Genomic DNA, 57,671 nt, shown 5'->3' on the forward strand with positions numbered 1-57,671 from the left:
TGGACTACCAGGGTATCTAATCCTGTTTGCTCCCCACGCTTTCGTGCCTCAGTGTCAATTCAGGGCCAGTGAGCTGCCTTCGCAATTGGTGTTCTATGGCATATCTATGCATTTCACCGCTACATGCCACATTCCGCCCACCTCAACCTGATTCAAGTTCAGCAGTATCAAATGCAATTCCGACGTTGAGCGCCGGGCTTTCACATCTGACTTACTAAACCACCTACGCACCCTTTAAACCCAGTGATTCCGGATAACGCTTGCACCCTCCGTATTACCGCGGCTGCTGGCACGGAGTTAGCCGGTGCTTATTCATAAGATACCGTCAGGCCCGGATAAATCCAGGCGTTTCTTCTCAAATAAAAGGAGTTTACAACCCATAGGGCAGTCATCCTCCACGCGGGATGGCTGGATCAGGCTTGCGCCCATTGTCCAATATTCCTTACTGCTGCCTCCCGTAGGAGTCGGGTCCGTGTCTCAGTACCCGTGTGGGGGGTCACGCTCTCACGCCCCCTAACTATCGTAGCCTTGGTAAGCCGTTACCTTACCAACTAGCTAATAGTACGCACACTCATCTTATAGCGCCGGAGCTTTAATTACACCTTGATGCCAAAGTGTAATACTATGGAGCATTAATCCCAGTTTCCCAGGGCTATTCTCCTCTATAAGGTAGATTGTGTACGCGTTACTCACCCGTGCGCCGCTGTCCACTACCCGAAGGTAGCTTCTCGCTCGACTTGCATGTATTAAGCCTCCCGCTAGCGTTCATCCTGAGCCAGGATCAAACTCTCCATAGTAAAGTTCTTAATGTGACCCCGAAGGATCACTTGTTTGTTTACCACGAAAGTGTCTGATCTTTCAACAAAAATTATATTGACAGGCTTCGCATATTTCTAGCTTCGTCATGTTTCTCTTCACATTAACTGTAATCATCTATTCAATAGATTTCTTACTTTACCTACCCACAATGTCAATGAACTTTCTAGTACTTGTCAACCAAGCTCTCGTTGCCGAGAATTCCTACCTTATTAGAAGGTACTTTGATCGCTTTTCCTGTATTCTTAGACAGCCTCCGAAAAGACCGTTTTAGACTTATTTTTGCGCTTCTCTTCCGAAGCGGCTGCAAAGGTAAAATTCTTTTTGTTACTCACAAACTTTTTAAGAAAAAAAGTGAGAAAAAAATTCAACCTCCGTTTTTCAGCTAAAGGATTACAAAGATACAACTCACTTCTCATTCCGCAAAATCTTTCTCGCAATCCAACAACTTTATTTTCAATAAAATTAGCTAAAACCTAAACCCTAACTAATTTCATATACACTTCTCTTCCGAAGCGGCTGCAAATGTAAGACGACTTTTTAGTTCCCGCAAACTTTTATCAAAGAAATTACAAAGATTTTATCGCAGCCTTCATGAACGTGGGAATAGGCGTAGTAGACATTAGGCGCAACTCCTCTAAAACACTGGTCTCGCCGTTTAAAAACCCTAATAAGCGCTGTGGCGAATTCTTTTGAAATAATTTCTGAAACAACAATGCTCCTGAATATTTTTGCTGTTCAAGCACACTTAGCATTACGCTATCATAAAAACGATGCCGTCGAATGGCCCAATCATCCCCTGCTCTTGGATCTCCTTTATGCAGCAGACCATTAATAATTCGCTCTATTCGCCTATGTATATATATAAAGGTGTAGCCCGTAGACGCACGAGTATCTCCTCCACTCATTCCTACATTAATAATATGGTCCTTAAATAACGGGAATTCATAATCCGTCATCGGGATATTCCCCGATTCGGTTCGGGTAACGGTATAACGAGGCAACTGTGGCCAGTGCTTATCAAGATAATTCTGGATGATACGATCATAACCAGCTTCAGGCAAATGCTGATTCGAAAATATAGCAACCTCTACCAGCGCCTCGGTTGTACTCGTTGGCAATACGTATAAAAACCGGAACTCTCCTTCTTGTGGTGTACGAAAATCCATCATTACAGCTTGACCTGGATCAAAGACAGGACGCGCTGTTTTAATAAACCAGCCACGAAAGTGTTGGTCGAGGTAACTTACTTTGCTTTTATCTATTTCTGGTCGAGCTGTACTATTGATACACCAACGAGCAGTAACTGTACCAGCATCTGTTTCTACCACTACTCCATTGTTCGTGTTCCGAATCGCATGAATATTTGTGATCTGTTGTTCTACTTGCGGCGCTTTTGCAAAAGCTTCATTCGTATACCTATAGTAGTCTGCTGCTAGAATCACCTTATACGTAAATGGAGCAATTTCCATTTTACGAGCAAAATCTTCATTATAAAACCAAAGTACAGGCCAGCGATGATGTACAATTTCTTCGAAAGGACCATTATCCACCTCCCAAAAACTCCAAGTTCGATCATCTGTCTTTTTTTGTTCTCTATCCAACAACAAAACCCGACTGTCTCTTAAAGGTGACTGTAGAAGGTGGTAGACAAAACTCCGTCCAGCGGCGCCAGCGCCAGCAACGATAAAGTCATAGTCATAAGAAGTAGGGGAATTGTCCATAGGATTTGATGCTAAATAAACAAGGCCTGCAATAGCAAAAAGAAAACAAGCTGCGCTACACCATATATTATAAGTAATGGATGGCGGTAAGTGATTTTCAAATAGCTTAATGGCCAACTAAACAAAAAAGCAATCACTCCCCAGGCTAAATAATTCTGTAACGGTATGTCTACCGCTTCCCAGGTCCAGTAATCCAATGCGATGGCAACAGGTTCTATAAAATAATCATACCCCATTATGAGTACTCCTGTAAATAGGGCCGTAAGCAGTGAAGATTTGGGCGCTATATAAGCAGCGACCTGGTGCATCGCAAGAATCAGCAAGGTCCAATTGAGTGCAATTACCAAGGGGACATTGAGCCATTGCACCCACATCGTCGGGCCGTAGGAATATTCTCCAAAAATTCCTCCTGTCGCAACTCCGAGAACTTCAATAAAGAACGTAGACAAATAAGTAATGCCCCACCACCACCAAAAACGAGTATCCTGATGACGTTGGTAAATAAACCAGAGTAGAGGCCCACATACTACCAACAATAGCCCGTCTGTAATGGATTTTGTCAATGGATAAACACTCGGCATCAAATGTGCCTGGACGCCCGTTAGAAAAGAAAACACCAGGAAACAAGCAAAGAGGAGTTCTAATTTGCTCATTGACCAGCGCTCGGTCAATCTATTTACATATTCCTTAAAAAAGTGTTGTTCCGTCAACATTTACCCACGCTAGTTATACCAACAATCATTTTACAAAATATTAAGACTATTTCGCAAAGCACTGCTAAATAGCAACACCATCTTACGTCCATCGTTTACGCGTATTCTTTTTCCAGCTACACGATCTGCAGGGGAGGCTGTGATTTTTTGCAACAAATTCAGGTAGTATACATAAGCTAGATAAACCCCCAAACGAGCTCCTTTTGGTAAACGTACAATACCTTTATAAGCATCATCAAAATCTTTACGAATATCGGCTTCAATCATTACCTTATCTTCATTGGTGAAGTTAGTAAAATCTACTCCGGGGAAATAAACCCGCCCACGGTCATCAAAGTCACTTTTTAAATCTCGTAAAAAATTCACTTTCTGAAAAGCAGCCCCCAAGCTACAGGCCGAGGCTTTCAATTCATCAAACTGTGCTTTATCTCCTTCGCAAAAAACACGTAAGCACATCAATCCCACTACTTCTGCTGAACCGTAAATATATTCTTCGTAACTCGTCTGATCGTGTGTCTCCTCATGCAAGTCCATTTCCATGCTTTTCAGAAAGGCATCGATCAGTTCCCGTTCGATCCCATAGGCGTTCACTACCTCCTGAAAAGATTGCAGCACGGGGTTCAAACTAATCCCTTCCTCTATCGCTCGGTAGGTGTCTTCCCAAAACCTAGCTAGCAATTCAGCCTTTGGGTAATCATGGAAAGTATCAACAATCTCATCCGCAAAACGTACAAATCCATAGATAGCATAAATTGGATCGCGATAACGCTTATCAAATACGCGGATACCCATAGAAAAGGAAGTACTGTAACGCTGAGTGATCAGCTTACTCGATTCCATACAAACTTGGCGATATAGCTTCATCATTTTTAAACAGGGTTTTTCTCTTTGAAAGTTGATACACTTATATATTTCCTGGCCCTTAAAGTACTTTATCGACCTCTTCTGCAACGACCTGACCGGAAATCAGAGAAGGCGGAACTCCTGGCCCGGGCGTCGTCAACTGGCCCGTAAAAAAGAGATTGCTTACTTTTCGGTTACGCATTTTAGGTTTCAGAAAAGCGGTCTGTAGCAACGTATTTGCTAAACCATAAGCATTCCCCTTAAACGCGTGATAATCCTTTTTGAAATCGCGATGTGCATAAGACCTACGGTAAATGATATGGTCACGGATCTTGTGGCCCGTAATATTTTCAAATCGATCCAAGACAACTTCGAAATACTTCTCCCGCAATTCATCCGTATCTTCAAGGTCTGGTGCCAATGGAATAAGGAAAAAGAGGTTTTCTTGCCCTTCTGGTGCTACTGAGGCATCTGTAACAGAGGGAGCACAAACATAAAACAGTGGTTTGCTGGGCCATTTGGGGTTTTCGTAGATTTCCTCGGCATGCAAGGCAAAATCTTCATCGAAGAAAAGATTATGGTGATGCAAGCCCGGTAATTTTTTATCTACTCCCACATAGAATAGCAGGCTAGAGGGGGCCATCGTACGCTTATCCCAATAGCTAGCCGAATAGTTACGTAACTCTGGCGCCAACACATGCTGCTCTAGGTGATGATAATCTGCTCCGCCAACGACAGCATCTACGTCATACGTTTGATCCGCCGTTACTACTTGCTTTGCTTTTCCATTAGAGACAAGAATCTGTGTTACCTCCTGGTTGTAATGAATGTCTACGCCAAGCTCTTCGGCCAAGCTCACCATCGCTTTTACAATCTCGTGCATGCCGCCTTTCGGGTACCAGGTTCCCAAAGCAAGATCAGCGTAGTTCATCAGACTATAAAGTGCGGGGGTCTTTTGAGGAGTTGCCCCCAAAAAGAGTACCGGAAACTCCAGTAACTGAATCAACTTCTCATTCTTAAATAGCTTGCGGATGGCCGAAGAAACGCTGGAGAACATCTGTAAACCAAACATGCTTTTGAGAATGCGTAAATCCGCAAACTCCATAATACTATTACTGGGCTTGAAGACAAACTCGCTCATGCCTACCTTATACTTATAGGCAGCTTCTTCCAAAAATTGCTTTAACTTGGTACTACTACCTGGTTCATAAGACTCAAACATGGTGTAAAGCGCCTCTATCTTGGCCGGCACTTCCATTTCGTCATCTTTGCCAAAATGGACTATATAGGAGGGATCTAGTCGTAGTAATTCGTAGTAATCCGCGGTACTTTTACCAAACCGCTGAAAAAAATCTTCAAAAACTTCCGGCATCCAATACCAGCTAGGGCCCATATCAAAGGTAAACCCTTGCGCCTGGTATTGACGAGCCCTCCCCCCCGGGCCTTCGTTTTTCTCCAGAATTATAACCTGGTGGCCTTTCTGAGCCAGACTTGCAGCTGCAGCTAAGCCAGCAAAACCTGCACCAATGACAACAATTTTCTTCGACAAAACAGTCCTGTTTTAGTAACATGGGAGAAACAGGACATTTCTTTTTTTGTTTAATAAATCAACAACAAAGATTAAACGAAATGAATTTTATTTCGCGCATTGCGCATACAGAAAGAGAACAATCTACTTTTTATTAAACTTATTCATGGTGTGATTTAGACCAATTGCACCAAAACTCAATGCCGTGTCAGCAGCGTATTTAATCAAATCAGAAAGAGTCTCACGCTCTTCTGTCGACCACTCTCCTAGAACAAAATCGATTTGCCTCCCTTTCGAAAACTCATCTCCAATACCAAACCGTAGCCGCGCATAGTCATTACCGCCCGTCATCTGGTCAATATCCTTGAGTCCATTATGCCCGCCATCACTTCCTTTGCCGCGCAAGCGCTGCTTGCCAAAAGGCAGGTTCAGGTCATCCATTATCACTAACAGGTTACTCTTCTCTATCTTTTCTTTTTGCAACCAGTAGCGCACCGCTTTCCCGCTACGGTTCATATATGTTGATGGTTTCAACAGAATATACGTGCGCCCGCGATGCTTAAACTGAGCTACATCACCCAGGTTGTCTGTGGTCCAACTTACCTCTTTAACCTGTGCCAGGTGGTCAACAACATCAAAACCAACATTATGGCGAGTACCTTCATATTTGGCACCTATATTTCCTAATCCTACAATAAGATACTTCATGGGGTCGTAAACAATATCATTTTTTCTAAATAGCTCGCTGAAGCCTTCATCAATTCTACGCATCAGGCCAACGAGGTGCGAAATTAGGGATTTTTCCATAGTTCTATTTTTTTGGGGCCATGCCAGCCCTGCGGGTGGCACCGGGTCGTCCGTTCTTATGTGCTCCTGGCAAAGCCAGTCCGCGCATACCACTTCCACCCCTTGTCCGGGTTCCCTGCGGCTGGCGCCGGGTGTACACTGCTGCTTCGTGCAGGGTATCAAAATCCTGCCCTACGCAGCAGTTACCATCCCCAGTGTCTAACTTCCGACAGAAGATCGGAATGCGGCGTGCATTGGGCGCTGCCCTCCTCATTTGAATTACAAAAAAGGAGCTATCTTCATCATCAAGTTATAATTAAAACCCGTATTCAACGAAATCGTTCCCCCTCTTTTTGCGATTTATTGTACTATTTCAGCAACAAAACGACCTCTTTCATGAAACGCTACTTGCCCCCTGCTTTACTTCTCTTTGTCTTCAGTATCACCTCTGCCCAAGACGAATCGTTAACAAACATGCCTGAAGAAGACTTCGTCTATCTCAAAGACAGTACCTTATTGTTCTCTTCTGACTTTACAGCTAAGAGGGGATTCATTAAGACGAATTTCTTCCAGCTCAATGGGGATAAAATCCCCTTTGAACAAGTTAAGTTTTATAATATCGATGGAGATTATCGAGCAAACTTCAACGCTAGTATTTTACCCCGAATCGAAACGGGCTACTATAACGTCTTTGAAGGAAAAAGCTACCAATCAAACAGTAGCTCTAAAAAATTTTATTTCTCGCGTGCTCCTTTTGGGGATTTACAATCGCTCAAATACAACACTTTATTAGAGGTGCTAAGCACCCCAAACCCAAAGATTGACCAAACAGAACTGGCCCAAATACAAGAAACGCTTGGTTTAGGTAAGCGAAAACAAAAAAAGGTTTTCATCATGCTGGGAGCAGGCCTTGGAACTTTTATTATTGGAGGAACACTAATGGACAGTGAAAACAGAAACGCCCGTCTAGTAGGTCTGTCATTAGCAGGCGCTGGACTGGTCACCTGCGTCGCTAGTATTATGGTAAAAAAGCCGGCCCGTTTTCACCTTGCCGCCGTTCGCCAATACAACAAATTTTATCTCGACTAACCCAACCAAGCTCTTCGTCAGGGGCGCTCCAGATGATATAGAATTCCATGTGTCGTAGGCGACCAGCGAGAAGTCTTTACTTCTGCTGCTTTCAGCGCATTGTTCAACCAGGTATTACAGGTCGTAATGGCATTGTACTGCCCTTTGGCTTCGTAGAAAAAATCGTTCTCACTGTATCCTTTAGTTCCGATCTGTTCCCATTCCTCATTGGCTGTTTTCCGAAAAGAATCTTCAATAAAAACGAGCAATTCCGCTAAGGCATCCTCGCACAACTCCACGGCTATCCATTCGGGCTTCTTCTCTTGATAGCGGGTCAGGTGCATCACGGGGGCACTGTTTACCAGCAATGCTTGCGCGCCATTGCTAAAGGTGAGGTCGGCCCAGGTGGGGGTTTCCAGATAAAAATTTCGTTCTCCCCAGCCATAAGCAATGTGAGTACTGGTACTATCTTGAAAAGAGGCGTGCCGAAGTGCCTTTGGCAAATCCTCGACAGGAACAACAACATCCAGGTGAATACCCGTTGAGGTCACATAAACCACTTTATCTTTTGAGCAATCCTTGTCAGGAGGATTGGTGCTCCACAAAGAGAACACCAAGGCCAATAGGCCATATACCAGTACTAGCCCAAGGAGGGTCAAGGATATCCACTTTGTTGTTCGCCAAAATATTTTCATACTAAGTCATTTAGTCGAAATTAAATTCCCTAGCAGCCCTTTCCAGCGCAGCGGGTTTTCCTACATCCAGCCACTTCGTCGCATCGTGAGGAAAATTACGGATAATTCCCTTTTTGGCAGCAGCCAACCAAACCTCTATAATGGAGAACACCGCTTTGTTTTCCGGAAAGAAAGCAAACAATGCAGGGTCTATCACTGCAATCCCGCTATATGCCCAATCTAAGACACGAGCTTGTTCTTTGCTTATTTTTCGCTCGCCAGTTTTTTTATTTTTCCAACCACACAACTCACCTTCCGCGCTAAACTCTAAATAACGAGAAGTTTCCCGTTGCCGAACAGCCAGCGTACTTAGGTTTTCTCCCGGCTGATGGGCAGCATAAAGCTGTCTCAAATCCAGATTACTCAAAATGTCTACATTATGAATCAAAAAAGGAGCGTCAGACAACAAGTGGGCTGTTTTTTTCAGTCCGCCGCCAGTATCCAACAGCAGGTCTCGTTCGTCAGAAATATGGATTTGGAGACCAAGGTTTTCTTGTTCTTTAAGATGTGCAATCACCTTATCAGCAAAGTGATGAACATTCACAACGACCTCTTCTACACCAAAAGATTGCAAGCGACGTAGTACAATTTCCAACAAGGTTTTACCTTGCACCTCAACCAATGCCTTCGGTCGGTCGTTGGTATAAGGGCGCAGGCGAGTACCCAAGCCAGCAGCAAAAACCATCGCTTTCATAAACAGGTTAGTTTGGTTCTCTGTAAATGTATTAAATTATGATTCAACGTAAGCTCGTACAATTATTATTGGCTCCTTTTTCCCTCCTTTATGGCTTGGGAGTGAGCTTGCGCAATGCGTTTTATCGGGCGGGGTTACTCAAGTCCATGACTTTTAGTGTACCCGTCATCTCGGTCGGTAACCTCTCTGTTGGTGGGGCAGGTAAAACACCCCACATAGAATACCTCATCCGCCTTTTGCGTGATCACATCCAGATCGCGACCCTCAGCCGGGGCTACAGCCGCAAAACCAGGGGTTTTCTGGAAGTAGAGCGCAACAACAACGCAGAACGCGTGGGTGATGAACCACTACAATTCAAACGCAAATATCCAGACATCGGGGTCTATGTCGCCGAAGATCGCGCTTTTGCGATCCCTCAGATTGTCATGAAAAAGAGCGACACCCAAATGGTATTGCTAGATGATGCTTTCCAGCATCGCTCTGTTAAGCCGGGGGTAAATATTTTGCTCACCGAGTATTCTAATCGTTTTACCCAAGACTTCTTACTCCCTGCCGGTCGCCTTCGCGAGTGGAGAGAATCCTATGAACGCGCTGATGTCATTATCATCAGCAAGTGCCCACAAACTATTTCACAGGAAGAAAAAGAAGCGATTCGCGCTGAAATTAATCCTCTTCCACATCAGCAATTGTTTTTTTCTTACTACGCCTACCAAGCTCCTTATTACCAATTTAATCCTCGTTACCGATTGCAGTTGGACGAAAAATTGGACGTTCTACTGATTTGTGCTATTGCCAAAACCGATTACCTGATTGATTATTTGCAATCACAGGTTGGTTCTGTACAGAGTCTAGAATTTGCTGATCATCACTATTTCAATAAAGAAGATATTTCCAACTTGCACCGTTCTTTCAAGAAAATAGACACTAACAGAAAGGTGATCATTACCACCGAAAAAGACGCAATGCGACTGGAATTGCATCGCGACTTTCTGATAAAGGAACGCTTACCTATATTTGTACTGCCCACCGAGGTTCAGTTTCACTTTGGAGAAGGGCCACAGTTCGACGAAATCATTCGGCAGTACTTACTCAATTTCAAGGTGTGATTCTACGCTTTTTTCTCCTCGTACTTTATCATTTCTTCAAGAAGTTGGTACAATTGTATCAAGTCATCTACTTTCCCTTTACTACTTTTCGCAACCGTAAGGTACTAGCCTTCAAAGGGCCTGGAATTATCATCTCCAACCATCCCAACACGATGGTCGACCCCCTCCATGTCATTTCTCGCACACCTCGGCAATCGTTCTTTCTGGCCAATGCCAGCATGTTCAAAAACCCGGTCGTAGGTTTTATATTACGGTATTTGTACTGCATTCCCATCATGCGCCCCGGTAAGGATCAGAAAATAAAGAAGGTAGATAATCGCAAGAGTTTTGCCGCTAGTTTTAACCATCTCGGCAATGGCGGGATCATATTTATTGCGCCGGAAGGCGGTAGCGAGCTCGAACGACATTTGCGTCCCTTTAAGACTGGCACCGCCCGTATTGCATTGGGCGCTGAAGCAGAGAAGGGTTTTTCTTTAAACCTGCACATTTACCCTGTAGGGCTTACCTACGAACAGCCCACTCACTGTGGAAGCAGGCTCTATATGGAAGCTGGCGAACCCATCAGGGTCGCGGATTGGCAAGAAGCGTTCGAAGAGAATGAAATCCAGGCTGTAAAAGACCTTACCGAACACCTGGAAAACGAAACCCGCAAGTTGCTCATTCATACGGACAATCAGGAACAAGATCAATTATTGTACCGCCTGGACCGGATACTCCAGCATGATCAGCCAGTAGCTGTAGAACAGCATTATGACCGCACCCAACGACTGCTTGCCCAACTGAAACGCTTGGCTACTGAGCAGCCTACGGCCTATCAAGAACTCGTAGAAACAGCCAACAATTATCGCCAACAACTAAAGGTGATCAAGCAGACAGATCGCGGCATTAGCTATCAAGGAAAATCTTTGTGGACAATCCCTATCCTTCTTGGCTGGCCAGTATGGCTATATGGTAGAATCAACAACTTTTTTCCCTACGAAATACCACGCCTACTTGAACGTAAAATCCAACTTTATATCGGCTACCGCAGCACCGTGAAAATTCTGGCAGGCGCACTCACTTTTCCTTTTTTTTATTGGTTACAATATCAGCTTGCGCAATGGCTACTAGGAGAAACGTTTGCGGGTTGGTACTTACTAAGCTTGCCCGTTTCTGGTCTACTAACTTGGGTTTACGCCCGTCATTTTTTGCCTCGCTGGGAAGGTTTCCGTTACCGAAAATGGGCGAAGCAGCACGCTAAGGAAGCGGTGGATTTGCAGGAAACCAGAAAACAATTAGCAGCAATTGCAGATTGTTAGTGCGCTGTTTTCGTAAAAAAAGAACGTGAATAAGGATATCCAAAAAATAGCAGCCGATTTTTTACTCGCGCTAAAAATGCAGCAGCAGCCAGATAACCATCTTGCAAAAATTTCAGCGCTTCCTCGGCATATATTGTTTCAAGAGCTCGACTCTGAGCAACAAAAGAAAACCTTCTGGATCAATTGTTACAATGCTTTCTTCCTGCACCTTCGCCGCAATAAGAGGGTTGACAAGCCAGCCATTTATCGAGAAAAGCTATGCCGTATCGCTGGGCAAACATTCAGCCTTGATGAAATCGAACATGGTATTCTACGGCGCTATCGGGCGAAACTTGCGTTTGGGTACCTCCCCAATCTATTTGTGCCAAAAATAATCCGTCAATTAGCCGTAAAAAGAATAGATGCCCGCATTCATTTTGCCCTCAATTGCGGAGCTATCAGCTGCCCACCCATTGCTTTTTATTCCGTTGAAAAACTAGACCAACAACTTGATTGGGCCAGCGAAAGTTTTTTGAAAAATGAAACCAACATCTTACCAGAGAAGCAGGAAATTCACTTCAGCAGATTAGGCTACTGGTACCTCGGTGATTTTGGTGGAAGGAAAGGCATTCGACAAATGGTCCAACATTACCTTGGAGTCGACACCAATAGCTACCGCATCGTTTTTAAAGATTATAACTGGGACGAAGATTTGAACAATTTCGCAGAGGCTTAGCCCCTGTTCGATACCGACTCAGTTTCCTCTACCTTTTCGCGATTAATAATTGGCAATAGAATTAACGCCAACAATCCTATCGAAATATTACACCCGATCTGGATGGTAAAGAAAGATATATTGGACCAGGAAAACCCATCATCTCCTGCTACACCATAAAAGCCAAGGGCTGTCGTTGCTAAAAAATGATAGGTTCCCATCCCGCCAGGGGAAGGAATAACAATACCCCAACCGCCAAAAACAAAAACTACGAGCGCCACACTCGCAGAAAGCGCAGCCGTGGGCTCGAAGGCAAAGAAACAAACGTAGGTCATCAAGAAATACATGACCCAGATATTGATACTGTGCAGTACAAATAGAAAAGGTCGATCAAGTTTGCCAATCGTCTGTAGGCCTTCAACGAAACCCAATAGAATCCCGCTTATTTTTTCGTAAATCTTTGTCTGCTGTATGCGCTTACGCAAAAGATAAAGCGCTAGTAAACCTGCCACTCCCAACCCTGCTAATACGAAAAGTAAGGTACTGTTCGCGCTTATTTTTTCACCTATAGCATTGTTCTCCTGGAGGAATGCCCATAGGGTATCAAACTCCAATGCCAGCGCCAGTGCGGTCACAATCAGGATACTGATCACATCAATCACACGGTCAACGACCACTGTCCCCATCACTTTCTCTACGGGAATCTTTTCGTAACGGGCCATCGTTCCAGCACGAACAACTTCACCGACGCGCGGTAAGCCTAAGTTGGCAAAATAACCGAGAATAACCGTCAAGAAACCATTGATAAGGCGTGGCTGAAAGCCCAACTGCTGCAAGAGCATATTCCAACGTGACGCCCTCGATATATTACTAATCGTAAAACAAACCAAGACCACTAGTAGCCAGAAAACATCCGCAGAAGCAAAATCGGTCAGTACTTTTTGCAAAAGGCTACAATCAGCCGCGGGAATACCCTTGAGGCCACATTCTGCCTGATAAGCAGCATTTTGTTTCTGGTATACCCAGTACAAAATAACGAGACCTACGCTCAGGAATACAAGAAACTTAAGGATGTTAGTTAGCGCCTTTTTCAATGCAGTATAAGTTTGCTGCAAAAATAGCCAATATTAACTTAACCAAGAACGGGCGACCAATACAAAAGCAAAAACGATCAGCGCAATACCTGCTACCCGCCGCACCCACCAAAGGTGCTTTGGCGTAAGGCGATGGCGAATCTTGTGTGCCAGGAAGATTTTCAGCGAATCAGAAAAAACAATCATCCCAAACAGGCCACCAAAAAACAGTAATGATTCCAGTCCATCGTAATCCCGGTCAAGCACAACGGTAGACATGGCTGTAATCCAGAAAATAACGGTAAAAGGATTGACGGTATTGATAAGAAAACCTTTGGACCAGAGTGCCCAGCTACCTCGGGTACCTTTCAACAGGTGGTCAGGATCATCAAGGGAAGGGGGCGGTGTAAGCAAAGTAGCTATTCCTGTAATAAGTAAAATCAATGCTCCAACCAAGCCAACACCGAGTTCAAAACTATCGGCTTCGCTTATTTTTTCAATAAACCGAAAGCCAAAGTAAACGCTAAGAATAAATGCCAGATCGCTGACCCAAATCCCCAGGCCTACCATCAACCCTGCTTTGGTTCCCTGTTCCAGGCTAGCCTGAATAAGAGCGACCAACAATGGCCCTACCAAAATGGCGAGTAATAGCCCCCAGTATACACCTTGTAGAAAAATCGCCATATTAAAGCTTGTTGAAGGAAGAAATCAAAGCTCAAAATAAATTAATCCTTTCTTATTTTCAACAAGGCTTTTAGCTATACACTGTCGCAACGAGCTTGCGACGCCCACCCTGATTACGAAATTCACAAAGATAAACGCCTTGCCATGTTCCCAAATTGAGTTGACCATTGCGAATAGGAATCGTTACACTACTACCAATAAAGCTAGCTTTAATGTGAGCTGGCATATCATCTGGGCCCTCCATCGTATGTTTTAAGAATGGTAGATTTTCAGGTACAATATGATTAACGATACTTTCGAAATCAGTGCGAACAGAAGGGTCTGCATTCTCGTTGACCGTAAGTGCTGCTGACGTATGTTTAATGAAAATCGACAATAAACCTACCTCTGGCAGATCCGATAACTCCCTGAGAATATTGGATGTGATCAAGTGATATCCACGAGGATAAGCGGGAAGCGAAAATTCTACTTGCTGAATCATAGACTTGCCCTACCTGCGCTTAGAGCCTTTCCCGTAAGAAGGACAGCGTACATCACCAAAGTAATACATGACACCTACCCCCGCAAAAAGATAAGTATCACGGTCATTACTGTCTCCGCGCTGACGGCCTTGCAAGCCTAGGACACTACCATTTTCAGCATTCAGTGACTTCCCCGAAGACATATATACAGCCAGATCGCCCCGGTCTTTCAGCAAATCTGTACGATCAGGATAAACGCTACTGACATCATCAAGATAGTCGGTATAAGTAGAGCGGGCACCTATATGAATATTGATACTCCACTCGTAATTGATATCAAATTTAAAACCCATTCCGTAGGTAAGTGCAGCCGTAGTTGTGTAATATTCTTCTCCTTTAAACTGCCCCTCTGTTCCCAATGAACGTAATTCTACCATTTCGCCAGGGTTCACGCCATCCAGCGTCACAGGTCCGTCGTATTCTGCCATCGGATTAAAACTAAACAAAGAAAGTCCACCAAAGAGGTATGGGGTAAAGAAGTCATCTCTACTTCCATGAAAATAAGGGAGGAAGTTAAATTCAAAAAGGGCTGTAGCCTCCCATATATCTGTTTCGAAACTAAGATTGCGATTTAATTCATAAGGGTTGCGGGAGTCACTATCATAAGCTTCAATCTTTCCATAATTACCGCTCAGTGAAAATGCTAAGCGTTCATTGAAGTTATAACGCGCCAGTATTCCTCCTGCCGGGTTTGGTCGATCTAGCCGATAATTGGTATTCAGGTCACCAAAGTAATAGGATACTCCTCCCCAGGGGCCTACTTCCCAACCCCGCATTAAAGACTGAGCACCAAGGGCATTGTCGGATAAAAATCCGGCACATAGCCATAGCGTACACAAACAATAGATACTAACCTTCCTCATGATAATGCTTTAGTAAGGCAGAAAATGCTGTAGACAATTCGCCTTGCGATCCCTACTGGGTTAAACTTGCAATTTTTGCGCCGCAAAGGTAAGGATATTGCCACACCTTAAGCGCTTTTGAAACGACTAAGCCCTTTATTATGGTATGCCATTGGTATTCTTTAAAAAATTAATTCCTCATAATAAGATCACCCGCCCTTCACTGAGGGCAGAAATAGGCAAAAAAGATTGTCCATTGTATTCCCCGAAACAAGTTATTGGCCGCCCACCACTGAGGGCCAGTAGTTTCCAGTTGCCCATGGTCGTCGCCATCTTCAGGAAGGCCTTTTTGCTATCCACCAACATAAACGTATCCTCTTCCGGGTGATAGACCGGTGTCACCTCATCAATCAATACGGGGAAACTTAAAAGCCAGGGAGAAGCACCTAGTGCCTGAGCATAACGCGCCTGTACTTCGTGAAGGTGAGGGTAAGCGGCAGTCGCCTCGTAGGGTTCCCGAGAACTATGATAAACCTTGAACACTGCCCGTAATTTCGGCTGCCCTGGATAATAAGCCAACGTTCCTTTTAGTACACTACCAGTGACCCAGTGATCTTCAAACCCCTGATTGCCGAAAGCAAAATCGAGTAGTAAAGCATATTCCCCCGTCTTCTCTCCCCGAAACCATGTTCGCCGATAGCGCAGCTTTTCTTCGGTGCCCGTAATCAGTCCAAGTACCAACCAATTATCCTGTAAGCCGGGTTCTTGAAGCACCCGTTCTTTGCGTAAGTTCCAACCTGCCACCTGAAGCAGTTCTCGCTTTTGGTCGATTTCGAGGGTCGGCTTCCGCTGCCAAGCGCGGACAAACAGGTAAAGTTTTCCGATTTCTGCGGTTACTTCCTCTACCCAGTCCTCTTGTTCAAACAAGGAATGACAAATACGTAACCGACGAGCGACACTACCCAGTTTAGCATCAACCATCCTGGCAGCTAATGTTTCCCATTCTTCAGGAGCATTAGCTAACTGCGCCAGGCCAAGTCGTGCAAGTTGCTGCAACCATTTGTCGAGTTCGCCAACCCCCTGATCCATCAGTTGAATCCTTTTTTCCTGTTTAGCTACATCAGGAGAGGAAGACTTTGTGGTAGAGCCCCCCGTAGCTGCGTGGCTTCCTAATAATTTGATGGCCCATTCAGGAAGCTCTTCCTTCACTGTCCATACTTCATTACGATTCAAGAAAAGGAGTACCAACGCGAGGGCGTGCTTACAAGGGCGGCGAGGGCTTTTACAGGAGCAGCGAAAAAGAGGAGGCTCCAGGCGTACGATAGCACTGGACTTATGACCATAAGCAGTTTCATATTCTCCCCACAAGTATTGTCCATTCCCTTGAAGGGTTTGCCAACGTTTTGCAAAAAAGAGGCGCCGGGCCTGTTCCAGTGAGCTGGCATCAGGCGCAAGCTGGAGCAAGCGTTCATACGACCAGGATACAGGGGGATCAGCCATGGTTCAGCTACTACGTTATCAGTTTTCGCCGTGGACAGGGATATTAAGGTTCTTAAGTGCTTTTTCTGAAGCTTGCTGTTCAGCGCTTTTCTTATTGAAATCATCTGCGACCGCAATTTTTTGCCCATCAATCATAACGGCAACTTTAAAGCGATCGCGTTTGTCCATTTTGTAGCGAGTAAGCAGCCGATAAGATACATTCTGGCCATTCTTCTGGCAATGTTCCAAGAGCTGGCTTTTGTAGTTATCATCGTAGGACTCTAGTTCGTGGATGTCCACAAACTTCCTCAGCATCCGGCGGATAATAAACCGCTTCGTACCATCATAGCCTTTCTCCAGATAAACAGCACCGACAAGGGCTTCTACCGCATTACCCAGCATCGAGCGGCTGATTCTTGTATTATTGAATTCATTAAGGAGCATATCCACTCCCATGTTGTCACCAATAATGTTTAAGGATTTTCGCTTGACAATTTTCGACCTCATTTTGGTCAAAAAGCCTTCGTCAGCATTGGGGTACTTTTGAAAAAGATACTCCGCAACAATGGTACCCAAAACAGCATCCCCCAGGTATTCCAGGCGTTCATTGTTTTGCATGGCATAATCTTTTTCCGACTGGGTAGATTTGTGGAAAAAGGCCTGCTTGAAAATACGCAGATTCGCGGGCGTAAACCCTATGATCTGGCGTAATCGACGAGCTATATGTTTCTCCGGAGAGATATACCCGTTGTAGAATCGTTTAATTAATCGGAACACAGCATACCGGTTTTTGAAAGCAGTGCAACGAGGCAAGGCCGTATTGCGCTAACTCCAACTGTACAAAATAATACAAAAGTAAAGGCTACAGCCATTCTCTTTTGTGTACAAACATTTTGCACTTCATCAGGAATATGCACAGAAAATCTGTGTCCCGGACGGTATTTGGGTATACTACAAATAGAAAAACATGTGGTTTTTTGGAGAAACAAGCCATTGTTATCTCCAAAAAATCACATTTTAACACGTTCTAACGTATCGCAAAACCCACTATTGCCCAAAGTGAAGACCCGCTGGCCTATCCTTCGAAGCGCTTAAAGACTGCTGCGGAATTATGTCCGCCGAAGCCAAATGTATTCGTTAATGCTACCTTAACGTCCCTTTCCTGAGCCTCATTAAAGGTTAGGTTGATTCGTTTGTCAATCTCGGGATCATCATTAAAATGATTGATCGTAGGTGGCACGAAGTTATGTTGAATTGCTAAGATACACGCAATTGCTTCAATTGCACCTGCTGCTCCGAGTAAATGTCCTGTCATGGACTTGGTAGAGCTGATATTCAGATTATAAATCTTATCACCAAAGACCTGCTGTATTGCCTTTAGTTCTGCTATATCTCCCAAAGGAGTAGAGGTACCATGCGTATTGATATAATCTACTTCATCAGTATTGATACCTGAAAAATTCAATGCGTTACGCATACATGTACTAGCTCCCAAACCTTCCGGATGAGGGGCCGTAATGTGATAAGCATCAGAGGTAGCGGCATATCCCATCACTTCTGCATAGATGGTCGCACCTCGTGCTTTGGCATGTTCCAGTTCTTCAAGAATAAATGATCCCGCTCCTTCTCCCAGGACAAACCCGTCGCGTTCTGCATCATAAGGACGCGACGCTGTAGCAAAGTCATCATTCCGTGTAGAAAGCGCTTTCATGGCGCTAAATCCACCAATGCCTACTTCTGTAACAGCAGCCTCTGAACCTNNCATTACATCTGTACGGCCAAGGCGAATATCATCAGCAGCAGCTCCAAGCGCATGCCCGGTAGAAGCACATGCAGAAACAGTTCCATAACTAGGCCCTCGGAAACCATACTTCATAGAAATATGTCCGGCTCCCATGTTCCCAATCATCTTGGGAATCATAAACGGATTATAACGAGGTTGGTCACTGGTCGCATTATAAGTGATCTCTTCTTCAAGAGATCGCAAGCCACCAATACCGCTCGCCCAGATTACACCTACCCGCTCAACATCCAGCTGTTCCGGATCGAGCTGAGCATGTTTTACAGCTTCATCAGCTGCTACCATTGCATAGACCGAAAAACGATCTAGCCGTCGAACTTCTCTACGATCGATAAACTCGGTCGCATCAAATCCCTTCAATTCGCAAGCGAACTGGGTCTTGAAGTTTTCAGGATCAAAATAGGTGATACGATTAGCACCACTAACTCCTTTCTGAAGGCCTTCAAGGTAAGCAGCAAGATTATTGCCGATTGGCGTAAGGGCTCCTAGCCCAGTAACTACCACTCTTCTCATAGATTCGGTCTTTTAGAAAAACACCTCACCGTAGTAATGAAGCGGAAAGTGATTCCAATAAAAAAAGAAACCGTCCGAAAAATTATCTACCGGTGCAGCTATAAAAGTCACACGCGGCAGGGTAAATCCTCCGGACGGTATACTAGATGGAAATTACTCCTTAACCTGAGACTCAAGATAAGAGACAGCCTCACCTACGGTGGTGATGTTCTCAGCTTGTTCGTCAGGAATAGAAATATCGAAAGTCTTTTCGAATTCCATAATGAGTTCTACTGTATCTAGAGAGTCTGCTCCCAGATCATTGGTAAAACTTGATTCCAATGCGATTTCTGACTCGTCAACTCCTAGTTTGTCGACGATGATCGCTTTCACTTTTTCTGCAATATTAGACATGGTCAATTCGCTTTTATGATATACGAATGCGGCTGCAAAGAAAAATATAACCACCAGTATAACCAAAAAATTAGCCTAAATTTTTCACTTCCTCCCCTTACAACCACTTTATTGGCTCCTCATTCCGAGGTCTTTTTATTTGGTTGAGCCCATAATTGCTGCCCTTTTATTGGGGATTAACAACTTCTGAGTTAGTCATATTTTTCAGTAACTAATTTACTGGAAATAACTGATTTTAGGAGGATTAGCAAAAAAACAAAGCATAATAAGTTGTTGAAATTGTGGTAGATCAGTACTTTTGCACCCTATTATTGTAAAAAATACACTTACCTTGGTGAAGGTAACGGAAATTAATCTTCCAATTTTCTTTAAAGATTGTACGATTATTACTTTTTCTCCGTCACTTGTAGCTTACCCTCCATAGAAAAAAACTCAACCATGAAGATCACCGATCACCAAAATACGAAAATACTTGCAACTGTGGGCCCTGCCTGTAGTTCTTACGAAAACCTCCTCGCCTTAGTTAAAGCTGGAGTCGATACCTTTCGCCTAAATTTTTCTCACGGTGAACACGCAGTACACGGAGAAACCATCAACAGAATTACCTATATAAATGAGAAGTACGGCTTCCATGTTGGTATTCTCGCGGATCTTCAAGGGCCGAAACTACGTGTTGGTAAAATCGAAGATAATGCACTCGAATTAGCCGAAGGTGATGTTATCACTTTCGTCAACGAACCTTGTATTGGTAACCGGGAACGCATCTACATGAGCTACCCACAGTTCTCCACTGACGTAGAGGTGGGTGAACGCGTACTCGTTGATGACGGCAAACTGGTTTTTGAGGTAATTGAAACCAACAAGAAGGATACCGTGCGATTGAAAACGCTTTTTGGAGGTACTTTATCTTCCAACAAAGGCGTAAACCTACCCAATACCAAAATCTCGTTGCCTTCTCTAACAGAGAAAGACGAACGTGACCTTGCTTACATCCTTACGCAACCCGTCAACTGGATTGCATTGTCGTTTGTACGCAACGCTAAAGACATTAAGGATTTGCGCAAGCGGTTAGACGCAGTCGAACACCCGGCGAAAATTATTGCGAAAATTGAGAAGCCTGAAGCTATTGAGAACCTGGATAAGATTATCAAGGCATCCAATGGCATCATGGTCGCACGTGGAGATTTGGGCATCGAAGTTCCTATGGAACAACTTCCACTTATCCAGAAAGACATTATTAAAAAGTGTATCCAACGGGCACGGCCGGTAATCGTAGCTACCCAGATGATGGATAGTATGATTACGAACCCTAGCCCAACTCGGGCAGAAATCACAGATGTAGCCAACGCTGTATTAGACGGAACAGATGCTGTAATGCTGAGTGCCGAGACATCGGTAGGACGGCACCCCGTGAAAGTTGTGGAAGCAATGAATAAAATCATTGATGAGGCCGAAAAGCATTACTCAATCGAGCATAAACGACCGACTCCTCCAAAGAAATCACGAACCTTCCTTTCGGATGTCGTTTGTTTCAATGCCGCACGTACTGCAGAGGAAATTGGAGCCAAGGCAATTATTGGGATGACAAGCTCCGGCTATACCGCATTCAAGGTATCCAGCTTCCGCCCCAATGCCAAGGTCTACATCTTCTCCGACCAAATGCACATGCTATCTACTCTCAACCTTTGCTGGGGAGTACGTACTTTCTACTATGACCGCTTTACGACTACCGATGAGACCATCGAAGATGTTGTAGAGATTCTAAAATCTAATGAAAGAGTGAAGAAGGGAGAAATCCTTGTCAATACCGGTAGTATGCCCCTTCACCGTCGTCACCGGACGAATATGCTAAAGATTACGGTAGTAGAATAAAAATCTTGTTTGAGACCAAGATTTAACGGTATCAACTACTAAGCGTATGTTTCGACTACGTTTTTCAACATGGGTTTTCGCTGTATAGCGAAAACCCATGTTTTTATTTAATCCATGGCTCCAGCAGAGTAATGCTTTTACTTGTAGTATCCAACCGAGCCTTAATCCCCATTGGAAGGGTACACATATCATCAACATGCCCAAAAGACAAGCCATAAATGATGGGCATATCTAAATCGCCCAATCGGTCTTCAATCGTTTCGAGAAGAGAAAGGGAGCGACTGCCATTTTTGCTCTCACAACCAGCAAAAACACCCATTGCTATACCCGCCAAATCAGACAGTGGCCAAGCTTGGCGCAGACTGGTGAGCATCCGATCTATCCGATAAGGTTTTTCACCAACATCTTCCATGAAAAGAATCTTATTCTTGAGCTTAGGCGTATACTTCGTTCCTAATGCACTGGCAAGCAAGGTCAAATTCCCTCCAACCAATTGCCCTTCCGCTACCCCTAGACGGATAATTTTTGTGGTATAAACTTCTTCTTCCAGCGCTTTCTCTTTCTGTAGGGGAGCAAGATCAATAGAATAGTTATCAACAGGGCTGAAAAGCATTTTTTCAAGATGCTCCCGGGTATAATCCGTGAGTGTAGAGCTACCCACTGGACCATGATAAGTAACCAAGCCCGCGTAGCGTTGAATGGCAATATGAAGCGCCGTAACATCACTGTACCCTACAAACACCTTCGGGTTTCTGCGAATCATCTTAAAATCAACCTTTGGCAACAAGCGTGCACAACCGTAGCCACCTCGGGCGCACCAAACTCCTTTTATTTCCGGATTAGAAAAGAGTTGGTGGAAATCTGCCAATCGCTGCTCATCGCTGCCCGCCAAAGAACCGTAATCTGCCCGGATATTTTTTCCTAACACTGGTTTTAGGCCAAGGTTTTCAAGGTTTTTTACTGCTTTCTCCAAGCCTTCATCTTCGATATAAGAAGCAGGAGTAATAAGGCCTACCTGATCACCAGCCCTCAATCTAGGTGGAAGCAACATGGATTTCTTGCTTTCAGAATTTCCTTTCATCCCAAGCGAAAGGCCAGCTGTTGCGGTAAGCAAAGTAGTATTGAAGGTTCTGCGGTTCATGATGATGTTGATTTAGTTACCAGATAGGTACAAGTATTACCATTTCCTGTTGCCTCCCAAGCGTTTTCGGCCCCAGAACAAAACCTGAAAACCATAGACACTTAAAAAATAGACCATTGCTGCAAAAGACATTGCCCCTAAGCCCGCATAAACCCGGACGGAACGTAAATTGATATAGAGAAACTCGTAACAAAAGAAATCTGTCAGAACAAAGGCCGTATGAATACCAAAAAGGATAAATAAGCCTTTAAGCAATTTGCTTAAGTACCAGACTTTCCGGCCTTCTCCAACGCTTAACTTCTCCCGCCTTTGAGCATTTGCTGATGACTGCCGGAGGTGATAGCGTCTTTGATAGACATAACGATAAGAAAAATAGAGGTAGGCAAAAAAAGAGGCTAAATAAATAGCTTGTTCCAGCCCTCCGTAAAAGGGGTTGTAAAAATCTCGGCTTACCGCCATTTTATCCAGCGGTCGGCGAAGAAAAATGGACCAAAAAAACAGCCATTGTGCAAAAGGCAGCATAAAATGCTTCATATCGCTCCAGCGCAATCGATATTCAGGATAAAGACTTAGTTTAACATGAAAAAAAAGCAACGTGGGAATGGCCAATGTAAAATAGATCGGGAAAAACTTATATGCGGGGTAATGATCGTAAAAACCTGTCACATAAATAATGTTGTGCAACAGTGTTCCACCGATACAGAGCAAAAGCAAACCATAAAAGATATTAGCCCGTTTTACGCCCGAGCGTTTCAAAAAAAACAGGCTCCCCGCAGTAACACTCATTAGCACTCCTCCTCCTAAACTGAGTAGTAGCAAATAATACAGCCAGGAATGAGGTTCGTGCCAAGGTAGCATATTGAACTTATTGGAGGGAATATTTTTCGTTTTCCAAAAATATAAAATTCGCATCACAAACCATCTCCCAAGCGAAATGTTAGGATAACAGATTCAGACATACAAGCTTCACCACCTTTTTACACCTCAGCATATGTCCGGTTTTGGCAGTGATTATTTTTTTTAGAAAAAGCAGTAGCCCAGAGTTCTCCTAGCCAACCGATCATTCATGAGCTTATCCAACACCTAATTGAATATATACCCGTTACTAAGTGGTTTGGGACATTTTCACTTGTCCTTTTGTGTTCTGACTTCGTTGAAAAGCCTCGCCGAAGCTTAGGCTTCGCCTACTTCTTTCGCCTTGTCAGAACGCAAAATGACGTTGCGCTAATATTCCCAACTCCGAGGAGGAACGACGATCAGCGCAGCTAAACCACTTAGTGCCGGGTATATCAAGCTTTGATGCTCATTAAAGGCAGGAGTTTATTGCTCCCAAACCTCCAGTAGCTCACTTATCATCATCGCTGTTGCCCCCCAGACGGTCTGCTGCTGTACTGCGAAATAGGGGACTTTTTTGAGCGTCATTTGTGAATTGATTCGCAAATCTTTCAACTGATGATTTTGTGCGTCCATAAAAGCAGAAAAAGGAATCTCTAATACCTGCTCTACTTCTTCAGGCTGAGGATTAAAGACCGGTTCATAATCAAGGAACCCTACATATGGCGCTACAAGAAAATTACTCACAGGAATATACAAATCTGTAAGAGCACCAAGAACCTCAACGTCGCGCCGATCAACGCCTACCTCTTCCTCTGTTTCACGTAAAGCTGTTGCCTGTAAGTTTTCGTCGCTCTCCTCCCTTTTCCCTCCAGGAAAGCTTACCTGCCCTCCGTGACGATCATTAGGGTTTTTGTTGGGCCGTAGAATGAGTGCCAAGTGCCAATCTTTAGCCTTGGGGTAAAACAAAGCTAAAACACCAGCCTCTCTAGCATTTGGTGGTGGCAAAGGTGTATCCTGACGAACGGCATGCGCCATTTTATACTGCGCCTTACGCCCAGGTAATGGTGACTGTAAGTTTCGACTTAACTGTTGGATAAAATCAATCATAGCTAGCTTGAAGGTATTCTTCCTTACCAACAGCAAGGCGTAACACATGGTTGATATCAATAAAAACAAACATCCCGAACCGAGCACAAAGGCAAAGTTCGGGATGCATAAATCTTTATAAACGCAGGATATAGAATTAACTAATATCCGGATTAGATTGCTTAAGGTAAATTTCCAGCGCCTTCGTCATTGAAGGAACCTCTGGCGGCTGAACTCGGATATTTACATTTAATCCATGCTCTTCAACTGCTTTGGTTGTAGAACTGCCAAAAACAGCCAAGCGCGTGTCTCTCTGCATGAATTCCGGGAAATTTTCGTACAAAGAGGTAATTCCCAGAGGGCTGAAAAAGACCAGAACATCATAAGTGACATCACTAAGGTCCGACAAATCACTGCTCACCGTTTTGTACATCATCGCATCCTGCCAGTTAAGCTCCATTTCCGTCAGGTAAGAGGAAACATCTTTGGCGCCAAGGTTAGAACATGGAAGAAGAAATTTTTCGTCTTTGTTCTTTTTCAACGCATTGCTTAGATCCTGGATATGACGCTTACCTACAGATACTTTACGCTTCCGGTAGATAATAAATTTCTGCAAATAATTAGCGATTGCTTCCGTCAGACAGAAGTACTTCGTGTCTTGCGGCATAGTAATGCGCATATCTTCACAAATACGGAAGAAATGATCAATAGCATTTTTTGCCGTAAAAATGACTGCCGTAAATTCGTCTGGACGAATGCGCTGCTTTCGAAATTCCTTTACTTCTACCCCCTCTACATGTATAAACGGCCGCCAGTCTATCTGGAGATCATATTTCTTTTCCAGCTCATAGTAAGGGGACCGCTCTGGTTTGGGCTGGGAAATAAGGATACTCTTAACGCGTCTGTACGTCTCCTCCATCACATTGGTATTTGCTGCCATGCACACGGTTTTTTTTAGAAAAAGATGGCCGGCCGCTTAATCTCATAAGTGAAAAACCACTTGATAAGTCGACGGAAACAAGTTGTTCCATCACTTATTCAGAAATCGGTCAAATATTTAAATAAGCATAGGGCAGGCCCGATTTCGACGGCGCAAATATACGACAAAAAGTGAAACTGGTAATTGAAAATAAATCGATTGGCAATAAACAGCCCTCTAAAACTACGCAACAAATACACCGCTAGCATTGTCCCGAGGCAAATATAAATGACCGGCGTCTGGTACTCAACAGGGGTATAAGCAAGGATAACAGTACCCACCGTGAGAAAAAGCCCAAGTACTATGGCAAAAATCATAATCGTGAAACTGTAACGGCTTGTTTCTTTTTGTACCGGAAAAACATATCCAATAATTGCCAGAAACAGGTGCTTAAAAACCATCAGGCCAGCAATCCCCGCAGTAATATACATGAACTGTGACCACAGCCCCTGCTTTCCAAGGTACCCCCAATGCCGAAGTGCCAAGACTGTAAAAAAGCCTGCTGCAAGGAAGAAAACTGCATAGGTGATTAGAAATACCCCCAAGGCACCTGCCTCTCTTTCTCTGTATAATTGAGAGAGCAAATTATCATTAAAAAGCGCTCGATAAGCCTTGATGTACATTCCTCGAAAAAAGATGATACTCAAGGTTGCAGCGCCTAACAGGAGCAAAGTAATCAGCAGTAAACTGCCGTCTGTTGTCGTACCTTCTGTTGTCGTTACCGAAACATCACTGGATTCTTCTTCACTACCGGATGCAGCTTCGTTACCATCTACAGGCGCAGTAGGAACCACTAAGTCAAAAGGATTAGCCGAGGTATCCACAGCACTAGACTCGCTCGGTGACGCAGTAGGTCTGCCGGCCCGGTCCAAGTCAAAAGGATTTGTTTCTGACGCTGTACTCTCTTCTACAGGTTCTTCTATTTGAGCCGCCGGAGCAAGCCTAGGGCTTAGCTCAAAGGGGTTGTTGGCATTTTGCGCACTTAGCGTAAATACCCACCCAGACACCACGAAGAAGACTAACCAAAAACGCATATAGATTCTTTAAGAACAGCACAAAAATAAATTGAGTCGACGTTTTTCAAAAAGGAGGCTAAGCGATTCAATTTAAGCGTGTCTACTTTTTGAAAAACCCCAAAGGAGGCTTAATTTATTTTTTGCGCAATATATTGTTACAAATGTAATTTATTCTTGCGGGATTTTGGTGCGTAGAATGCTATAGCAGACTTCTACTCCCCGGAAATAATTGCTGAGCATTAAATTTTCATCAGGGCTGTGTTGGTTGTTATCAGGATTAACCAAGGGGACGATCACTGCGGGCACTCCCAATGTTTCCACAAAAGGAGCTATTGGAATTGAGCCACCATGGGTACGGATTTTAACGATATCCTCTTGTAAAACATCCACCATTGCGCCTTCCAGCCATGCTCCCGTAGGAGCATGGAGTGGCGTACGGAAAGCGCCATAAGCAACCTTGTATCCAAAGGATGCTATCCGCGGGTACTGATCGCGCTCGGCGGCAGTAGGCTCTCGTCCATCCGTGATCAGGTAATATCCCTGGGCTTTGATGTGGGCTTGTAACAGGTCCATCAACCGCTCCGCTTTACTTTCTTTTACCAAACGGATATCAAGGTTGGCTACTGCATTTGCTGGAATGATCGTACGTGCAGCAGCCCCCACCCAGCCGGCGGAAATGCCTCGAATATTTAAACTAGGGTACTGAATTGCCTCCTGCAAGCTGTTCCCAACGCCGTCTGGGGCAGCAAAACCAAGCTTATGGTTGATCTCCGTTAGGTCATCAGGTACTTGTGCCAGTGTTTGGAGGGTCTTTTTATCGAGGGTAATTCCATCATACCAATAGGGGATTGTCACCAGCCCTGCGTCGTTTTTCATCGATGCTAGCAGCTGCGCTAAACGCAGGGCGGGGTTGGGGGCATAATTGCCATAGTGGCCGCTATGTAGTGGCACCTTTGGCCCGTATACCGTGATACGCGCCGTGGCGATGCCTCGGGCACCAAAAACCAAGGTGGGGCGGTTAGAAATGTGCGGCGGGCCATCCAAAATCACAAAATGATCAGCCGACAATACTTCCCGATAAGCTTCTACGACCGGCGGAAGGTTGGGTGAGCCAAGTTCTTCCTCTGTATCCATAATTACTTTGATGTTAAACGCCGGTTCTTCGCCTTGCTGTTGCAAGTGATCCCAAGCCGCCAAAAGCATGGCAATTGGCCCTTTGGCGTCCGAAGCTGCACGCGAAAAGATCCGGTAGCTGCGGTCTACGGCACGCCAATCCTGTGGCAGTTCTCCTAGAAAAGTGTAACCTTCCGTAGTGGGCTTGCCCAGCATCGGGGTATATGGCTCGCCAGACGCCCACTTGGCAGGGTCTACGGGTTGTCCGTCAATCTGCACGTAAAACAATACTGTTGGCAGGTCTTCTTTTACCATGTATTCGGCCAATAAAACCTCTATCCCTGCGGTAGGCAAGCGCTTCACGACAAAATCTCGCTGTCCAAACTGCGCTTCGCACCACTGAATATTGGGCTCCAATTCTGCAGGGTTATTGGCATCGCAAGGGAGGCTCAAAAAATCGCAGTATGCTGGAAGCATTGCAGCAGCAGCAGCTTCGGTTTGGTGTTTCTCTTGGGCCGATAATAGAGAGGTGGCTAATACTAAAATAGTTAGAAGGAGTAGGGTGCGGGGCATAGATGGATGGTTAAATGGTTTGTTTGTTAGATGGTGATTTGGTTTTTGTGGTATCAATTGCTTCGGCAATTTGTCCTTTTCATCTTCCTTTTGAGAAGATTGGGCTGTTTAATTCAACAATATACGGAAAACGGAATTTTGTGATAGTGGAGGCGAGATGGGAGTTACTCGACCTCCAAAACATAAGGATCCGTAGGCAGAAAATCATTCCTTTCACCAGTTAAGTGGTTAAAATAGATACCTGAGAATTCCAACGTATTGCGATGAACTTTCAATAAACTATCAGGATAAGCGATATAGAGACCATCTCAAAGAACCCTCTATTTGTCTCAGGAATAAAGGAAACAGCCTCAGCAAGGCTATTGCAATAAGCTTTGATCCTATTTTCTCTTAAAAAGAGAATGGAATCATTGGTAAGCAATAGTTTTTCAAAGTCATTTAAAACTGAATAGTGAAAATCAATCAACGAGTGGCTTGGTTTTTCCATACTTTGATCCTGCTGACCTAATGCTACATCTGAATTTTCTTTCAACTCATTTCTTATGGAATCGATATCTCTCCTAAAATCTTCCATAAACTCGCCAATAGGTTTGTATTTCTTTTGGGATTCAGCATAGAGAAGATCCTGTGCACTGCTGTACAATAAATCGTTGTCTTCTTCAAGCTGTAAGGCGGCGTGGTGCTGACTTTCTAAAATGCTATTCAGTAAGTCTGTATCAACCCTGTCTCTCTGGCACGATGACACCAACAGAAGTGCAATACCTATCCATAGGATGAAGGTTGTTTTCATGGGGCTTCGTTTTTACTAATCGACAATAATGGAATAAGGAAAATCCTCTATCAATACCTGAATCTCTCCTGTCACAGGGTCTTTCAATTTTCCTGTGATGTGGATCGTTTTCTCATCCTTATAGATTGGGGCTGAAGTGTAATAGGCATAGCAACCCTTGACAGGTTTTAGTTCTTGGCCATCTACATAAATATGGAGATTGAAGCGCGAGTTTTCTGAACACAATTCGGCAAAATCTATTACGGCATTGTACGGACGACCCTTTACCGTTTTATTTTGTTGAGGAATCACTTGCGGAAAAAGATAGAACCCCCAACCAGATGAGCCCCCTGCAAATTGTGCCAAAAGGTAGATCAACGAAGTTTCTCTATGTATCAAATCTGTCTTTGTTTTAGCCAACAGCTGCTGTAAATCCGCATCTGTTAGCTTCAAGTACCCCTTATTAATCCAAAGAGAATCAACATCCAAAACATTGTCAGACATCCATTGAAGATATTTTTCAGCATCTTCCTTTCTAAGTCCAATGCTATCCCCTTGCTCCTGTAAATACTGCTGATAATCATGTTTGATACGCAAACTTGTAGTGGTTAGTATCTGCGCTAAAAAAGAAAGTCCCTCTAATTGCTTTTCTTTCGAAAAATCCTCCTCATACCTCATGGTAAAGTCACAAACACCAACAGCGCTTATTGCTTTCCTAGTGAATAGTATTATACTATCCATTACAGGTTCAATAGGTCGGTATTTCCTTTTTGAATCATCTTGTAAAATACTTGATGTTCTCCTATAGTTGTCCTCGGTAACTTCTCGTAACTTCTCATTTACCCGTTCCAAGGTCTCTAAAGTAGATTGGTGTAGTTCTTGTTCTTTCTCACCCGCACAAGCACAGCACAGCCAGGGCAGTACAGCTGCCATTAATAGATAGCGCATCATAAATGATTGGTATTTTATAGGTTAAAACACCACCCTCATCAATGTTCCGGAAATTAAAGGAGTAGGATTATTAGCATAACGTAGTAGGGAGAAAAAGTAACAGTCTGGAGTGATTTCACGGAGGCCTCGAGTCATTAAACTGCTACTCGAAACCTCCATAAAACACAGTTATTTCCGTATTAATTTACCTGTGCCCAGCAAGTGCCCTTTCGCCCCAAGAAGCTGCAAACCATACCAACCTGGAGGTAGAAAGTGAACATCTAATTGCATCTTGCCTCCAGTCAGTGTAAACTGGGCTTGCTGCCGCCCCCAAGCATCAGTAACAACCAGGATGGCCCGCTCCGTAGCAGGAGACCATTCTACATTCAAGTGGCCTTCATTCGGATTGGGAAATAGTCGCCAGGTGGTTGCTGCTGACGGGACGGTCGTCCAATTAATGAGGTCCACAAAATTGCGGCCGAGCGTATGGTAAACGGTATTGGTAATGATGGGATCATTAAAATCGAAATAGATAGCAGCCGTGTTTTCAATGCGCGTTTCTAAAGGAGCAGTAAGCAGAGGCTTTACCCGGTAAGAGACAAAACCTTGAGAACCATCGAGATTGGTGGTACTATCAGGCAGCAGTATATCATTGAACACAAATGACAGCGTACGGGCGGTATCCAATTCCAATTCGTAGAGATGACTGCTAACTCCTGGCCGAAGCGTACGCATATCCAACCACGGGCTCAAGGTATCTCGAATGACGACCGTAAATGCGGTATCAGTACCTGTGTTTTGGAAACGAATGGTGTATTCCAGGCTCCGCTCGGGTAAGACATAGTGTTCCGTAGCATAACCCAGAGGTTCAGCTTGTTTGTCATTTGGATCATACGAAGCAGTGACCACGCGACAATCTTCGTCAACAAAAACATCTTCATCATCATTAGGAAACTGAGTTACGTACCCCACACTGTAGATGCCATCCTCATTGGTGCCGCAACCTTCCAGGACCACAGATGGGTTGGAAAACCCCGGATGAAAAGGCTCTTGCTCTGCTTCCAATAGGAAGGTATTCCCATTGGCGGGAAAACTTACGGTGGTGGTTTCGTCAGGGTTCAACGGAGGAATATCTTCTGGAACCTCCCAAAGCATTACGCCATCCTGAATAACAATATAGCTACCTCCTGAACTGAGGGTCGCATCTCCTACGTTCCGTAAGGTAAAAACAACTTCTTCCGCATTGCACTCCCCACTAACCTGTAAACTTCCCCCTGACCATACTTCTGATGCTTGCGGACATGGGCCGTAAGGTAAACCAAGCGCCTGTACACAGAGGCTCCTCCCTACTATTGTATCACAAGCAACCTCTACAAAAACAGTGAATTGCTGGTTTGCTCCTGGTGCAAGTGGTAATATTGGTGTAAAGAATAAGGTATCGCCTACGCTGCCCTGGTAAGTACCTGTAGTACCATTGAAAGTAAGTTCTGGGGGTAAAACCACGGTGAGTAAGCCATTAAACAGGGTGTCTGTGCCTACGTTTCCGTAGGCCAACGTGAGGGCTCTATCAGCTAAGCACGGCCTCAATATCCCTACATCTATGCTTACTTCAAGCAAAGGGCAATTATCTAAAGGCTGCGCTAATAAAACCTGGCTTAAGGTTTCACCATAACCAGAAAAGACGATGGTCTGCCCATTTTCCTCGCAAGCTCCCCAAGTTGGCGAGTTGGCTACCAAACGAACTTGATAAGTCCCTTGTGGAACAGCTATCTGGTAATTGCCCTGACTATTGGTGTACTGATACTGCAGGTAGTTTTCTCCAGTAACCTCCACCAACCAACCCACAAGCGGTGTTTCACTCGCAAGACAATTTTCTGACCGATAGACCGTACCCTCGAGGATATTACATTCGTCGAGGATATCATTGATGATAATAGTACTTTCGCCAGTACAGCCATTTTCAGCGTTTGTCGCCATAACGGTATATGTTCCGCCACTGAAAACCGAAATCTGCGAGCCGCTTTCGCCAGTTGACCAACTGTAGTCCATTCCTTCCATGTCCGAGGTGACGGTTATAAAGACACCATCTTCATCACACAAGCTTCCTGTTCGGCTTAGTGATAAAACTGGCGCTGAGAAATCCCCCACAACGATAATTTCCTGACTGGTAACGCAGCCGATTTCATCTTGTACCTCTAAAAGAAAGTTACCTACTCCTGAGGCAATAGCTTGAGGCGTGTTAGCAAAAACCACCCCATTTTGAGACCAGGTATAAGTGAGAATTCCTATCCCACCACTGGCCGTGCAGCTCAAAAGCCCTACTGGGTTGGCACAATTAAGGACAACCGGCTCGCAGTTTTCAATAATAATCTCACTCCAAAACACGGTGTCTATCTTTCCACGACGAAGACAATTATCCATTAGGTCAATTCCTCCGTTCCCATCGTCTGGCCCTGCCAGCAAACGAAGATAATAGGGGCGATTAGGTTCAATGCCTCCCAGAGGAGTGAGCGTATTGGACGTAGTAAAAGCGAGATAATCACCGGGCAAAGCATTAACATCAGCATACAGCGCGACTCCCCTAATATAACCGATAGGTAAATCAGCATCACTGTTCAATATCCAGTCTAATGGTTCTTCGGTGCAAAGTGTGTCGGCAAACAAGGTCAATGTACCTACTTGCACAGGGCAAGGCAGCCACGCATCGCCATCGTCTTCATCATCAGGATCGTCAGCGAAGTAGCCGTCTGCGTCGGTATCTACGCCATTGGCAGGAGTCGAGTCACTGTCTTCTTCGTTCACGGCAACAACTTCGGCAAGGAAAAGTGAATCACCGTTGGCTTCCATGCGCAGGCTGAGGGTGAGGGTAGTATCTTCTTCACAAATGAGTTGATCTACTTGCCATTCGCCAGTAACAGGATTATAGTTGCCATTACTTCCGAGATAAGTATAACCAACAGGCACAGGGGCCGCGACCGCAATACCCGTAGCGGTGCGTAAGTCGTTATTAGCTAAGCGGAGATGCAGGTCAAATATTTCACCTGCCTGGGGTTCCGTATTTGGCGTTTCCGAAATTTGCAGTGACAAATCCGTACGGCAATCTTGCGCCAAAGGCTGGAAATCGACTTCCGTAAAACAGGATGGATCAGTCAAATCTTCGAATCGCAGGACTACTGGTTTTGTATTGATATCTAAAGAGAGCGTCCTACTACCATAAGGCAGGTAGTCCGTGATAACTTCCTCGTCTTGGTACAATTGATAGCGCTCCGGCCCAGCATTGTCCGGAATTTTATTCACCGTTACCGAAAAATCAAAACTTGACCCTCCCGAAGAGCAATCTATCCAATTGGGCAAACTACCAGGGGTGATATCCACGTACATTTCGCAATCGCAGTTTACTGGTTCAGGAGGTATGTAAGTGTAGATGTAGTTGCAAAGAGGCTCCATGACGTCTTGAATCGTCCACTGGATGGTATTCTTGGCCAACGTTTCGTCGTAAAGCGGAAATGGGCCAGCCAATGTTTCCACACCATAGTTACCCGAAAACACGACCGTACCGTTTTCATCAAGTGCTTGCCAAATGGCACCTACTGCATCTGGATTTTCTACCACCAACGAGAAAGAAAATTCGTCGTCAGAACATTGGTTGGGTGTACCGTTGTCATTATTCGAAACAAAGGGTGTAGCTATAGCAATAGGACATGTACATTGTATTACGGCAGCATTCGTAACCACCTCAACAGGCATCAAATCACCATTGACAAACTCAATTGATGTAGGAGCACCAGAAACAATTACGCTTGCTGGGGAAACGTTAGATCCTATCCTAGAAAAACACAATACAGCAAGCGTATCTCCCGCTGACAAATCTGCACCCTCCCAAAAAGGGTCGTTCCAGTTAACGGTAATATTACCAGGGTTAGGATTACTAAAAGAAGCCGATGTAAAGCCTATCAATGCGGGATTATGGTCATTACTCCCCATGAACAAAAGTGCTGCTGGATCATAATTTACACTAAATTGAAATCCTAAAATATCATCAAACCCATCTACTACAAAAGGAGTGCATAATGGCTCAGAAGTACAGGCATTAACATCCCCGAGGCTTAGGGTCAAAGTATTTGGAGTTGCTATACAATCTGCCAGTGGATTATTTACAGCAATGGTCGACTGACAATTACTGTTTTCAACATCATCGAATGCTAAATTAATCTGCGCTGGAGTCATTCCCGAATAAGGGCCGAGATCGGTTATGGAACCATAGTTACCCGAATAAGTATTCCCTAGATTATCCTGAAGGCTCCATCCTTCTGTTCCCTCATTGGTCCCTGTAACAATGACTTGGATCGTGAAAAAATCATCTATACAAGTTGTAGGTGTACCATTATCGTAAACCGTCGTCATCCAATCAATAGATAGCTCGCAAAGCTCTCCCTCGCATGCCGAATCGACGGCGGGCAAAAGATAAGATTCCGAGCAGGAAACGCTCAGGTCTCGTACCATAATAACATGTTCTCCTCCATCGGCTGGTGCATCTACATAACCTACTTCGTCTCCAATGACCCACTGGTAAGCAAGGCTACCATCGATGAATACTTTATAAGTACCTCCAATAGGATTGATAAAATTGGCGGTAAAAGCGATGACATAAAAATCATCTGTGCAATCTAATGGCGTACCATTATCATTGACTAAGCCGGGACTAAAGTCCAGCGCTGCTTCGCAGTTACAATTTAAAGGAAGAGGAGGTTCGTAGGAATAGGCCAAAAAACAATTACTGTCATTGGCATCATAAATAGTTAGTGCAATCGGTGATAGTTCCAATGTATTAGAAAATAAGGAAAAGGGGCCTATTTCGGTTGCTACGCCATAAGTTCCTGTAAACAAAAGGGTACCATTTTCATCTTCCGCAAACCAAATGCCCGTAGGATCCTGACTGTTATTGACCGTGATTAACAAGGAAAATTCGTCGTCAGAACATTCGGTGGGCGTGCCGTTGTCATCAAAAGGCAATAGCTCTTGGCTAAAGGTGAGTTCGCACGGGCAAGATACACTACCAGTATTCAAGATGAACGGTAAATCTTCTTGTACTCCACCACTAATCACTTCCGTGGGAGTAGGGCTATTCCTGTAACTGAGGCTGGTAAGGTAACTGGTGGCCACAACTGGCGTAAAACACAACTCTAGCAAAGCTTCCTCTTCTGGAACACTGACGCCTTGCGCAAAGGGATCGTTCCAGGTAAGTGTTAGATTTCCCGGGCTTGGGTTACCAATCGAAGCTGCCGTAAAGCCCACCATCACTGGGTTAAAGTTGGTGCTCCCCGTAAACGTGAGTAGCTCGGGATCATAACTAACACTGGTTTGTAGGCCAAGGATATTATTAAAATTACTCGCTTGTACTGCTACGCAGATGTTCTCTGTACCGCAAGCATTGGTGTCGTTAAAAAAGAACGTTACGGGATCAAAAGGGCAATTGGTGTACACGATAGGCAAGTCGTATACGACAAGGCAAGCATCATCGTCAAGGCTACGCATGGTCAGGCTATGCCCCACGCTATCAGCGGGAATGGGTAGGGTACCGCCACCATCGCCAAAAACACCCACAAATACCTGTTCGTTATCTAAGAGCATTTCGTAGTCACCGCTGATTCCGGAAGAGTTGTCAGAAAACGTGAGGCTGGAAAAATTATCACTACAATCTTCTGGGGTGTCATTGTCTTGTACGTAGCTAGAGAGGCTGTAGTAAAAGTCAACTATTGCATCACATTGCCCAGAGGCAACATTTATTCCTATTAAAAAAGCTATTCCAAACGTAAAGATATACTTCATGAGTATCGCGTTTTGTGGTAGAGCCAAACCGAAAAATCAAGCTTGGGACTTACTGGGATTATTACACTTTCAAATATGCCTCAATCCACTAATACCAGCAAACGTATTTTTTTATATAAATTGAGGTTATAAAAACACAACTAGTTCAAACAAGCTATTTTCATCATTATTTATAAATCATATTAAAAAATAAATAATTTAAAAATAATCCAACTTATCGCCAATCTCAACGAAGCAGAGCGGCGTCAATTGACGGAATGGTTGCAAGCGCCTGCCCATAACCGACGCACAGAAGTAGTACGGTTATTCCAAATCCTGGAAGAATACTTGCATCGGCTGAAAACCCCCTTGGAAAAAAAACTAATTTTTAAAAAAATATTCCCACAACAACCTTTTGCTCCTCAACAACTCAGGCAGACCACGCACTATCTTTTACAAGCAATAGAAAACTGGCTCATTTACCAACAAGGTTCCGTAGATCACCAAGCTATAATCTTACTAAAAACATACCGAGAGCGGCACCTAGGCCGGCTCTTTGAGCAGCAGTACCGAAAAGTATTGCGTCATTGGGAACAAAGCCCTTATCAAAATCCTGAACACTATTTTCTACGTTGGCAGATTGCTCGTGAAAGGTATGCCTGGGATTCTACGCAAGGCAGGCTACAAAACCTCAACCTGGCGGAGCAGGAATACTATCTTCAAATTTCGATACTCGGATTTAAACTACGCCAAGCTTGCCTGAGCATGGCACAACAACAGGTGAGTAATCAGCAAGAGCATCTACCCATGTTATCCGCAATAATCGAGAGTGCGCAATCTACCGAATACCAACAGATTCCCATGATCCAGTTGTACGAGTTGGCACTAAAGCTCTATCTAGCACCCAAGGACGAAAAGCACTTTGCCGGTTTCACAAAAAGCTTCGGGCAATACGCTAAAATCTTCCCAAACCCGGAAGCGAGGGATCTTCTTTTAATCGGTATAAACTATGGGATCAAGCAAATCAACACTGGACAAGCGCTGTTTTTACGAACTTGCTTTGAATTGTTCCAGCAAGGACTCGCTAATGATTTACTTTTAGAAAAAGGCAAAATCAATCCCCTTACCTATAACAATATTGCGGGGATTGCCATTCGGCTAGAGGAATTAGAGTGGGCAGATCATTTCCTCGATCATTATCAAAGTCAATTAGACAACCGTTTTCGCAAAGCCGTATATGCGCTCAATCAAGCCAGAATTGCCTATGCTCGAAAAGACTACACTAAAGCGCTACGGATACTGAGTACGATTAATGACCGAGACTTTATCCACCAGATGTCCGCTCGTATTTTACAACTCAAAATATACATCGACACCAAAGAAATCGCTTTTGCGATCAATCATATCCGTAATACGCGTACTTATTTGGTACGCAAAAAAAATAAAGGTTACCACGAACACAATTATAGAAACATCCTCCAACTAGCAGAAAGCTGGTGCCGTTTGCCTAGCCTTGATAAAACGCAATATCAAAATTGGCGAAAACTAGTGGAGGACAGTTCACCACTCACTGAAAAAGAATGGTTTTTAGAATTAAAAAAGTAACACCCCCTACTTAAACGCCTCAAAACCATACTCCAACCTAAAGTCAACGCTGTAGGGCGAAATTTCCCCGAGGAAGAACACCACCTCTAACTTATAGAGCCCTGAGGAAAGTAAATCTTTAAAATTGCCCAATCCAGGTAGGAGGTTGATATTGCTAATATTACGACGATAGATATCGTCTATATAAAAAGCTTCATCAGCGGCGGTACAATCCTGTTGGTTGTTGGGGCAAACACGTACCGATACTTCAGAAAGAAAACCAGTATCCAACCCATCAACCGATACCAGGCGTGCATAACGTGGGACGACCTTGGTAACATCCATCGCAGAGTAGCCACTAGCATTCAGGAAATTGGGATAATTGGTGGGAATGTTGGAAATCGCCACTACAGAGCTAACAAAAGTATTGGTTCCCGCCGCGAGCGTAAAAGACTTTGGTGGGTAGTCCATCTCAAAGAGCGATTCCCCAATTTCATCACGACAGGCACTGAACAACATCACGACCGTAAGTAGAAAAAGTCCGCTGAATAAACGCATAGCTGGAAGATTGAGTATTAAGAGCTTGTCGGGAGGTTTTGGCCATTATGCAGTATGGTGAATTCTCCAAAAACTCTATTGTTAAAAACCTGGGTAAAGATCAGGTATTACTACCAAACGTTGTACCGCAAAATTTTATACAAACAACACATGTTTTGACAAAATTATTCAGGAAGCCTGCTTGGCTAAATACAAACGATTATATTAGCCAGATAATATGCCAACAAATAAATGTTCAAAGTATAGACCATGGGGGAACAAAGAGTTACACTAGTACAAGATGAAAAAAGCATGCACAGTTTTGTACGACATCTACTAAAAGATGTTCGTGCGCTGGAATATATGCTACAGAATGAGTGGTTTGAAAGCGACACTATCCGGATTGGTGCTGAACAGGAAATGTGCTTAGTAGATCAAAAAGACTTCACTCCAGCCACTATTGGCCCTGAGGTTTTAGAAAAACTTAGCAAATACCCCTGGGCTGATGGCGAATTAGCACGATTCAACCTGGAGACCAACCTCACGCCCCGTGTTTTTACCGGAAAATGCCTCAGCGAAATGGAGGCAGAAAACATGGAGCATCAAAAGACAATTCGTAAACAAGCTCAGCTGATGGGGGCAGAAGTTGTACTTACAGGGATACTCCCTACGCTGCGTAAGTTTGACCTCTCGATGGATAATCTTACGCCTCGGCCACGGTACTTTGCACTCATGGAGGCAATCAACCAGCAATTGATCGGCACAGCCTACGAATTACGGCTATCAGGTATTGATGAATTGCTGGTCAAGCACGACTCTCCCCTCCTGGAGGCGTGTAATACTAGCTTCCAGGTACACCTGCAAGTGACGCCCGATTCCTTTGTTCAGATGTATAATATTGCGCAGACACTGGCTGCACCAATTATGGCCATTGCTGCCAACTCGCCCATTGTTTTTGGTAAACGTTTGTGGCACGAATCCCGGATTGCGCTCTTCCAGCAGGCGCTTGATGTGCGTACCACTCACGATCACCTCCGGGAACGAAGCCCCCGTGTAAGTTTTGGCTCAGGGTGGCTGGATAAATCTCTGATGGAGATTTACAAAGAGGATATTGCTCGTTTCCGCGTCTTATTAGACACAGAAATAACAGAAGACAGTATTGAACAAATACGCAATGGGAAAGCGCCAAAATTGAAGGCCCTTCAAGTACACAATTCTACCGTCTATCGCTGGAATCGACCATGCTATGGCATCAGCGACAATGGAAAGCCGCATTTACGCATCGAAAACAGAGTACTACCTTCCGGACCTACAGTAATTGACGAAGTTGCAAACGCAGCCTTCTGGCTTGGCGCAATGACGGGCATGGCCGCCCGCCATGCAGACATCCGGGAGAAGATTTCCTGGGAAGATGTTCGCGACAACTTCGGCAAAGCCGCCAAATTTGGTATCGACACCAACTTCACCTGGTTTGGTGATAAAAAAATCGGTGCCTGTGAATTGATCCTCGAAGAATTGCTACCCATCGCACGGGAAGGATTGGAATTGAGGAAAGTTGACAAAAAAGATATCGACAAATACCTTGGCGTAATCGAAGGGAGAGCCAAAGCCCACATGAATGGTGCTCGCTGGCAATTGAGAGCTTTCAGTAAACTTAAGAAAGAAGTAAATCGCGACGAAGCGCTCGCTATTCTAACCGCCTGCATGCTCAAACAGCAAGATGCAGGAAAACCTGTACATACCTGGGAAATGCCACAACAAAGCGATTTGAAAGAGTACGGCCCTGCTACCCTTACCGTCGAGGAGTTTATGGAAACAGATTTATTTACCGTCCATGAATCTGACCTCATTGAAATGGTAGCCCATTTGATGGACTGGCGAAAGGTCCGCCATATGCCCGTCGAGAATACCAAAGGTGACCTTATTGGGCTTATTACAGGCCGGATGATGTTGCGTTATTTTGCCAATGGAAAAACGGTGAATGGAACGCCAGTAACAGCTGTACGAGACATCATGATCAAAACGCCACTCACCATAGACCCCAAAGCCAATATCGTGGTCGCCATGAAAATGATGCGAGAGCAAAAGATCGGTTGTTTACCCGTGGTTCAAAACAATGAATTGATTGGCATCATTACCGAAATGGATTTCGTACGAATATCTAGTCGTTTATTAGAACGGTTAGCAAACCGTAAAGAAGAAGCCGCTAGTGCAAAAGCACAAGTGAAAAAGCTGCAAAAGAAAGCCAAGGAGTAAACTTGTCTCACACAAGTTCTTAAAACAACGAGGGCCTTCTGCGCAAGCAGAAAGCCCTACCATTTTCACATTCGAGAGTCAAAATAAAAAAGGCATTGCTGCCAAAATCTTTAACGTATACTTATACGCCTTGTTGCGAGACGGCGATCTTGTACCCCTAATAACTGAACCAGGTACATGCCCTTGGGCAAATCGCCAACGTAATATTTATCTTCTGCCCGGTAAGTGTAGGTCTTGATTTTGCGGCCCGCTAAATTAAACACGGCTACACGCTCAACATCCTGATTGGTACTTACCTGGATATAGTCTACTGCTGGATTTGGAAACACCTGTAATTCTGTAACGGCTGGCGTGCTTCCGAAGGTGTGGAAACTTGTCTGACCGATAGCAAAATTGCTTAACAAACAAAAAGAAAAAAGGAGTATAAGGTGCTTCATTTATTCTGGGGTTTGACTTGGGATTATGAAACGATACAGTATAATATCCTCAAAATAGCATAAAATGTTTAGCAAAACAAAGGATTTTTACTGTACTTAAATAAAATTTAACACAAACAACACAATAATTCTCAAAGGGCCTTTTGTCGGTTACCCGCACATTGATGCCGTTAATCACGGTTCCGTTACCGGTCAAGGCCTTTTTTGTCAGCCATTTGCTATCAACTGTTGACAAAAAAAATAATCTTTAAAATCTAAATATCTCTCTAATAAAACCTATCTACTGTATGATGCGCTCAATCACACTACTTGCCTTTTTTGCACTTTCGTTCTTAAATGCCCAAAATGACTTTAGTTTTGTTACCCAAGAACAGTGGGCAAATTATGCTGCTATGGATGTTCAAGGAGAGGCTATAGCCCTTGCTGGTTTTCAAGGCCAATGTGATGCTCCTTATGTTACCTACCTCGATAAAAACACAGGGGAAGAGCTCTGGAGCAGCAGCGAAGCAGCTATGTACTACGGTACCTATACCGACGTGAAATTTGCCCCCGACGGCACCTTCTGGGCAGTCGGCTGGCGACGCCAAGCCGACGATGTTCCATATGACCAGGCAGGGATTATTACTCATTTCAGCGCCGCTGGTCAAGTCCTTTTTCATCAGGAAGTACTGGACGATGCGGCCTACGAAGAAAATATCATGTCTGTCCAGCCGCTCCCCAATGGCCAGGTCGTTTGGAGTACCGGCTTAACGGTTCAGCGCTTAAACGACGATGGTACCACCGAGTTATCGTGGAGCTTTGACGAACTCCCCGTTACCCGCTTGTCAGTGCTCGCCCCTGATGTGTTTGCTGTGAGCACCTATAATTCCGTCTTTTTTAAAGATGCCTTAGGCGATCCACAAGAAATTTATACTTCGAACACCTACATCACCGATCTTAAGGCGACCGAAGAAGGCATCTATTGGGCACATGACGATCGTTTGTTCTTTTATGATTTTATTTCAACGGAAATCAACGAATGGCCCCTTCCTCAAAACTTTACGAATGCCATGCGGCTTAACATCACCGAGAGTGAGGTACAGGTTTATAGCACTGGCTATTCTCCCCATTTTATCGCCAAATTACTCCCTGATCAATCTGCGGTAGTTATTATCAACACTTGGGAAACACCTGACCGTACCTTGTGGGAAATGATCGAAGAGGGTGGTACTTACTACCAGATGGGGAATGACTTATTTCAATCGGCGTTGGGATATAGCTACCTCTCTCATGGGTACGTACGCAAGACCACTGGGCTACCCCCGATCACCGGCCCAGATATTGGCATAACTGGGATTAACATGATGATCGATAGTTTTAATCTTTATATTTCGGACGTCTCTTATCAAGTCAACGCATCCTGGTCAGGAGAAATACAAGTTACTAATTACGGCGATACGCCCGTCGATCATTTTCTTATTGGTGGCCCTATTCAAGGCAATTTTAATTGTGCCGAAGGACGCTTTTTTTTAAAAGAGAACATCACCATAGCCGCCAATTCCAGCATCGCCGTCCCTATCACTTACCGTAGTTATCACTGGGTAAATCTTGACGAAGAAGGCGATTTTACCTTCAACCTGGAACTCTGCCTGTATACCGCCGCCCCCAACAGTGAACTCGATGAAAACACCACCAACGATCATTATTGCGAAACCTTCACGGTGGTAGATACCGAAGAACAGCTTTTGGCTAGCAATGAATTACAGGTTTTCCCTAACCCTACCAACGACCAGGTCACCCTCTCTTTGCCCGGCACAGAACTACAGGCATTGTCTGTTTATGACCAAACAGGTCGCTTGATGCTTCTGCAAAAACTCGACTTCGGTGAGCGGGGTGAAGTTTCTTTAGCCCAGTTACCGTCAGGTGTTTATTGGCTAAAGGTGGTTACGGATGGTGGTGTTATTAGCCAGAAAATTATTAAGCAGTAGGTAGACAAATGGCACAGCCGCGACTACTATACCCGTTATTAGTGAGCATCTCCTAGGCTACTTAGTAACGGGTATAATGATATATTCACCTCTATCGCATAAGGAGCACAAAACAGGCCACATTTCTTTACAGAATAGCAGAGTACCGAATTGCTAGGTATTTATTAGGTATATGCTTCTTGTCAATGACCTACAGAGAGGATTAGCAGTAGTTTTGAGTTTGAAAAATCATTTTTTTTGAATTCTAATTACTGAATTACAATCCTTATATCTACCAGAATGAAAAAGTTTTTATTGTTCCCTGTGCTAGCATTAGCACTGTTTAACTCCTGCTCTAACGACGACGATGTTGCCATTACCAAAGTCGAAAACTCCGACGTAATCCAACAGTATGCATCATTCGTTTACGATGCTTACCAAGCTGCTTATAACGATGCTGCGAGTATGCAAACTGCGATTGACAATTTTGTCGCAAGCCCTACTGCTGCTAACCTCCAGCTTGCTAAAAACGCCTGGATTGCTGCCCGTGAATCTTATGGTCCTACTGAGGCTTTTCGCTTTGCAAATGGCCCTATTGATTTAATCGACTCGGAGGAAGGTCCTGAAGGGCTTCTTAACTCTTGGCCATTAAACGAAGCTTACATTGACTATGTAGAAGGAGCACCATCTACCGGCATCATCAATGACGCTGCGGGGTTCCCGGACTTGAGCAAAGATTTCCTCGCCAGTATTAACGGTGACGGTGGCGAAGAAAACGTAAGCGTAGGCTACCATGCCATCGAGTTTTTGCTTTGGGGCCAAGACAACGAAGCTCCAACCGAACTTACGGCAGGAGACCGTCCTTACACCGACTTTGTTGACGGAGGTACTGCTGCCAATCAAGATCGGCGCAGAACTTATTTAAAAAACTGTGCAGCACTTTTGCTTGATCACTTACAGGTTTTACTGGATCAATGGCAACCTAACGGGCCTTATACTACGACCTTCCTCGCTGCTGACGAAGAGGAAAATATTTCCACGGTGCTAACATCCATCGCTACTTTGTCAAAATCAGAGTTAGCTGGCGAGCGCATTTTCACCGCTTATGACAATCGAGACCAGGAAGACGAGCACTCTTGTTTCAGTGATAACACCCATCGTGATATCCGGTTAAATTTTGACGGCATCAAACAGGTTTACCTTGGAATAAACGGTGCTCAAATCGGCCCTTCTATCCATGACCTCGTAGAGCAGGAAGATGCCACATTAGCTGCTAGTATCATTGCGCAACTTGATCAAGCAGAAATGGCTGTGTATGGCACAGCTGTTCCTTTCGACTTTGCCATTTCCAATGACAGCACCCGCCCGCAAGTACTTGAAGCCGTTAATGCACTTCGTGATTTAGGTGATAAATTTGCAGAAGCTAGCCTGTATTGGGAATAAGCTGATATATCTCTGCACCAAAATGGTTTAATTTCGGGCTGGCAACAAGCTCCAAGAGGTGAAGGCAACTCATTGCCTTCACCTCCATTTGTCTTCTTAGCCAACAACAAATATTTTCAAGACACTATTTTATGCCATTCAAGTCTTTAATTAATACGATCATTTTCACCGTTGGCATCTTGCTCTCCTTTCTTCAATGTACGGATGACCCATTGCAATTACAACCAGAACAGGAAGAAGAACTGTCGGGCGGTAGCTCTACCATTTTTGATTATTCATCAAACGCCTTTAGTCTACAGACACCAAACCTGACCGATGAACAGGAGTTATTGTTCTTTGTTGGCAATTCTTTATTTAATCAAAACTGGGTTCCTGCGCCTGCTTCTACAACAGCTCGCGATGGGCTGGGGCCGCTCTTTAATGCGCGATCGTGTTCAGGCTGCCACTTCAAAGATGGCAGGGGCCAGCCTCCACTAACTACCGGGGAGGTCAGCCATGGTTTATTATTAAGACTAAGCACTGGAAATGGACCTGACGGAGCCCCACTCTCTAGCGCCAACTATGGTGGTCAACTACAAGATCAGTCTATACTAGGAGTAGATACAGAAGCTTCGTTTCAAATCTCCTACGAGGAAATATTAGGCGCCTACCCCGATGGCACCACATACAGTTTACGGCAGCCCGTCTACTCCATCACCAACCTAACACAAGGCCCTTTAGAAGATGTAAATATCTCTCCGCGCATAGCCAACCAGATGAGTGGACTGGGGCTACTTGAGGCCATCAGTGAGCAAACAATCCTCGCACTAGCGGATGAATTTGATGCCGACAATGATGGTATTAGCGGCCGCCCCAATCAAATTCCAGATATTGCAAGTGGTACCTGGCAACTAGGGCGCTTTGGCTGGAAAGCCAATCAACCCAATGTTAGACAACAAGTAGCAGCAGCATTTGCTGGTGACCTGGGTATTACCTCTTCTCTTTTTCCTGACGAAAACTGCCCTCCCAGCATAGATTGCTCTACCCAACCCAATGGAGGCAATCCTGAAATCCCTGACGATGATCTCGATAAAGTTGTTTTGTATTCTAGCACCTTGGCCGTACCGGGTCGTCGCGATTGGAAAGAGCAGGACGTTTTACGCGGCAAGCGACTTTTTGAACAGCTCAATTGTACCGCTTGCCATATCCCCAAACTGACAACAGGTGAACACCCTACCTTTACAGCGCTTTCTTATCAAACTATTCGTCCATACACAGATTTACTTCTACATGATATGGGGGACGGGCTAGCTGATCACAGCCCTGAATACACCGCTACAGGTAGAGAGTGGCGAACACCTCCCCTTTGGGGCATTGGTTTGTTTTCTATTGTAAATGGCCATACCACTTACTTACACGACGGGCGAGCCCGCAACCTCGAAGAGGCAATCCTCTGGCACGGTGGTGAAGCCGCAGCCTCGCAAGAAGCTTTTACCATGCTTAGTATTGAAGAAAGAACAGATCTCATTATCTTCCTAAATTCATTATGATGCCGTCACCCCCCCTCAACCTTAAGTTTCTCCTGCTATCCATCGCCTCTTTGCTACTCAGCGCATGTGGCAACGACGACAATAGTAGCCCCAACTACACCAGTCAGCGGAAAATGCAGCTCGACAACCTATATCAAAATGGCGTAGCGTCAGCACATACGAACTTTGTAATCGCATGTGAACAATTACAACAGGCACTCGAAACACTATCTACCACTCCTGATTTGACAAACCTAAGCACGGCTAAAGAACAGTGGCTAAACACCATCTTAAAATGGAAGCACTGTGAATTATATGACGTAGGAAGAATAAACAACAGCCATGTGCATTTTCGCATCCAGCGTTGGCCAATAGACCCGGAAGGTTTGGCTCAGGTGCTCACTACGGAAGAAGTAGTTGATGAAACGTTCATCAGCAGTAGAGGAAGCTCTATTATTGGCCTATCCACAATTGAATATCTGTTATTTTCGCAAGAAGAAAATGAGACCCTTCTCGCACTGAGTACAGACGACAACTACCGGGCCTACATTAATAGCCTGGGGCAATATCTACTAACAGAGGCCTCTAACCTGCAAATAGCCTGGGAGACTTATAAAACAGAATTTATTGCTGCAACAGGTACCGGTCTTGATGGGGGGCAAAACATGATCGCAAATGCGCTAATCGCATACCTGGAAGAAACGATCAAGCTCCGGCTGGGCCACGCCTTGGGACAAGACAATGGAGGCACTACTATATATACGGAATTAGAGGCTCCTTACGCAAAAAAATCACTGGAACTCATTACAGAAAGCTTTGCTGAATGGAAGCTAATGTACAGCGGAAATTACCCTAATTCAACCGACAATTATGGCTTCGAAGACTTTCTGCTCGAACTAGAATACGATGAAATAGATGCAAACATCCAACAAGCGATCCAAAACGTAGACAGCCAACTATTGGCGTTATCAGCAACGCCTCTACGCGATCTTTTAGACGACAACCTTGCCTCAATCGAAGAATTACAGAATCGCCTACAGGAGCTGCTCATTCTAATAAAAGTAGATTTCAGCAGTAACTTAAACATTGTTGTGACCGTTACAGACGCCGATGGCGATTGATAGAATAACAATCAACTGCTTCCTCTCTGCCATACTCCTCGTTGATAATGGCCACCACAGCAACAACTATTCCTGCAACGTCTCATCACTGCCAAGGCGGACCTGGTACTCTACAATAGCCTCGGGCTAGTAATGTACCATCAACCAGACTGCTCGTTTCAGTAAAACAGCACTTTCTCTACTGCTATCCCCCAACTTGGCGCTTGGCAACCTCCAGGTCCATTTTCCCCTGAGCTACGCTCAGTATTAGTGGACCGAAGGATACAAAAGTACTGGAAAACATAGTGAAGGTGTCCAGAAAGGTCTCTTTGTTGGGCGGCTGGAAGCGTGGCAAAGCATGAACGTAACGATAAAACAGTCCTCCTTCCGCAGTGACCCCGAAGTACCCAATGGGCGTACGAAGGTTCAGGTAATGCAGGAATTCGTTGGTGCTTTCCGGCTTTGCTACCGCCTCTTCTGACAGGTAAGCAAAGAACTGTAGCAAGTTGGTCTCTTCCAGGGTGTCTTGTGTAGGGATATAAATCAACTGCACGGAAGATTCTGGTGCATCAGGCGCGGACGGAAACGGCGCTATGAGATAGTTTAAGGGAGATTGTTCCGATTTCTCAATGAGCAGCACATTGATGTCGTGCTCTTTGAAAATCCCCTCCAGGTATTGGAGGTCAAGAAGCTGACGGTTTTCTTCGGTAGACATAAGAGACTTTGTTTGGTACGGAGGTAGATGCTTCTACCAGAATGGTGTTCGTACAGCGAGGAGACAATCAGGGCAGCCCGACTTGGTAGAAGTAGTAATTACGCTACTTCCCACCTCTACGCAAATCCGCCTGGTGCTTGGCCGATAAATACGTTTCAGCATACTCCAGATTGTCTTTCTCGTATTTGTCGAAGATCTTTTTCATATCACCATAAAAAATACGCTTGGGCACTTCCATCGCAAAATAGCGGTCGTTGAGCTCCTCTACGGTACAGCCTAGTTTTTCAAAAGCCGCAACCATTTCTTCTTGGTCATACTCCTCGTTGATAATCGCCACTACGGCAATAGAATTCCCAGAGCTTTTAGTCGTCTGCCGATACAACAGCCCCGTTTCCTCTTTATCGTAGGTGGCATGAAACTGGTCATCCGTAGCAATGGAGGCACCATAAAAAGGGATGCTCTTAAGCTGGTAGAGGCCCTTTTCTTCATCAACTACTTCTGCCCACAATACTTCAATTATAGCTTCTTCCAGGATCGGGCTATCGTATTTGAAGAGTACTTCTACTTTGTTTTTTTCGGCTGCCATTCTTTTGCTTTTCAGTTTTTTAGCAAGACGCTGCCATAGGTATGCCTACAGCGGCAGCAAAGGTACATAGAAAGATACGAGCGGCTTTATTATTGAATAACAATACGTTGCCACTGCCCAGCCCCGTCTTGGGTACGCAAAAGGTAAGTCGCTGCGGGCAAATGACGTAAATCTATATTTCCAAGCGCAGTAGTGCCTCTTGCTACTTCTTGCCCCTCCAAACTGATCACCGACCAACGTACCTCCTTTTCTATAGCTGCTGCTGGCCAATCAACTTGAATGTAGCCATTGCTAGGGTTAGGGTAAATACTGGCTTTGGCCGTAATGGTAGAGAAATTCCCCGTTGGAAAGCTGGCAAATGGATTTGATGAATACTCAACACCTCCCAGAATATTGACAGCAAACCAAGTCGTACAATTATACCCTAGTAGCTCCGCTGAGAAATAAATCGTTTCCAATCCTTCAGCATCAGGGTAGAGGTTCAGCTCATTGCTTCCCTCATCATACTCTCCCATTTTATTTCCATCAGGAGTATCATAAAACAACTCAGAAAGGCCAAGCTGACTAAGCGATCCTATGTTTAGGATATTATTATTCATTCCTACAAAAAGAGGCCCGCTGAGCAAATGTGCAATAACACCGTCATTGAAAATATTCACGCCATCCAATACATTGTAGATGTCTTCAATGATCGCCGTATTTTGAAAGAAACCGTTGTTAACAGGCGTATTATCAGTGGTGAGGCGAAGCCACGAATCATTGAGCCAAACACTATTAACATCGTTATCAAAATAACCTTCTATTATCACCTCTCCGCAGGAGGAATTCTGTAAGACGCCTTTGTTATGAATGGCCAACAACTGGTCACCAGCCACTGACAGATAGCCTTGGTTCGTGAAGTTTTCTTCATTATAAAAAGCGGTAGGATAATCGCCTTCGACACTGATCCTTCCGCTGGAGTAGTTCGTAAAATCACCTTGGTTTCTCAGTCCATCTCGGTTAGCGTTAGCGCTGGCATACAGGTTAATTCTTCCATAATTAAGGAAGTCAGCGTCTGCCTCATTTAACAACAAGCTATAATTATATTCGCCTTCCAGATAAATACGGCCATTGCTATAATTGGTGATACTACCGTAGTTGCGAATTCCCGTTGCTACATCACTGTTGCTGGTTTGGATCTGGCCACGATTTCTGATAGTAGCTTCTTCTGCATTATAAACATCAAAAGAACCATCGGAACCTTCCGTCTTTATCAAGCCATAAGCGCGGTTGTCCACCAAGCCAAAATTAAAGATGCCACTCCCACAATTCGTTAAGAAAATAGACCGTGTGTTGTAAATCCTATTTTCATTTTCCATGCCCCTGGTAACATTGTTGATGTAAACATTTTTATGATTAACAAACTGGCCAGGGCCAAATACTTCCACCCCCACACCTGCTCCTCCCCCTTCTACTTCAAAGGTTTTATTATTGAGAAAAACACCCCATATACTAAGGCCAGCACCAATAAAATTTTCGATCCGGGTCAGCCCTCTATTATTGTATACTCCGGCAGAATAGATAACCATAGCACGACCATCTAGCTGCACTATTCCTGAATTTTCTACCTGTAGGTAACCGTAGAGGGTGATATAATGCGACGTTGTTACTCCTAATTGATCAAGCATCTGTAGGGTTCCTTCTATATTGAGTTTCCCGTAAACAACCATAGGGGAAAGAGTAGTCGCAGTGGGCAAAACGGTCAACCTGGCGTATGGCTCAATGACCAAATTGCTACTGGTGCCTAGATTCAAAGATCTTATGGTAGCATTGCTATTAAGCGCTACTACTCCCGAAGTAATGAGTACATCATCACCAATTCCGGGTACTTGTCCCGTGTTCCAGTTGTTGGCATCTTCCCAGTTGCCTGAGCCACCCGTCCATTCGACGGCAGCACTAATCGACAAAGAAAAAGCAAGAGATAACACAAGGGAAAGGATAATCTTATTCATTTCAGGTGTTTGTTTTGAACCAAAAAAATAACACCTGCAAATATCAAAGACGTAAAGTGGTGTGACCTACAAGGTTTCTGTAGATAATAAACTACGGGAAATCATGGACTTGAAAGTGGTAAAAAAAGAGGGCGAAACATGTTCTGTTCCGCCCTCTAGGTATCATCACTAAATTGTTAAGCGTAAATTTTGTAGCCAACCCCCTCTATACACTAAATGAGTTGGCTCTTCTCTGCTACAACAACTCTTTGAAATAAGTTACAAACTCTTCAATCGGCATAGCGCCTTTGTCACCTTCGCCCTGAATACGGACAGAAACGGCATTGCCTTCGGCTTCTTTCTCACCAACGATCAACATAATCGGAATTTTCTTCAATTCCGTATCGCGGATCTTACGACCGATGGTTTCGTTACGATCATCAATAAAGCCACGAATATCATGGGTTGCCAAGGCTTGCTGTACCTCTTCGCAATAGCCATTGAACTTATCGCTGATCGGCAAGATCGCATACTGCTCCGGCGTGAGCCACAACGGGAATTTACCCGCCGTATTCTCAATCAGGATACTGATAAAGCGCTCCATCGAACCGAAAGGTGCCCGGTGAATCATCACTGGACGGTGGGCTTTGTTATCGGCACCAATGTACTCCAATTCAAATCGCTCCGGTAGGTTGTAATCCACTTGAATAGTCCCCAGCTGCCAAGAACGCCCCAAGGCATCCTTGATCATAAAATCGAGTTTAGGACCGTAAAAGGCTGCTTCTCCCAATTCCGTAGTAGTAGACAATCCTACTTCTTTGGTCGCGTTGATAATCGCACTCTCTGCTGCTTCCCAGTTCTCGGTAGAACCGATGTACTTGCTGGGGTTCTCAGGGTCGCGCAGACTGATCTGGGCGGTGAATTCCTCAAAGCCCATTTTCTTCAGCACTGTTTCCGTCAAGTCCAGTACATTCAGAAATTCTTCCTTCAGCTGGTCTGGAGTACAGAAGATGTGTGCATCATCCTGCGTAAAGCCTCGTACCCGGCTCAGGCCGTGCAACTCGCCACTCTGCTCGTAGCGGTAAACGGTACCAAACTCCGCAATACGCAAAGGCAAATCGCGATAAGAGTGAGGCCGGTGAGCAAAAATTTCACAGTGGTGAGGACAGTTCATCGGCTTCAGCAAAAACTCCTCATCTACCCGAGGGGTTTTGATCGGCTGAAAGCTATCTTCTCCGTATTTTTCGTAGTGACCAGAAGTCACGTACAATTCTTTTTTACCAATATGTGGTGTGGTTACCATCTTGTAACCCCGCTTTTCCTGTTCTTCGCGCAGGAAGTTCATCAAGCGTTCCCGCAAGGCATTACCCTTAGGTAGCCAGATCGGCAAACCTGCTCCAACCCGGTCACTGAACATGAATAAATCCAGTTCCGCCCCCAACTTACGATGGTCACGCTTCTTGGCTTCTTCCAGCAAATGGAGGTATTCGGTCAGTTCTTTTTGTTTAGGAAAAGAAACACCGTAGATACGGGTCATCTGCTGATTATTCTCGTCGCCACGCCAATAAGCGCCAGCTACGTTCATCAATTTTACCGCCTTGATCGTCCCCGTATTAGGGATGTGTGGCCCACGGCACAGGTCCGTAAAACCGCCTTGGGTATAGAAGGTAATCTCGCCATCTTCCAGGCCTTCCAGCAATTCCAACTTGTATTGGTCGCCTTTTTCCTGAAAATAAGCGACAGCATCAGCCTTGCTGATATCCTTGCGAACGTAATCGTTCTTTTGGCGTGCCAGCTCTTGCATTTTCTTTTCAATAGCAGGCAAGTCGTTGGTGCTGATCACCCGGTCGCCGGCATCTACATCATAGTAGAATCCGGTATCGATAGCTGGGCCAATTCCCAGCTTGATGCCCGGATAAAGGGCTTCCAGTGCCTCTGCCATCAAGTGAGCAGAAGAATGCCAGAAGGTCGTTTTTCCGTCCTTATCATTCCAGGTAAACAATTGCAAAGTAGCATCCGTCGTCATGGGGCGGTTAGCGTCCCAAACTTCTCCATTCACTTTGGCAGAGAGCACATTACGTGCTAAACCCTCACTAATGGATTTAGCCACGTCCATAGCCGATGAGCCGCTCTCTACTTGGCGCACCGAACCATCTGGTAAAGTAATATTGATCATTGTCAATAGTTATAGCCGCCGATTGCTCAGGCGGGTAAGTGTTCTACAATAACACTAACTCCCGCTCAGCCGTTCCCGGTGGCCTGTGATAAATTGGCCGCAAAGTTAGCAAGTGCAACTGGGGATACGGTAAATTGAAAAGAAAAATTTGAGGAGAAGGGGGAATTGGTGCTAAAATGAGGTACATCAGCCTTTTCAAACATTAATTTGACCTTGACAATTTTGACAACTCTTCTTTGCTGAGCATTCCATCTTTATTGACATCCAATCTGTCAAAATCTCTTGCTAACGGACCATTCACCTCTGATTTGCTTACTTGCTGATCATTATTAGTGTCCATCATCTCAATGATTTTCTCAGGACTAGGAGGCCCTTTGGGACCTCGTCTTGCCCCACCTTCTCCTGATTTTGAAATTGGGCAACCTATTGCCTTGGTAGTAGCAGGGTCAGGAGACTTTCCTGCTTCCAATGCCGCAATCGCATTAGCAACATACCTTTCTTCTACATCTTCGGGAGAATTAGAATTATCGTCAATAGCACCAATATACCTGACGATCAAATCTTTATCTAACAAGAAAACATGTGGTGTTTTGGTAGCGCCATACTTAGGATAAACCTCTTGTTTTTCATCTTTTAGATAAACGAATGGAAACCCCTTTTCTTGAGATCTCGTAACCATATCTTGGAAGCTATTCCCGCCTCCTTCTGCTCCATCATTAGAATTGATTGCAATGACTGGGTATCCTTTGGGAGCCATCTCATCATGTAGTTCTATAAGGCGATCTTCGTAAGCTTTTGCAAAAGGGCATTCATTGCTTGTAAACACCACAATGTATCCGTTAGCATTTTCGACCATGGATAGCGATTGCATTGTGCCATCTACATTCTTTAATTGGAAGTCCTCTGCTTTATCTCCAATTTGATAACCTTTAGCTGAAATTTGAGTCTCTTGCGGTTGAGCGTTACAGCTAACGCTAAAAAATACTAAGCAAAGAGCTAATGAAATAATTTTCATAATAAAGTCTTCTTATTGATTTGTGTTGATGCGTTAGACACTTCTTTATCAATTTCCTTTCCGTCATCTCAAGTTTTTTTTGGCACTTAAAATTTATTTGTACACAACGTAACAAACCATGCCCCTCTAAGCTACCTTCAAAGGGGCATGGCACTCCACAATACACTTATAATTTCATCCAATTCGCAATCACAGGCCCTTGTGCCGTTTGCACCACTATCCTATATAATCCACTCGTCATTGCTGCGCGGGGACGTATACGATAGCGGCCTTCTGCCAGAGCCTCTAGTTCGCCACTCGCAACCAGCTGGCCCAATTCGTTGAATACCTGATAAGGCCAATCGCCGCTTAACTCACTTTCCGGCATTACCAGCATGATTTCACCGGAGCTGGGGTTGGGTGCGACTGTAGCTTTACCCGCCACAGGCAAAGCCACCTGAGGGTAAATACGCCGAATGAGCTGACGTTCTTCTTTACTCAACTCGCTGTCATCAAGTGTGCCGCCATTCATGTAAACATTGAGGTACATGTTGTCCCCTAGTGTTCGTGACAGATTGGAATTGGGCCCAAACCGCAGGGTGCTTCCTGGTGCCAGGTGTGCGTAAGCTTGCTCTCGTTCACTCCCCGTATAGGCAACCAATGCTACTTTGCTATCAATGGTCATGGTGCTGTTTTGTTTCAAGTCTAAATGCCCATCGCGAGCAAGGCCAAGGACACCAATTCCTGAATGTCCATAATCAAAAACAGCTTCCTCTTTTACCGCCAAGGTACCCCCTGTTTGAAACATAAGACATGACCGCTTATTAGCAAATTCAAATGCACCGCTTCCCATCAGATAAGTTGTATTATCAGGAACGATCAAGTCCACAAAAAAGACCTGGCATAGATTGGGAATCGCATAATCCAGCGTCAGGTTATGCCGTAGCGTATCAGAGCCATCAACTAAACTCCCCCGGACGCCTGTGAATGGTTGAAAAGTAAGCTCATCTTCCGAATCGAAGTAAATAGTCAGATCCAGAACCGTATCTGCTTCAAAACTTGGAATTGCCTCTACGTAGGTGTAATGGTCAAAACTGGGGAAGCCCAGCCCATCTTGCTGAACGTAGTAGTAATCGTAATACTCATCGTCAGGAAATGCCGTCTCACGTAAATAGCCCCGATAAGTAGTTTCATCTATGCCCATGTATTCATAAAATACAAAAGCAAGCACCTGCCCGTAACCGCCCCATGGGCCTTGATAAATGGGGTCCGAAAAAAATTGTCGTGGCTTGAAGGTTAAACCAGAGAGATCTTCTTCCTCAAAAGAAAACTTCATAATATATTCCTGTAAGTAGATACTGTCCAGGTTCTCTGTTGGCCAACAGCCACTGACTTCTTTATAAGCCCCCGACAGTTCTCGTACAACTCGCTGGACAGTACTGTCTGCTGAAAATGGTACAGTATAAATGGCCAGCAAACCAGAACACAATTCATCAGCACAGGTATCCGCAAGAATTACCTGGGCATCCGTCCAGTAGTTGCCAACACTCCGATACATTCCGTTGGTAGGAAGCTGAATCTCCTGATCCTCCATTTTATAGCGAAAGAACAGCGGTAATATAGGGTTCAAGGTCTCCAGGTCTAGTATCCAATCGCCATCCATTTCCCGAAAACTGAGGCAGCGAGAGCTATCCAATGTACCATCCCAGGTGCCTTCTAATGTTTGGTACACCGACCACTCCGTTGGCAAAACCACCAAGTCGGTCGTATCAAACGGACAAGCTTGTTCAGAAAAGTGTTGCTGGATTTGGTCGCTATCCGAGGAAGGAATAATATCCTGGCTCATCGCAAGAAACGGCAGGATAAAGCATAGCAAAAATGTAGTTGTAGAGCGCATAAGAGAAAGGTTTTTAAGTAGTTACCTCTTAAAAATAAAGAATCTAACATTGATATGCTCTAAAGAATCAGCGTTCGTAGGGTAGCTGACAGAATATTAGTTGCACTTCCTTCAAAAGCCTTACTTTTGAAAAATAATGAAGAAATCAATTTACACATTACTCCATTTAGGGTTTTGGCTTGGGTACTTGGTACTGGTGCTGATCGTGTTTTTCCTTGGAACCCAAGGAGAGGGTTTCGAAGTGGGGGATGGCCGCTATTATTTTTCTTTTGTTACAGGAGGAGCCGTCGTTCCTGCCGTCGTTTCTTTCTATGCTTGTTTCTATCATCTTTTTAATCACTACCTACAAAAGCAAAAAGTATTCCAAGCCGTTACTGGAGGGCTATTGATTGCGGTGGGGGCGGTGGCGATAGGCGTGCTTTTTGTAGCGCTCACTTCCTCTATAGCGCTGGGGTGTATTCAACAAGGCCTGCCTTACGCTTTGGGCTTTATGTTTGCAATAGCGCTCGTTTTCGGGATTATTGCCCTGGTCATCAAAGGTTTTCTGACCTGGTTTGATGAGCTAAAGCTAAAAGAAGAGTTGGTAGAAAAGAATCATCAAATGGAGCTGGCGCTGGTTAAAGCACAACTCGACCCACATTTTCTCTTCAATACCATTAATAATATTGATGTACTGATTGCGAAAGATCCTGAATTGGCCTCCAACTACCTGATTAAGCTATCAGACATGATGCGCTTTATGCTCTACGAAACCAAAGCAGAAGCTATTCCCCTGGCGCAAGAATTAGCATACATTGAAAAATATGTTCAACTGCAACAAATCAGAACCGCAAATAGCAATTACGTAAATTATCAAGTCGAGGGTACCCCCGCCAACAGAAAGGTCGCTCCTATGATCTTTATCCCTTTTATTGAAAATGCGTTTAAGCATACCGGAAACAAAAAAACGAAGGAAGCGGTAGCTATCAAGATTCAAATTGAAAAAGAAGCTATTCTATTTAGCTGTCAAAATAAATTCACTCCACAGAACGCCCCTTCTAATGGGCATAACGGACTGGGAAATGGCCTTATTGAAAAACGTTTGAATTTACTCTACCCTAAAAAACACCGCCTTCATATTGACCAACAGGATGGGTATTACACAGTAGAACTAAAGCTCTTCCATGCAGCGGTATAAATGTATCATCATAGAAGACGAACCTTTGGCACTGGAACGAACCAAAGGATACGTAGAAAAAGTCCCCTTTCTGCAGTTAGATCAGACATTTGAAGATGCACTCGCTGGCCTGAGCTACCTACAGACTCACACCGTCGACATTCTTTTTCTTGATATCAATATGGACGAGCTATCAGGAATAGAGTTATTGGAAAGTACTGCTATCTCCAGTCAGGTTATCATCACCACCGCTTACCAGCAGTACGCCCTCAAAGGTTTCGAACTCAATGTAACCGATTACCTATTGAAGCCGTTTACCTTTCAGCGCTTCCTGCAAGCCGCCAACAAAGCCCAGGAAAATCTGGCTAATCGCACGCCCCAAACAACCATTGAGTTCATTTTTGTAAAAACAGAAAACCGTCTTGAAAAAATACTGGTAGCAAACATCCTATATATCGAAGGAATGCGCGATTATCGCAGAATCCACTGTGTAGACAAAAAAATAATGACCTTGCAAAACTTCGGTGAACTGGAACAAATGTTGCCAGCCCATCTTATTTCTCGCGTTCACAAGTCCTATATGGTAGCCATTGCAAAAATTGATGCCATTGAACGAGGTAGAATTTTAATTGCTGATCAGCGGATTCCAATCTCTGCCACTTACAGAGAGGCTTTTCTAGCAAGAATCAAGGGATAAATTGGCAGATAAAAAACGCTTCCTTGCAGACACATTCCTCCATTTGGTGTATCCTCTTTGCTGTTCGCGTCTAAAGCATCTAATCTTGGCTTTTGAAAACCCTCAAAAGCATATAGAATGGTTTCCGATCTTCAAACAGCGCAGCAAGCAGACCAATTAGCGAAAGCGAACAAGCGCCTTAAAAAACTCAGTCAAGTCCTATTTGCCATCGCCGTTATCGGCCAATGGATGTTTGTGTATTATATTGTCGCTTTCTACGGAGGTATTGCCGTGAGTGGTGAGTACGAAAAAGTTAATGAAGCCCTGGGTCACGGCATCATAAAAGGAGACAGCATGGGCAACCTGATGCTAGGCATACATTTAGCACTGGCTATAGTTGTCACTTTTGGCGGTCCGCTTCAGTTTTCTACCGCCATCAGAAAGCACTTTCCTTTGTTCCATCGCTGGAATGGCCGCATATTTTACCTCACTGCTTTTGTGGTCACTCTTGCTGGCTTGTACATGATTTATACCAGAGGTGCTCATGGTGGAATTACGGGTTTGCTAGGAAATACACTCAACGCAAGTTTGATTATCTGGTTTTCCGTTTTGGCCTGGCGAACAGCCATGCAAAGAGACTTTGTTGCACACAAAAAATGGGCGATTCGGGCATTCTTGATGGTGAGCGGCGTATGGTTTTTCCGCCTGGGCTATGGTATCTGGATTTTAATAACGGGCTTTACTGCACCTGGCACCAATGGCAACCTCAACGGGCCATTTGATATTTTCCTCAGCTTTGCCCACTCGCTGGTTCCTTTGCTCATTCTTGAAGCCTATTTTTATGCCAAACGACATTCCAGCTTGCGCGTAAAGCAGTTCGGAGCTGGGGCACTTATTGGATTAAGTCTATTGATGATAGGGGGGATTGTTATGATAGCCTTAGTGTTTTGGGCACCTCATCTTTGATACGGGAGTAGGGATTTTTTATCTTGAATCACTTAAGTTCACATAAGAACATACAAAGGCTTCTTTTAAAATCCTCGTATATGTAAGTGTGTTTTATAAGAAAACCCTTCTTTGATACGATCAAGTAGGGAGGTACTTACTCCAATTGCATATCTTTGCGCCACCAAATTAGAACCCTTGCTCGAACTGTTTGTTGAGCAAGTATTAGACTGTCCTAACCAATACCGCAACTGATGCAGCAAGTAGCTCCCTACCAACCGCAGCACAAAATTCGCATTGTCACCGCCGCC

Annotated in this window: 47 protein-coding genes, 1 rRNA gene and 1 pseudogene (1 of these 49 running past the window's edge); 15 read left to right on the forward strand and 34 right to left on the reverse strand. The window is 44.5% G+C overall.

Features of this window, described 5'->3' with window-relative positions; genetic code table 11:
• From ACRBG0_RS10955 to pth, 6 genes are all read right to left on the reverse strand, one after another.
• A 16S ribosomal RNA gene (locus tag ACRBG0_RS10955) occupies nucleotides 1–797 on the reverse strand; the annotation flags it as partial.
• A 588-nt stretch (nucleotides 798–1,385) separates the two neighbouring features.
• Nucleotides 1,386–2,540 carry a lycopene cyclase family protein gene (locus ACRBG0_RS10960; protein WP_431486932.1) on the reverse strand — a complete coding sequence of 385 codons (1,155 nt, stop codon included), beginning with the start codon at nucleotides 2,538–2,540 and terminating at the stop codon, nucleotides 1,386–1,388.
• A gap of 11 nt (nucleotides 2,541–2,551) precedes the next feature.
• Nucleotides 2,552–3,253 (reverse strand): carotenoid biosynthesis protein, encoded by a 702-nt coding sequence (locus ACRBG0_RS10965; protein ID WP_431486933.1) that lies wholly within the window; start codon nucleotides 3,251–3,253, stop codon nucleotides 2,552–2,554.
• A gap of 30 nt (nucleotides 3,254–3,283) precedes the next feature.
• A complete protein-coding gene (locus ACRBG0_RS10970; RefSeq protein WP_431486934.1) occupies nucleotides 3,284–4,120 on the reverse strand; it encodes a phytoene/squalene synthase family protein in 837 nt (278 codons plus the stop codon).
• 55 nt (nucleotides 4,121–4,175) lie between these two features.
• Nucleotides 4,176–5,645 carry a phytoene desaturase family protein gene (locus ACRBG0_RS10975; protein WP_431486935.1) on the reverse strand — a complete coding sequence of 490 codons (1,470 nt, stop codon included), beginning with the start codon at nucleotides 5,643–5,645 and terminating at the stop codon, nucleotides 4,176–4,178.
• A gap of 123 nt (nucleotides 5,646–5,768) precedes the next feature.
• The gene (gene pth, locus ACRBG0_RS10980) at nucleotides 5,769–6,431 is read right to left on the reverse strand and encodes an aminoacyl-tRNA hydrolase (protein ID WP_431486936.1); all 663 of its coding nucleotides are present in this window, start codon (nucleotides 6,429–6,431) and stop codon (nucleotides 5,769–5,771) included.
• Between the two features lie 375 nt (nucleotides 6,432–6,806).
• Between pth and ACRBG0_RS10985 the strand changes: the two genes are divergently transcribed.
• Complete coding sequence (locus ACRBG0_RS10985) at nucleotides 6,807–7,499, forward strand: hypothetical protein (RefSeq protein ID WP_431486937.1); 693 nt, start codon at nucleotides 6,807–6,809, stop codon at nucleotides 7,497–7,499.
• A 17-nt stretch (nucleotides 7,500–7,516) separates the two neighbouring features.
• On the opposite strand, the gene ACRBG0_RS10990 is transcribed toward ACRBG0_RS10985, so the two are convergent.
• Both ACRBG0_RS10990 and ACRBG0_RS10995 read right to left on the reverse strand, forming a co-directional pair.
• Complete coding sequence (locus tag ACRBG0_RS10990) at nucleotides 7,517–8,173, reverse strand: DUF2459 domain-containing protein (protein ID WP_431486938.1); 657 nt, start codon at nucleotides 8,171–8,173, stop codon at nucleotides 7,517–7,519.
• 10 nt (nucleotides 8,174–8,183) lie between these two features.
• Complete coding sequence (locus ACRBG0_RS10995) at nucleotides 8,184–8,906, reverse strand: nucleotidyltransferase family protein (RefSeq protein ID WP_431486939.1); 723 nt, start codon at nucleotides 8,904–8,906, stop codon at nucleotides 8,184–8,186.
• A 38-nt stretch (nucleotides 8,907–8,944) separates the two neighbouring features.
• Between ACRBG0_RS10995 and lpxK the strand changes: the two genes are divergently transcribed.
• Genes lpxK through ACRBG0_RS11010 form a run of 3 tightly spaced genes read left to right on the forward strand, consistent with a single transcriptional unit; the run spans nucleotide 8,945 to nucleotide 12,025 of the window.
• Nucleotides 8,945–10,012 carry a tetraacyldisaccharide 4'-kinase gene (gene lpxK, locus ACRBG0_RS11000; protein WP_431486940.1) on the forward strand — a complete coding sequence of 356 codons (1,068 nt, stop codon included), beginning with the start codon at nucleotides 8,945–8,947 and terminating at the stop codon, nucleotides 10,010–10,012.
• A complete protein-coding gene (locus ACRBG0_RS11005; RefSeq protein ID WP_431486941.1) occupies nucleotides 10,009–11,310 on the forward strand; it encodes a 1-acyl-sn-glycerol-3-phosphate acyltransferase in 1,302 nt (433 codons plus the stop codon). Before lpxK ends, ACRBG0_RS11005 begins: the two co-directional genes overlap by 4 nt.
• Nucleotides 11,311–11,335: 25 nt before the next feature.
• Nucleotides 11,336–12,025, forward strand: coding sequence for a DUF547 domain-containing protein (locus tag ACRBG0_RS11010; protein WP_431486942.1), 690 nt, complete (start codon nucleotides 11,336–11,338; stop codon nucleotides 12,023–12,025).
• On the opposite strand, the gene ACRBG0_RS11015 is transcribed toward ACRBG0_RS11010, so the two are convergent.
• The 9 genes and pseudogenes from ACRBG0_RS11015 to ACRBG0_RS11055 form a co-directional block, all read right to left on the reverse strand.
• Nucleotides 12,022–13,098 carry a lysylphosphatidylglycerol synthase transmembrane domain-containing protein gene (locus ACRBG0_RS11015; RefSeq protein WP_431486943.1) on the reverse strand — a complete coding sequence of 359 codons (1,077 nt, stop codon included), beginning with the start codon at nucleotides 13,096–13,098 and terminating at the stop codon, nucleotides 12,022–12,024. The genes ACRBG0_RS11010 and ACRBG0_RS11015 overlap by 4 nt on opposite strands.
• A 33-nt stretch (nucleotides 13,099–13,131) precedes the next feature.
• Nucleotides 13,132–13,761, reverse strand: a complete 630-nt coding sequence (locus ACRBG0_RS11020) for a LysE family translocator (protein ID WP_431486944.1) — start codon at nucleotides 13,759–13,761, stop codon at nucleotides 13,132–13,134.
• Between the two features lie 70 nt (nucleotides 13,762–13,831).
• The gene (locus ACRBG0_RS11025; RefSeq protein WP_431486945.1) at nucleotides 13,832–14,242 is read right to left on the reverse strand and encodes a secondary thiamine-phosphate synthase enzyme YjbQ; all 411 of its coding nucleotides are present in this window, start codon (nucleotides 14,240–14,242) and stop codon (nucleotides 13,832–13,834) included.
• Between the two features lie 9 nt (nucleotides 14,243–14,251).
• The gene (locus ACRBG0_RS11030; protein ID WP_431486946.1) at nucleotides 14,252–15,145 is read right to left on the reverse strand and encodes a DUF6089 family protein; all 894 of its coding nucleotides are present in this window, start codon (nucleotides 15,143–15,145) and stop codon (nucleotides 14,252–14,254) included.
• Between the two features lie 177 nt (nucleotides 15,146–15,322).
• Nucleotides 15,323–16,624 carry a hypothetical protein gene (locus ACRBG0_RS11035; RefSeq protein ID WP_431486947.1) on the reverse strand — a complete coding sequence of 434 codons (1,302 nt, stop codon included), beginning with the start codon at nucleotides 16,622–16,624 and terminating at the stop codon, nucleotides 15,323–15,325.
• Nucleotides 16,625–16,642: 18 nt separating this feature from the next.
• Complete coding sequence (rnc, locus tag ACRBG0_RS11040) at nucleotides 16,643–17,380, reverse strand: ribonuclease III (RefSeq protein WP_431486948.1); 738 nt, start codon at nucleotides 17,378–17,380, stop codon at nucleotides 16,643–16,645.
• A gap of 298 nt (nucleotides 17,381–17,678) precedes the next feature.
• On the reverse strand, nucleotides 17,679–18,363 hold a 685-nt coding region (locus ACRBG0_RS11045), incomplete at its 5' end, for a beta-ketoacyl synthase N-terminal-like domain-containing protein (RefSeq protein WP_431486949.1).
• Between the two features lie 2 nt (nucleotides 18,364–18,365).
• A pseudogene (locus tag ACRBG0_RS11050) lies at nucleotides 18,366–18,917 on the reverse strand (beta-ketoacyl-[acyl-carrier-protein] synthase family protein); the annotation flags it as partial.
• Nucleotides 18,918–19,070: 153 nt separating this feature from the next.
• Complete coding sequence (locus ACRBG0_RS11055; RefSeq protein WP_026211423.1) at nucleotides 19,071–19,310, reverse strand: acyl carrier protein; 240 nt, start codon at nucleotides 19,308–19,310, stop codon at nucleotides 19,071–19,073.
• Between the two features lie 438 nt (nucleotides 19,311–19,748).
• Between ACRBG0_RS11055 and pyk the strand changes: the two genes are divergently transcribed.
• Nucleotides 19,749–21,182: a pyruvate kinase gene (pyk, locus tag ACRBG0_RS11060; protein ID WP_431486950.1), complete on the forward strand. Its 1,434-nt coding sequence runs from the start codon at nucleotides 19,749–19,751 to the stop codon at nucleotides 21,180–21,182.
• Nucleotides 21,183–21,285: 103 nt separating this feature from the next.
• On the opposite strand, the gene ACRBG0_RS11065 is transcribed toward pyk, so the two are convergent.
• The 9 genes from ACRBG0_RS11065 to ACRBG0_RS11105 all read right to left on the reverse strand — a co-directional run bounded on the left by ACRBG0_RS11065 (nucleotide 21,286) and on the right by ACRBG0_RS11105 (nucleotide 35,455).
• Entirely contained in the window at nucleotides 21,286–22,323 is a 1,038-nt protein-coding gene (locus tag ACRBG0_RS11065; RefSeq protein ID WP_431486951.1) for a S66 peptidase family protein, read from the reverse strand.
• Nucleotides 22,324–22,359: 36 nt separating this feature from the next.
• Entirely contained in the window at nucleotides 22,360–23,181 is an 822-nt protein-coding gene (locus tag ACRBG0_RS11070; RefSeq protein ID WP_431486952.1) for a hypothetical protein, read from the reverse strand.
• Nucleotides 23,182–23,643: 462 nt separating this feature from the next.
• Nucleotides 23,644–24,267, reverse strand: a complete 624-nt coding sequence (locus tag ACRBG0_RS11075; RefSeq protein WP_431486953.1) for an NUDIX hydrolase — start codon at nucleotides 24,265–24,267, stop codon at nucleotides 23,644–23,646.
• Nucleotides 24,268–24,403: 136 nt separating this feature from the next.
• On the reverse strand, nucleotides 24,404–25,186 hold the full coding sequence (locus ACRBG0_RS11080; RefSeq protein ID WP_431486954.1) for a uroporphyrinogen-III synthase: 783 nt from the start codon (nucleotides 25,184–25,186) through the stop codon (nucleotides 24,404–24,406).
• A 98-nt stretch (nucleotides 25,187–25,284) separates the two neighbouring features.
• Entirely contained in the window at nucleotides 25,285–26,259 is a 975-nt protein-coding gene (locus ACRBG0_RS11085; RefSeq protein ID WP_431486955.1) for a DUF4271 domain-containing protein, read from the reverse strand.
• Between the two features lie 150 nt (nucleotides 26,260–26,409).
• Nucleotides 26,410–27,927, reverse strand: coding sequence for a M20/M25/M40 family metallo-hydrolase (locus ACRBG0_RS11090; RefSeq protein WP_431486956.1), 1,518 nt, complete (start codon nucleotides 27,925–27,927; stop codon nucleotides 26,410–26,412).
• A 271-nt stretch (nucleotides 27,928–28,198) separates the two neighbouring features.
• Complete coding sequence (locus tag ACRBG0_RS11095) at nucleotides 28,199–28,717, reverse strand: hypothetical protein (protein WP_431486957.1); 519 nt, start codon at nucleotides 28,715–28,717, stop codon at nucleotides 28,199–28,201.
• Between the two features lie 15 nt (nucleotides 28,718–28,732).
• Nucleotides 28,733–29,647 carry a hypothetical protein gene (locus ACRBG0_RS11100; protein WP_431486958.1) on the reverse strand — a complete coding sequence of 305 codons (915 nt, stop codon included), beginning with the start codon at nucleotides 29,645–29,647 and terminating at the stop codon, nucleotides 28,733–28,735.
• Between the two features lie 168 nt (nucleotides 29,648–29,815).
• Nucleotides 29,816–35,455 (reverse strand): DUF7619 domain-containing protein, encoded by a 5,640-nt coding sequence (locus tag ACRBG0_RS11105; RefSeq protein WP_431486959.1) that lies wholly within the window; start codon nucleotides 35,453–35,455, stop codon nucleotides 29,816–29,818.
• Nucleotides 35,456–35,704: 249 nt separating this feature from the next.
• Between ACRBG0_RS11105 and ACRBG0_RS11110 the strand changes: the two genes are divergently transcribed.
• Entirely contained in the window at nucleotides 35,705–37,039 is a 1,335-nt protein-coding gene (locus ACRBG0_RS11110) for a hypothetical protein (RefSeq protein WP_431486960.1), read from the forward strand.
• Nucleotides 37,040–37,045: 6 nt separating this feature from the next.
• Here the strand turns inward: ACRBG0_RS11110 and ACRBG0_RS11115 are convergent, their stop codons facing one another.
• Nucleotides 37,046–37,576, reverse strand: coding sequence for a hypothetical protein (locus tag ACRBG0_RS11115; RefSeq protein ID WP_431486961.1), 531 nt, complete (start codon nucleotides 37,574–37,576; stop codon nucleotides 37,046–37,048).
• 291 nt (nucleotides 37,577–37,867) lie between these two features.
• Here ACRBG0_RS11115 and ACRBG0_RS11120 point away from each other — a divergent pair, with 291 nt between their 5' ends.
• Nucleotides 37,868–39,811 (forward strand): CBS domain-containing protein, encoded by a 1,944-nt coding sequence (locus tag ACRBG0_RS11120; protein ID WP_431486962.1) that lies wholly within the window; start codon nucleotides 37,868–37,870, stop codon nucleotides 39,809–39,811.
• Between the two features lie 110 nt (nucleotides 39,812–39,921).
• Here ACRBG0_RS11120 and ACRBG0_RS11125 read toward each other — a convergent pair whose 3' ends face one another.
• The gene (locus tag ACRBG0_RS11125) at nucleotides 39,922–40,248 is read right to left on the reverse strand and encodes a T9SS type A sorting domain-containing protein (RefSeq protein ID WP_431486963.1); all 327 of its coding nucleotides are present in this window, start codon (nucleotides 40,246–40,248) and stop codon (nucleotides 39,922–39,924) included.
• Nucleotides 40,249–40,535: 287 nt separating this feature from the next.
• Between ACRBG0_RS11125 and ACRBG0_RS11130 the strand changes: the two genes are divergently transcribed.
• The 4 genes from ACRBG0_RS11130 to ACRBG0_RS11145 all read left to right on the forward strand — a co-directional run bounded on the left by ACRBG0_RS11130 (nucleotide 40,536) and on the right by ACRBG0_RS11145 (nucleotide 46,266).
• Nucleotides 40,536–42,215 carry a T9SS type A sorting domain-containing protein gene (locus tag ACRBG0_RS11130; RefSeq protein ID WP_431486964.1) on the forward strand — a complete coding sequence of 560 codons (1,680 nt, stop codon included), beginning with the start codon at nucleotides 40,536–40,538 and terminating at the stop codon, nucleotides 42,213–42,215.
• 279 nt (nucleotides 42,216–42,494) lie between these two features.
• A complete protein-coding gene (locus ACRBG0_RS11135; RefSeq protein WP_431486965.1) occupies nucleotides 42,495–43,637 on the forward strand; it encodes an imelysin family protein in 1,143 nt (380 codons plus the stop codon).
• Between the two features lie 131 nt (nucleotides 43,638–43,768).
• Nucleotides 43,769–45,166 (forward strand): di-heme oxidoredictase family protein, encoded by a 1,398-nt coding sequence (locus tag ACRBG0_RS11140; RefSeq protein WP_431486966.1) that lies wholly within the window; start codon nucleotides 43,769–43,771, stop codon nucleotides 45,164–45,166.
• Nucleotides 45,166–46,266 carry an imelysin family protein gene (locus tag ACRBG0_RS11145; RefSeq protein WP_431486967.1) on the forward strand — a complete coding sequence of 367 codons (1,101 nt, stop codon included), beginning with the start codon at nucleotides 45,166–45,168 and terminating at the stop codon, nucleotides 46,264–46,266. Before ACRBG0_RS11140 ends, ACRBG0_RS11145 begins: the two co-directional genes overlap by 1 nt.
• A gap of 184 nt (nucleotides 46,267–46,450) precedes the next feature.
• Here the strand turns inward: ACRBG0_RS11145 and ACRBG0_RS11150 are convergent, their stop codons facing one another.
• The 6 genes from ACRBG0_RS11150 to ACRBG0_RS11175 form a co-directional block, all read right to left on the reverse strand.
• Nucleotides 46,451–46,960 carry a hypothetical protein gene (locus ACRBG0_RS11150; protein WP_431486968.1) on the reverse strand — a complete coding sequence of 170 codons (510 nt, stop codon included), beginning with the start codon at nucleotides 46,958–46,960 and terminating at the stop codon, nucleotides 46,451–46,453.
• 103 nt (nucleotides 46,961–47,063) lie between these two features.
• On the reverse strand, nucleotides 47,064–47,546 hold the full coding sequence (locus tag ACRBG0_RS11155) for a DUF4265 domain-containing protein (protein WP_431486969.1): 483 nt from the start codon (nucleotides 47,544–47,546) through the stop codon (nucleotides 47,064–47,066).
• A gap of 89 nt (nucleotides 47,547–47,635) precedes the next feature.
• Nucleotides 47,636–49,537 (reverse strand): T9SS type A sorting domain-containing protein, encoded by a 1,902-nt coding sequence (locus ACRBG0_RS11160; RefSeq protein WP_431486970.1) that lies wholly within the window; start codon nucleotides 49,535–49,537, stop codon nucleotides 47,636–47,638.
• Nucleotides 49,538–49,772: 235 nt separating this feature from the next.
• The gene (gene thrS, locus ACRBG0_RS11165; protein ID WP_431486971.1) at nucleotides 49,773–51,692 is read right to left on the reverse strand and encodes a threonine--tRNA ligase; all 1,920 of its coding nucleotides are present in this window, start codon (nucleotides 51,690–51,692) and stop codon (nucleotides 49,773–49,775) included.
• 202 nt (nucleotides 51,693–51,894) lie between these two features.
• Complete coding sequence (locus ACRBG0_RS11170) at nucleotides 51,895–52,707, reverse strand: redoxin domain-containing protein (RefSeq protein WP_431486972.1); 813 nt, start codon at nucleotides 52,705–52,707, stop codon at nucleotides 51,895–51,897.
• Between the two features lie 166 nt (nucleotides 52,708–52,873).
• On the reverse strand, nucleotides 52,874–54,583 hold the full coding sequence (locus ACRBG0_RS11175) for a hypothetical protein (RefSeq protein ID WP_431486973.1): 1,710 nt from the start codon (nucleotides 54,581–54,583) through the stop codon (nucleotides 52,874–52,876).
• A 136-nt stretch (nucleotides 54,584–54,719) separates the two neighbouring features.
• Here ACRBG0_RS11175 and ACRBG0_RS11180 point away from each other — a divergent pair, with 136 nt between their 5' ends.
• The 4 genes from ACRBG0_RS11180 to ACRBG0_RS11195 form a co-directional block, all read left to right on the forward strand.
• Nucleotides 54,720–55,760 (forward strand): sensor histidine kinase, encoded by a 1,041-nt coding sequence (locus tag ACRBG0_RS11180; RefSeq protein ID WP_431486974.1) that lies wholly within the window; start codon nucleotides 54,720–54,722, stop codon nucleotides 55,758–55,760.
• A complete protein-coding gene (locus ACRBG0_RS11185; RefSeq protein ID WP_431486975.1) occupies nucleotides 55,747–56,436 on the forward strand; it encodes a LytR/AlgR family response regulator transcription factor in 690 nt (229 codons plus the stop codon). Before ACRBG0_RS11180 ends, ACRBG0_RS11185 begins: the two co-directional genes overlap by 14 nt.
• A 117-nt stretch (nucleotides 56,437–56,553) precedes the next feature.
• A complete protein-coding gene (locus ACRBG0_RS11190; protein ID WP_431486976.1) occupies nucleotides 56,554–57,381 on the forward strand; it encodes a DUF2306 domain-containing protein in 828 nt (275 codons plus the stop codon).
• 233 nt (nucleotides 57,382–57,614) lie between these two features.
• Nucleotides 57,615–57,671, forward strand: the beginning of a protein-coding gene (locus tag ACRBG0_RS11195; RefSeq protein ID WP_431486977.1) for a methylmalonyl-CoA mutase family protein. It continues 3,336 nt past the right edge of the window; only the first 57 of its 3,393 coding nucleotides appear in the window; it begins with the start codon at nucleotides 57,615–57,617; its stop codon lies beyond the right edge, outside the window.

The sequence above is a fragment of the Lewinella sp. genome (assembly GCF_050633125.1).
Classification (GTDB): domain Bacteria; phylum Bacteroidota; class Bacteroidia; order Chitinophagales; family Saprospiraceae; genus Lewinella.

What these genes read in the sequence shown, in the direction of transcription:
- ACRBG0_RS11180 (WP_431486974.1), top strand. Translation starts at nt 54,720, where the DNA reads ATGAAGAAATCAATTTACACATTACTCCATTTAGGGTTTTGGCTTGGG.
- ACRBG0_RS11150 (WP_431486968.1), bottom strand. Translation starts at nt 46,960, where the DNA reads ATGTCTACCGAAGAAAACCGTCAGCTTCTTGACCTCCAATACCTGGAG.
- ACRBG0_RS10995 (WP_431486939.1), bottom strand. Translation starts at nt 8,906, where the DNA reads ATGAAAGCGATGGTTTTTGCTGCTGGCTTGGGTACTCGCCTGCGCCCT.
- ACRBG0_RS11185 (WP_431486975.1), top strand. Translation starts at nt 55,747, where the DNA reads ATGCAGCGGTATAAATGTATCATCATAGAAGACGAACCTTTGGCACTG.
- ACRBG0_RS11095 (WP_431486957.1), bottom strand. Translation starts at nt 28,717, where the DNA reads ATGAAAACAACCTTCATCCTATGGATAGGTATTGCACTTCTGTTGGTG.
- ACRBG0_RS11020 (WP_431486944.1), bottom strand. Translation starts at nt 13,761, where the DNA reads ATGGCGATTTTTCTACAAGGTGTATACTGGGGGCTATTACTCGCCATT.
- ACRBG0_RS10960 (WP_431486932.1), bottom strand. Translation starts at nt 2,540, where the DNA reads ATGGACAATTCCCCTACTTCTTATGACTATGACTTTATCGTTGCTGGC.
- ACRBG0_RS11160 (WP_431486970.1), bottom strand. Translation starts at nt 49,537, where the DNA reads ATGAATAAGATTATCCTTTCCCTTGTGTTATCTCTTGCTTTTTCTTTG.
- ACRBG0_RS11170 (WP_431486972.1), bottom strand. Translation starts at nt 52,707, where the DNA reads ATGAAAATTATTTCATTAGCTCTTTGCTTAGTATTTTTTAGCGTTAGC.
- ACRBG0_RS11070 (WP_431486952.1), bottom strand. Translation starts at nt 23,181, where the DNA reads ATGCTACCTTGGCACGAACCTCATTCCTGGCTGTATTATTTGCTACTA.
- ACRBG0_RS11125 (WP_431486963.1), bottom strand. Translation starts at nt 40,248, where the DNA reads ATGAAGCACCTTATACTCCTTTTTTCTTTTTGTTTGTTAAGCAATTTT.
- ACRBG0_RS10970 (WP_431486934.1), bottom strand. Translation starts at nt 4,120, where the DNA reads ATGATGAAGCTATATCGCCAAGTTTGTATGGAATCGAGTAAGCTGATC.
- ACRBG0_RS11055 (WP_026211423.1), bottom strand. Translation starts at nt 19,310, where the DNA reads ATGTCTAATATTGCAGAAAAAGTGAAAGCGATCATCGTCGACAAACTA.
- lpxK (WP_431486940.1), top strand. Translation starts at nt 8,945, where the DNA reads ATGATTCAACGTAAGCTCGTACAATTATTATTGGCTCCTTTTTCCCTC.
- ACRBG0_RS11080 (WP_431486954.1), bottom strand. Translation starts at nt 25,186, where the DNA reads ATGGCAGCAAATACCAATGTGATGGAGGAGACGTACAGACGCGTTAAG.
- ACRBG0_RS11120 (WP_431486962.1), top strand. Translation starts at nt 37,868, where the DNA reads ATGCACAGTTTTGTACGACATCTACTAAAAGATGTTCGTGCGCTGGAA.
- pyk (WP_431486950.1), top strand. Translation starts at nt 19,749, where the DNA reads ATGAAGATCACCGATCACCAAAATACGAAAATACTTGCAACTGTGGGC.
- ACRBG0_RS11065 (WP_431486951.1), bottom strand. Translation starts at nt 22,323, where the DNA reads ATGAACCGCAGAACCTTCAATACTACTTTGCTTACCGCAACAGCTGGC.
- ACRBG0_RS11030 (WP_431486946.1), bottom strand. Translation starts at nt 15,145, where the DNA reads ATGAGGAAGGTTAGTATCTATTGTTTGTGTACGCTATGGCTATGTGCC.
- ACRBG0_RS11085 (WP_431486955.1), bottom strand. Translation starts at nt 26,259, where the DNA reads ATGCGTTTTTGGTTAGTCTTCTTCGTGGTGTCTGGGTGGGTATTTACG.
- ACRBG0_RS11025 (WP_431486945.1), bottom strand. Translation starts at nt 14,242, where the DNA reads ATGATTCAGCAAGTAGAATTTTCGCTTCCCGCTTATCCTCGTGGATAT.
- ACRBG0_RS11100 (WP_431486958.1), bottom strand. Translation starts at nt 29,647, where the DNA reads ATGATGCGCTATCTATTAATGGCAGCTGTACTGCCCTGGCTGTGCTGT.
- ACRBG0_RS11135 (WP_431486965.1), top strand. Translation starts at nt 42,495, where the DNA reads ATGAAAAAGTTTTTATTGTTCCCTGTGCTAGCATTAGCACTGTTTAAC.
- ACRBG0_RS11090 (WP_431486956.1), bottom strand. Translation starts at nt 27,927, where the DNA reads ATGCCCCGCACCCTACTCCTTCTAACTATTTTAGTATTAGCCACCTCT.
- ACRBG0_RS10985 (WP_431486937.1), top strand. Translation starts at nt 6,807, where the DNA reads ATGAAACGCTACTTGCCCCCTGCTTTACTTCTCTTTGTCTTCAGTATC.
- ACRBG0_RS11140 (WP_431486966.1), top strand. Translation starts at nt 43,769, where the DNA reads ATGCCATTCAAGTCTTTAATTAATACGATCATTTTCACCGTTGGCATC.
- ACRBG0_RS11105 (WP_431486959.1), bottom strand. Translation starts at nt 35,455, where the DNA reads ATGAAGTATATCTTTACGTTTGGAATAGCTTTTTTAATAGGAATAAAT.
- ACRBG0_RS11130 (WP_431486964.1), top strand. Translation starts at nt 40,536, where the DNA reads ATGATGCGCTCAATCACACTACTTGCCTTTTTTGCACTTTCGTTCTTA.
- pth (WP_431486936.1), bottom strand. Translation starts at nt 6,431, where the DNA reads ATGGAAAAATCCCTAATTTCGCACCTCGTTGGCCTGATGCGTAGAATT.
- ACRBG0_RS10965 (WP_431486933.1), bottom strand. Translation starts at nt 3,253, where the DNA reads ATGTTGACGGAACAACACTTTTTTAAGGAATATGTAAATAGATTGACC.
- ACRBG0_RS11175 (WP_431486973.1), bottom strand. Translation starts at nt 54,583, where the DNA reads ATGCGCTCTACAACTACATTTTTGCTATGCTTTATCCTGCCGTTTCTT.
- ACRBG0_RS11155 (WP_431486969.1), bottom strand. Translation starts at nt 47,546, where the DNA reads ATGGCAGCCGAAAAAAACAAAGTAGAAGTACTCTTCAAATACGATAGC.
- ACRBG0_RS11035 (WP_431486947.1), bottom strand. Translation starts at nt 16,624, where the DNA reads ATGGCTGATCCCCCTGTATCCTGGTCGTATGAACGCTTGCTCCAGCTT.
- ACRBG0_RS11145 (WP_431486967.1), top strand. Translation starts at nt 45,166, where the DNA reads ATGCCGTCACCCCCCCTCAACCTTAAGTTTCTCCTGCTATCCATCGCC.
- ACRBG0_RS11115 (WP_431486961.1), bottom strand. Translation starts at nt 37,576, where the DNA reads ATGCGTTTATTCAGCGGACTTTTTCTACTTACGGTCGTGATGTTGTTC.
- ACRBG0_RS10990 (WP_431486938.1), bottom strand. Translation starts at nt 8,173, where the DNA reads ATGAAAATATTTTGGCGAACAACAAAGTGGATATCCTTGACCCTCCTT.
- ACRBG0_RS11075 (WP_431486953.1), bottom strand. Translation starts at nt 24,267, where the DNA reads ATGATTGATTTTATCCAACAGTTAAGTCGAAACTTACAGTCACCATTA.
- thrS (WP_431486971.1), bottom strand. Translation starts at nt 51,692, where the DNA reads ATGATCAATATTACTTTACCAGATGGTTCGGTGCGCCAAGTAGAGAGC.
- ACRBG0_RS11190 (WP_431486976.1), top strand. Translation starts at nt 56,554, where the DNA reads ATGGTTTCCGATCTTCAAACAGCGCAGCAAGCAGACCAATTAGCGAAA.